Annotated in this window: 53 protein-coding genes and 1 pseudogene (1 of these 54 only partly in view); 30 read left to right on the top strand and 24 right to left on the bottom strand. The window is 64.2% G+C overall.

Going from position 1 to position 56,254, the window contains the following annotated elements:
• Positions 1–47: 47 nt before the first annotated feature.
• The gene (locus BJL86_RS16375) at positions 48–1,451 is read left to right on the top strand and encodes an NAD(P)/FAD-dependent oxidoreductase (protein ID WP_082908257.1); all 1,404 of its coding nucleotides are present in this window, start codon (positions 48–50) and stop codon (positions 1,449–1,451) included.
• A 40-nt stretch (positions 1,452–1,491) separates the two neighbouring features.
• Here the strand turns inward: BJL86_RS16375 and urtE are convergent, their stop codons facing one another.
• The 5 genes from urtE to urtA form a co-directional block, all read right to left on the bottom strand.
• The gene (gene urtE, locus BJL86_RS16370) at positions 1,492–2,193 is read right to left on the bottom strand and encodes an urea ABC transporter ATP-binding subunit UrtE (protein WP_067470835.1); all 702 of its coding nucleotides are present in this window, start codon (positions 2,191–2,193) and stop codon (positions 1,492–1,494) included.
• Positions 2,190–2,939, bottom strand: a complete 750-nt coding sequence (gene urtD, locus BJL86_RS16365; RefSeq protein WP_067470853.1) for an urea ABC transporter ATP-binding protein UrtD — start codon at positions 2,937–2,939, stop codon at positions 2,190–2,192. Before urtD ends, urtE begins: the two co-directional genes overlap by 4 nt.
• Positions 2,940–3,058: 119 nt before the next feature.
• The gene (gene urtC / locus BJL86_RS16360) at positions 3,059–4,171 is read right to left on the bottom strand and encodes an urea ABC transporter permease subunit UrtC (protein ID WP_067470851.1); all 1,113 of its coding nucleotides are present in this window, start codon (positions 4,169–4,171) and stop codon (positions 3,059–3,061) included.
• Positions 4,172–4,260: 89 nt separating this feature from the next.
• Entirely contained in the window at positions 4,261–5,145 is an 885-nt protein-coding gene (urtB, locus tag BJL86_RS16355; RefSeq protein ID WP_067470833.1) for an urea ABC transporter permease subunit UrtB, read from the bottom strand.
• Positions 5,146–5,187: 42 nt separating this feature from the next.
• The gene (gene urtA, locus BJL86_RS16350) at positions 5,188–6,414 is read right to left on the bottom strand and encodes an urea ABC transporter substrate-binding protein (protein WP_231887075.1); all 1,227 of its coding nucleotides are present in this window, start codon (positions 6,412–6,414) and stop codon (positions 5,188–5,190) included.
• A gap of 454 nt (positions 6,415–6,868) precedes the next feature.
• Between urtA and BJL86_RS16345 the strand changes: the two genes are divergently transcribed.
• Both BJL86_RS16345 and BJL86_RS16340 read left to right on the top strand, forming a co-directional pair.
• A complete protein-coding gene (locus BJL86_RS16345) occupies positions 6,869–7,243 on the top strand; it encodes a nuclear transport factor 2 family protein (RefSeq protein WP_067470831.1) in 375 nt (124 codons plus the stop codon).
• Between the two features lie 48 nt (positions 7,244–7,291).
• Positions 7,292–7,573 carry an Lrp/AsnC family transcriptional regulator gene (locus BJL86_RS16340; RefSeq protein WP_067470828.1) on the top strand — a complete coding sequence of 94 codons (282 nt, stop codon included), beginning with the start codon at positions 7,292–7,294 and terminating at the stop codon, positions 7,571–7,573.
• A 49-nt stretch (positions 7,574–7,622) separates the two neighbouring features.
• Here the strand turns inward: BJL86_RS16340 and BJL86_RS16335 are convergent, their stop codons facing one another.
• Positions 7,623–8,114 (bottom strand): MarR family winged helix-turn-helix transcriptional regulator, encoded by a 492-nt coding sequence (locus BJL86_RS16335; RefSeq protein WP_067470826.1) that lies wholly within the window; start codon positions 8,112–8,114, stop codon positions 7,623–7,625.
• A 389-nt stretch (positions 8,115–8,503) separates the two neighbouring features.
• Here BJL86_RS16335 and BJL86_RS16330 point away from each other — a divergent pair, with 389 nt between their 5' ends.
• Entirely contained in the window at positions 8,504–9,358 is an 855-nt protein-coding gene (locus BJL86_RS16330; protein WP_067470823.1) for an alpha/beta fold hydrolase, read from the top strand.
• A gap of 72 nt (positions 9,359–9,430) precedes the next feature.
• Positions 9,431–10,486 carry an ABC transporter ATP-binding protein gene (locus tag BJL86_RS16325; RefSeq protein ID WP_067470821.1) on the top strand — a complete coding sequence of 352 codons (1,056 nt, stop codon included), beginning with the start codon at positions 9,431–9,433 and terminating at the stop codon, positions 10,484–10,486.
• A gap of 29 nt (positions 10,487–10,515) precedes the next feature.
• Here the strand turns inward: BJL86_RS16325 and BJL86_RS16320 are convergent, their stop codons facing one another.
• The gene (locus BJL86_RS16320; RefSeq protein ID WP_067470818.1) at positions 10,516–11,226 is read right to left on the bottom strand and encodes a MerR family transcriptional regulator; all 711 of its coding nucleotides are present in this window, start codon (positions 11,224–11,226) and stop codon (positions 10,516–10,518) included.
• A 119-nt stretch (positions 11,227–11,345) separates the two neighbouring features.
• Here BJL86_RS16320 and BJL86_RS16315 point away from each other — a divergent pair, with 119 nt between their 5' ends.
• Together BJL86_RS16315 and BJL86_RS16310 are read left to right on the top strand one after the other, a co-directional pair.
• Positions 11,346–12,719 carry a DUF6194 family protein gene (locus BJL86_RS16315; RefSeq protein ID WP_067470816.1) on the top strand — a complete coding sequence of 458 codons (1,374 nt, stop codon included), beginning with the start codon at positions 11,346–11,348 and terminating at the stop codon, positions 12,717–12,719.
• 144 nt (positions 12,720–12,863) lie between these two features.
• Positions 12,864–13,259, top strand: a complete 396-nt coding sequence (locus tag BJL86_RS16310) for a tautomerase family protein (protein ID WP_067470815.1) — start codon at positions 12,864–12,866, stop codon at positions 13,257–13,259.
• A gap of 13 nt (positions 13,260–13,272) precedes the next feature.
• Here BJL86_RS16310 and BJL86_RS16305 read toward each other — a convergent pair whose 3' ends face one another.
• Positions 13,273–14,703, bottom strand: coding sequence for a sugar porter family MFS transporter (locus BJL86_RS16305; protein ID WP_067470813.1), 1,431 nt, complete (start codon positions 14,701–14,703; stop codon positions 13,273–13,275).
• A gap of 422 nt (positions 14,704–15,125) precedes the next feature.
• Between BJL86_RS16305 and BJL86_RS16300 the strand changes: the two genes are divergently transcribed.
• From BJL86_RS16300 to BJL86_RS16280, 5 genes are all read left to right on the top strand, one after another.
• The gene (locus BJL86_RS16300) at positions 15,126–16,397 is read left to right on the top strand and encodes an ABC transporter substrate-binding protein (protein ID WP_067470812.1); all 1,272 of its coding nucleotides are present in this window, start codon (positions 15,126–15,128) and stop codon (positions 16,395–16,397) included.
• 220 nt (positions 16,398–16,617) lie between these two features.
• Positions 16,618–17,682: a carbohydrate ABC transporter permease gene (locus BJL86_RS16295; protein WP_082908256.1), complete on the top strand. Its 1,065-nt coding sequence runs from the start codon at positions 16,618–16,620 to the stop codon at positions 17,680–17,682.
• Positions 17,682–18,605, top strand: coding sequence for a carbohydrate ABC transporter permease (locus BJL86_RS16290; RefSeq protein WP_082908255.1), 924 nt, complete (start codon positions 17,682–17,684; stop codon positions 18,603–18,605). Before BJL86_RS16295 ends, BJL86_RS16290 begins: the two co-directional genes overlap by 1 nt.
• Positions 18,605–18,844 carry a hypothetical protein gene (locus tag BJL86_RS16285; protein ID WP_067470810.1) on the top strand — a complete coding sequence of 80 codons (240 nt, stop codon included), beginning with the start codon at positions 18,605–18,607 and terminating at the stop codon, positions 18,842–18,844. Before BJL86_RS16290 ends, BJL86_RS16285 begins: the two co-directional genes overlap by 1 nt.
• Positions 18,845–18,971: 127 nt before the next feature.
• On the top strand, positions 18,972–20,525 hold the full coding sequence (locus tag BJL86_RS16280; protein ID WP_082908254.1) for a DHA2 family efflux MFS transporter permease subunit: 1,554 nt from the start codon (positions 18,972–18,974) through the stop codon (positions 20,523–20,525).
• A gap of 356 nt (positions 20,526–20,881) precedes the next feature.
• Here the strand turns inward: BJL86_RS16280 and BJL86_RS16275 are convergent, their stop codons facing one another.
• Together BJL86_RS16275 and BJL86_RS16270 are read right to left on the bottom strand one after the other, a co-directional pair.
• Positions 20,882–21,970, bottom strand: a complete 1,089-nt coding sequence (locus BJL86_RS16275; RefSeq protein ID WP_067470806.1) for an inositol-3-phosphate synthase — start codon at positions 21,968–21,970, stop codon at positions 20,882–20,884.
• A gap of 20 nt (positions 21,971–21,990) precedes the next feature.
• A complete protein-coding gene (locus BJL86_RS16270; protein WP_067470803.1) occupies positions 21,991–22,557 on the bottom strand; it encodes a PadR family transcriptional regulator in 567 nt (188 codons plus the stop codon).
• A 248-nt stretch (positions 22,558–22,805) separates the two neighbouring features.
• Between BJL86_RS16270 and BJL86_RS16265 the strand changes: the two genes are divergently transcribed.
• The 8 genes from BJL86_RS16265 (at position 22,806) to dnaB (ending at position 32,170) form a co-directional block, all read left to right on the top strand.
• A complete protein-coding gene (locus tag BJL86_RS16265) occupies positions 22,806–23,261 on the top strand; it encodes a DUF5318 family protein (protein ID WP_067470801.1) in 456 nt (151 codons plus the stop codon).
• A gap of 184 nt (positions 23,262–23,445) precedes the next feature.
• Positions 23,446–25,767 carry a transglycosylase domain-containing protein gene (locus tag BJL86_RS16260; RefSeq protein WP_067470799.1) on the top strand — a complete coding sequence of 774 codons (2,322 nt, stop codon included), beginning with the start codon at positions 23,446–23,448 and terminating at the stop codon, positions 25,765–25,767.
• Between the two features lie 24 nt (positions 25,768–25,791).
• A complete protein-coding gene (locus BJL86_RS16255; protein WP_067470797.1) occupies positions 25,792–27,468 on the top strand; it encodes a glycosyltransferase family 87 protein in 1,677 nt (558 codons plus the stop codon).
• Positions 27,465–27,677, top strand: coding sequence for a hypothetical protein (locus BJL86_RS16250; RefSeq protein ID WP_067470795.1), 213 nt, complete (start codon positions 27,465–27,467; stop codon positions 27,675–27,677). The genes BJL86_RS16255 and BJL86_RS16250 overlap by 4 nt, the downstream gene beginning before the upstream one ends.
• A 385-nt stretch (positions 27,678–28,062) precedes the next feature.
• Positions 28,063–28,350 (top strand): 30S ribosomal protein S6, encoded by a 288-nt coding sequence (gene rpsF, locus BJL86_RS16245; protein ID WP_067470793.1) that lies wholly within the window; start codon positions 28,063–28,065, stop codon positions 28,348–28,350.
• 79 nt (positions 28,351–28,429) lie between these two features.
• Complete coding sequence (locus BJL86_RS16240) at positions 28,430–28,993, top strand: single-stranded DNA-binding protein (protein WP_067470791.1); 564 nt, start codon at positions 28,430–28,432, stop codon at positions 28,991–28,993.
• Positions 28,994–29,113: 120 nt separating this feature from the next.
• Positions 29,114–29,566 (top strand): 50S ribosomal protein L9, encoded by a 453-nt coding sequence (gene rplI / locus BJL86_RS16235; RefSeq protein ID WP_067470789.1) that lies wholly within the window; start codon positions 29,114–29,116, stop codon positions 29,564–29,566.
• A 762-nt stretch (positions 29,567–30,328) separates the two neighbouring features.
• Positions 30,329–32,170, top strand: coding sequence for a replicative DNA helicase (gene dnaB, locus BJL86_RS16230; protein WP_067470787.1), 1,842 nt, complete (start codon positions 30,329–30,331; stop codon positions 32,168–32,170).
• 880 nt (positions 32,171–33,050) lie between these two features.
• On the opposite strand, the gene BJL86_RS16225 is transcribed toward dnaB, so the two are convergent.
• Both BJL86_RS16225 and BJL86_RS16215 read right to left on the bottom strand, forming a co-directional pair.
• A protein-coding gene (locus BJL86_RS16225; RefSeq protein ID WP_156515443.1) for an IS3 family transposase occupies positions 33,051–34,339 on the bottom strand; the annotation gives its coding sequence in 2 pieces (ribosomal slippage) (positions 33,051–34,066 and positions 34,066–34,339; 1,290 coding nt in all).
• Between the two features lie 641 nt (positions 34,340–34,980).
• On the bottom strand, positions 34,981–35,238 hold the full coding sequence (locus BJL86_RS16215) for a TA system antitoxin ParD family protein (RefSeq protein ID WP_075845108.1): 258 nt from the start codon (positions 35,236–35,238) through the stop codon (positions 34,981–34,983).
• A gap of 524 nt (positions 35,239–35,762) precedes the next feature.
• On the opposite strand from BJL86_RS16215, the gene cmtR reads away from it, so the two are divergent.
• Together cmtR and BJL86_RS16205 are read left to right on the top strand one after the other, a co-directional pair.
• Positions 35,763–36,122: a Cd(II)/Pb(II)-sensing metalloregulatory transcriptional regulator CmtR gene (gene cmtR, locus BJL86_RS16210; RefSeq protein ID WP_075845107.1), complete on the top strand. Its 360-nt coding sequence runs from the start codon at positions 35,763–35,765 to the stop codon at positions 36,120–36,122.
• Positions 36,119–36,712, top strand: coding sequence for a cadmium resistance transporter (locus BJL86_RS16205; RefSeq protein ID WP_067476003.1), 594 nt, complete (start codon positions 36,119–36,121; stop codon positions 36,710–36,712). Before cmtR ends, BJL86_RS16205 begins: the two co-directional genes overlap by 4 nt.
• Positions 36,713–36,855: 143 nt before the next feature.
• Here BJL86_RS16205 and BJL86_RS17880 read toward each other — a convergent pair.
• A pseudogene (locus BJL86_RS17880) lies at positions 36,856–37,056 on the bottom strand (TA system antitoxin ParD family protein); the annotation flags it as partial.
• Positions 37,057–37,353: 297 nt separating this feature from the next.
• Here BJL86_RS17880 and BJL86_RS16195 point away from each other — a divergent pair.
• Positions 37,354–37,950: a YdhK family protein gene (locus tag BJL86_RS16195; RefSeq protein WP_067476006.1), complete on the top strand. Its 597-nt coding sequence runs from the start codon at positions 37,354–37,356 to the stop codon at positions 37,948–37,950.
• Positions 37,951–38,024: 74 nt separating this feature from the next.
• Here the strand turns inward: BJL86_RS16195 and BJL86_RS17660 are convergent, their stop codons facing one another.
• Complete coding sequence (locus BJL86_RS17660) at positions 38,025–38,195, bottom strand: hypothetical protein (RefSeq protein ID WP_231887252.1); 171 nt, start codon at positions 38,193–38,195, stop codon at positions 38,025–38,027.
• Between BJL86_RS17660 and BJL86_RS16190 the strand changes: the two genes are divergently transcribed.
• Positions 38,142–40,172: a heavy metal translocating P-type ATPase gene (locus tag BJL86_RS16190; protein ID WP_231887251.1), complete on the top strand. Its 2,031-nt coding sequence runs from the start codon at positions 38,142–38,144 to the stop codon at positions 40,170–40,172. The two genes, BJL86_RS17660 and BJL86_RS16190, sit on opposite strands and share 54 nt — an antisense overlap.
• Positions 40,173–40,877: 705 nt before the next feature.
• Here BJL86_RS16190 and BJL86_RS17875 read toward each other — a convergent pair.
• Positions 40,878–41,462: a class I SAM-dependent methyltransferase gene (locus BJL86_RS17875; RefSeq protein ID WP_082908595.1), complete on the bottom strand. Its 585-nt coding sequence runs from the start codon at positions 41,460–41,462 to the stop codon at positions 40,878–40,880.
• Positions 41,463–42,090: 628 nt separating this feature from the next.
• Between BJL86_RS17875 and BJL86_RS16180 the strand changes: the two genes are divergently transcribed.
• A complete protein-coding gene (locus BJL86_RS16180) occupies positions 42,091–42,423 on the top strand; it encodes a type II toxin-antitoxin system PemK/MazF family toxin (protein ID WP_067476012.1) in 333 nt (110 codons plus the stop codon).
• Positions 42,424–42,594: 171 nt separating this feature from the next.
• Here the strand turns inward: BJL86_RS16180 and BJL86_RS16175 are convergent, their stop codons facing one another.
• The 3 genes from BJL86_RS16175 to BJL86_RS17330 all read right to left on the bottom strand — a co-directional run bounded on the left by BJL86_RS16175 (position 42,595) and on the right by BJL86_RS17330 (position 44,185).
• Entirely contained in the window at positions 42,595–43,056 is a 462-nt protein-coding gene (locus tag BJL86_RS16175) for a hypothetical protein (protein ID WP_067476015.1), read from the bottom strand.
• Between the two features lie 58 nt (positions 43,057–43,114).
• The gene (locus tag BJL86_RS16170; RefSeq protein WP_067476018.1) at positions 43,115–43,543 is read right to left on the bottom strand and encodes a hypothetical protein; all 429 of its coding nucleotides are present in this window, start codon (positions 43,541–43,543) and stop codon (positions 43,115–43,117) included.
• Between the two features lie 87 nt (positions 43,544–43,630).
• Entirely contained in the window at positions 43,631–44,185 is a 555-nt protein-coding gene (locus BJL86_RS17330) for a hypothetical protein (RefSeq protein ID WP_156515364.1), read from the bottom strand.
• A gap of 664 nt (positions 44,186–44,849) precedes the next feature.
• Here BJL86_RS17330 and BJL86_RS16165 point away from each other — a divergent pair.
• Positions 44,850–45,404 carry a C40 family peptidase gene (locus BJL86_RS16165; RefSeq protein ID WP_067476021.1) on the top strand — a complete coding sequence of 185 codons (555 nt, stop codon included), beginning with the start codon at positions 44,850–44,852 and terminating at the stop codon, positions 45,402–45,404.
• Between the two features lie 95 nt (positions 45,405–45,499).
• On the opposite strand, the gene BJL86_RS16160 is transcribed toward BJL86_RS16165, so the two are convergent.
• On the bottom strand, positions 45,500–46,339 hold the full coding sequence (locus BJL86_RS16160) for a metallophosphoesterase family protein (protein WP_067478193.1): 840 nt from the start codon (positions 46,337–46,339) through the stop codon (positions 45,500–45,502).
• 304 nt (positions 46,340–46,643) lie between these two features.
• Here BJL86_RS16160 and BJL86_RS16155 point away from each other — a divergent pair, with 304 nt between their 5' ends.
• From BJL86_RS16155 to BJL86_RS16145, 3 genes are all read left to right on the top strand, one after another.
• A complete protein-coding gene (locus tag BJL86_RS16155) occupies positions 46,644–47,324 on the top strand; it encodes an NlpC/P60 family protein (RefSeq protein WP_067478190.1) in 681 nt (226 codons plus the stop codon).
• Between the two features lie 933 nt (positions 47,325–48,257).
• Positions 48,258–48,605: a hypothetical protein gene (locus BJL86_RS16150; RefSeq protein WP_067478187.1), complete on the top strand. Its 348-nt coding sequence runs from the start codon at positions 48,258–48,260 to the stop codon at positions 48,603–48,605.
• 108 nt (positions 48,606–48,713) lie between these two features.
• On the top strand, positions 48,714–49,685 hold the full coding sequence (locus BJL86_RS16145; RefSeq protein WP_067478184.1) for an alpha/beta fold hydrolase: 972 nt from the start codon (positions 48,714–48,716) through the stop codon (positions 49,683–49,685).
• Here BJL86_RS16145 and BJL86_RS16140 read toward each other — a convergent pair.
• The 5 genes from BJL86_RS16140 to BJL86_RS16120 form a co-directional block, all read right to left on the bottom strand.
• Positions 49,682–51,820 (bottom strand): potassium transporter Kup, encoded by a 2,139-nt coding sequence (locus BJL86_RS16140; RefSeq protein WP_082908731.1) that lies wholly within the window; start codon positions 51,818–51,820, stop codon positions 49,682–49,684. The two genes, BJL86_RS16145 and BJL86_RS16140, sit on opposite strands and share 4 nt — an antisense overlap.
• 135 nt (positions 51,821–51,955) lie before the next feature.
• Complete coding sequence (locus tag BJL86_RS16135) at positions 51,956–52,984, bottom strand: aminotransferase class V-fold PLP-dependent enzyme (RefSeq protein ID WP_067478181.1); 1,029 nt, start codon at positions 52,982–52,984, stop codon at positions 51,956–51,958.
• 14 nt (positions 52,985–52,998) lie between these two features.
• Positions 52,999–54,090, bottom strand: coding sequence for an IS110 family RNA-guided transposase (locus BJL86_RS16130; protein ID WP_067478616.1), 1,092 nt, complete (start codon positions 54,088–54,090; stop codon positions 52,999–53,001).
• Positions 54,091–54,372: 282 nt separating this feature from the next.
• Positions 54,373–55,587, bottom strand: a complete 1,215-nt coding sequence (locus BJL86_RS16125) for a lipase family protein (protein WP_067475563.1) — start codon at positions 55,585–55,587, stop codon at positions 54,373–54,375.
• 122 nt (positions 55,588–55,709) lie between these two features.
• Positions 55,710–55,913 carry a hypothetical protein gene (locus BJL86_RS16120; protein ID WP_067475560.1) on the bottom strand — a complete coding sequence of 68 codons (204 nt, stop codon included), beginning with the start codon at positions 55,911–55,913 and terminating at the stop codon, positions 55,710–55,712.
• Between the two features lie 167 nt (positions 55,914–56,080).
• Here BJL86_RS16120 and BJL86_RS16115 point away from each other — a divergent pair, with 167 nt between their 5' ends.
• A protein-coding gene (locus BJL86_RS16115; RefSeq protein WP_197487605.1) for a TetR/AcrR family transcriptional regulator crosses the window boundary here: on the top strand, positions 56,081–56,254 show its start. The gene runs 504 nt beyond the window's last position; 174 of the gene's 678 nt are visible here — the first part of the coding sequence; it begins with the start codon at positions 56,081–56,083; the stop codon falls past the right edge of the window.

The following is a 56,254-nucleotide window of genomic DNA, read 5'->3' as shown; positions in this document are numbered from 1 at the left end:
CTGGCCGCTAACCTGGGCCGGGAGAATAAACGATTTTAGGAGAGTCCATGGTCGAACAAACGAACATCGACGGGCCGATCGAGCCGTACACCATTACCGGCAACGAACCTGTGATCAACGACGATCCGTCGGACACGAGCAAGCATCGCGTCGTGATCGTCGGCTCCGGTTTCGGTGGGCTCGCCGCGGCGCAGCAGTTCAAGGGACGTGACGATGTCGAGGTGACGATCGTCGCGCGCACCGGCCACCACCTCTTCCAGCCGCTGCTCTACCAGGTCGCCACCGGCATTCTGTCCGTCGGCGAGATCGCCCCGTCTACGCGGATGATCCTGCGCGACCAGGACAACGCCCGCGTCGTCCTCGGGGACGTCGAGAACATCGACGTCGAGAACCAGACGCTGTATGCGGAGATGGGCCACGTGTCCTTCGCCGTGGAATACGACAGTCTCGTCGTCGCCGCGGGCGCCGGTCAGTCCTACTTCGGCAACGATCATTTCGAGGTCTACGCGCCGGGCATGAAGACGATCGACGACGCGCTCGAGCTGCGCTCGCGCATTCTCGGCTGCTTCGAGCAGGCCGAGATTACCGAGGATGAGGACGAGCGCCGCCGGCTGCTCACGTTCATCATCGTCGGCGCCGGTCCGACGGGCGTGGAGATGGCCGGACAGGTCGCCGAGCTCGCGCACAAAACGCTCACCGACAGCTTCCGCGCAATAAATCCGGCAGATGCGCGGGTGGTTCTACTCGATGCGGCGCCGCTGGTCCTGCCTCCGTTCGGCGAGAACCTCGGTGGGAAGGCCCGCCAGGCGCTCGAGAAGTTCGGCGTCGAGGTGCAGCTCAACGCGATGGTGCAGAACGTCGACTACGACGGCATCGAGGTCAAGGACTCCAGCGGGGAGGTGCGCCGCATTTCGGCCTCGTGCAAGATCTGGTCCGCGGGTGTCGCCGCGAGCCCTCTGGGCAAGCACCTCGCGGAGCAGACCGGCGCCGAGGTCGACCGGGCCGGGCGCGTGATGGTCAACGAGGACTTCTCCCTGCCGGGTCAGAAGAACATCTTCCTCATCGGTGACATGGTCAACCTCAACAACTGGCCTGGCGTCGCGCCGTTCGCGCAGCAGGGCGGCCGCTACGTCGCCAAGCTCATTTCCAACGAGCTCGACGGAGCCTCGACCACCCAGCGCAAGCCGTTCAAGTACTTCGACAAGGGGTCGATGGCGACGGTCTCGCGCTACAGCGCTGTGGTCAAGGTCGGTAAGTTCGAGATCTCCGGCTTTGTCGCGTGGGTGATGTGGCTCGCGGTGCACCTGGCTACGCTCGTCGGTTTCCGCAACCGCTTCATGGCCATCGTGTCGTGGGGCATGCAGGTCAACGGTAACCGGCGCGCGCAGCTGACCTCGACGAAGCAGTGGGCTTACGGCCGCCAGGCGATGATGCGCCTCGAGGAGAAATAGCTCCTCTCACGACCAGAGCGGAGGCGGCGAAGCGCCTCCGCTAGATCGCCAGCGCCTCCGAGACCTCGGCATCGGCCGAGGCGCCGGAGACGCCCGAATGTGTGATCCGCCCCGAATCGAGCACCGAGTACACGTCGGAGGCGCGCAGCGAGAAACCCACGTGTTGCTCGACGAGTAGCACGGAGAGGTCACCACGCTGCGCTAGCGAGGAAATGATTCCCTCGATTTCGGCGACGACGTTGGGCTGGATGCCCTCGGTCGGCTCGTCGAGAACCAGCAACCGTGGGGACGTGATCAGGGCCCTGGCGATGGCGAGCTGCTGGCGCTGGCCGCCGGAGAGCAGTCCCGCCTTGCGGTCCAGCAGCGAGGTCAATGCCGGGAAGGTGTCGAGGGCCTCGGCGATGAGCTGCTTGCCGCGTGCACGGCCGTCGGCGACGAGCTGCAAGTTGTCCCGCGTGGAAAGTTGAGCGAAGGACTGCTGACCTTGCGGTACGTAGCCGAAACCGCGCGCGACGCGGGCGTGCGGGCTGAGCGAACTCACCTCTTCGCCGTCAAACGTGATGGTCCCCTTCTTCACGGGGAGAAGGCCGACCGCGGTGCGTAGCAGGGTCGTCTTTCCGGCGCCGTTGTGCCCGAGTACGGCGGCGACGCCGCCCGCAGGCACGTGTAGAGATACCCCGTGGAGGATCTCGGTCTTGTCGTAACCGGCGTGGACGCCGGAGATCTCGAGTAGCGAGGTCATCGGTCGTTCTCCATTTCTGCGGTGCCCAGATAAACTTCGCGGACCGCGGGATCGGATTGGATGTCGGCGACGGATCCCTCGGCGAGGACCGAGCCCTGTGCCAGAACCGTTACCGAGGTCGCGAACTCGCGCATGAATTCCATGTCGTGTTCGACGACGATCACGGCGTGGTCCTCGGCGATCTTTTGTAGTAATCGGCCGGTGGCCTGGCGCTCGTCCTTCCCCATTCCGGCGACGGGCTCGTCGAGAAGGAGCACCGTACAGTCCTGCACTAGAAGCATCCCGATCTCGAGCCACTGCTTCTGCCCGTGGGACAGGACGCCGGCCTTCGTGTCCGCGTAGGCGGACAGTCCGACGGTCTCGAGCGTGTCGCGGACCTTGCTCGTCATACCGCGGCGGCGTCGCAGCAGGGTGGTCCAGCCGCGGCGGGCGCCGGAGGCGATGTCCATGTTCTGCTCGACGGTGAGTTCCTCGAATACCGAGGCGTTCTGGAACGTGCGGCCGATGCCCAGTCGGGCGAGCTTGTGCGTGGGGGTGCCGAGGATGGGCTGCCCCGAGACCTCGATGCGGCCCTTCGCCGGGGCGAGCCCGGTGATGGCGTCGACGAGAGTGGTCTTTCCGGCACCGTTGGGCCCGATGAGAAAGCGCAGGTCCCCGGAGTAGAAGGACAGCGAGGCGTCGTCGATGGCGACAAAGTCGTCGAAGGTGACGCGCAGATTCTCGATCTCGAGGAATACTCCGCGCATCGGCGTGGAACCGCCGGTTGCCGAGTTTCCGCGGCGCGGTGTGGTGGCGATTGCGGCGGGGGCTTCCGCGGTGCCGCGACCAGTGGCTCGCATGCCGTCGGACTGGGTGGACTGCTGACTCATGACGAGGTCTCCTTCGCGGAAGTGATGGCGGTGTCGCCCGCGGAACCGGCGTCCGCTGCGCGGGCGCGGCGACGACGGGCGATCAACAACGAGGCGAGACCGCCGGGAAGGAACCCGACGACGACGATGAACAGCAGCCCCTGCAGGTAGGTCCACTGAGACGGGTAGGCCTCGGAGAACGTGGTCTGCGCCCACGCGACGCCGATCGCGCCGAGTACCGGGCCCAGCAGCGTGGTGCGCCCGCCGATCGCGACGCCGATGAGAAACGCGATGGACGGGGCGATGCCGATGGACGATGGCGAGATGATCCCGACGACGGGGACGAACAGCGCCCCGCCGACCGATGCGGTGAGCGCGGCGACGGCGTAGGCCGTGGCCTTGATCAGGGCCGGATCGTAGCCGAGGAAGCGGACGCGCTCCTCCTGGTCGCGCACCGCGACGAGAAGTTCGCCGAAGCGCGAATACATGAGTTGGCGCACGAGCAGCACACAACCGATGAGTGCAGCGCCGGTGAGCATGTACAGCGCGACGCGATTCGCCGGATCGTAGATGACGTACCCGAAGAAGCCGCGGAACTGATTGAGTCCGTTCGAGCCGCCGAGAGTCGCCTGGGAGACGAGGAAGATCGCGGCCGCGGCGGCGAGGGCCTGCGACAAAATCGCGAAGTACGCGCCCTTGACCTTCCGGTGGAACACCAGATATCCGAAACCGAACGCGGCGAGTGGCGGAAGAACGAGGATCACCGCGACGGTGAACACCGGGTTCGCGAACGGTTCCCAGTAGCCGGGCAGCGCGTCCCTGCCGGCGAGTGTCATGAATTCCGGCACCTCGGCGCCCTGATCGGCGGTGTCCGAGAGCTTGAGAAACATCGCCATCGCGTACGCGCCGATTCCGAAATACACGCCCTGCCCGAGTGTGAGCATCCCGCCTCGGCCCCAGGCCAGCCCGATCCCCGTGGCGACCATCGCGTAACAGAAGAACTTCGCCAGTAGGTTGAGGCGGAACGGCGGCAACACAAGTGGCGCCACGATGAACACCAGTACGGCGGCGACGGCCAGCCCCGCGAGGAAGATCCAGCGCGGCCGGGCAGGCGTGGCGTCCGACGTCATGGGTGATTGGTCTTTGTGTCCGGAATCGGGGCTGACGTCGCCGGTCGCGTGTTGTGTGGCGGGCGCATGGTCTGCGCGATTGGTCACGGTCATGCGAGGCTCCTGGATCGGGTGGCGAACAGGCCCTGCGGGCGGACCTGGAGGAAGATGATGATGGCCACGAAGACGAAAACTTTGGCCAGGGAGGCAGTCGTCGAGTATTCGAAGAAGGACTGCAGAAGGCCGAGGACGAACGCGGCGATGACGGCGCCGCGAAGGTTCCCGAGGCCGCCGACCACGACAACGAGGAAGGCGTCGATGAGATAGGACTGGCCGATCGTAGGGCTTGTCGAGCCGATAAGGGTGAGCGCGACGCCGGCCACACCCGCCAGGCCCGAACCGATGAAGAACGTCACCATATCGGTGCGCCGCGAGGAGATGCCGGAGGTCTCCGCGAGCTGCCGGTTGAGGGTGACCGCGCGGATGCGTCGGCCCATCGGGGTGAAGCGGAGGGCGGCCATGAGCGCGGCGACACAGACGACGGCGAGCACGAAGATGAATACGCGGGTGTACGGCACGGTGGCGGAGAGGATCGTGAGATTGCCGCGGAGGAAGTCCGGGACGGTGACGTTGACGGCCGGCGCACCCCAGATGTCTCGGGCGATCTGTTGGAGCACAAGTCCCACACCGAACGTGACGAGAAGGGTGTCGAGCGGGCGATCGTAGAGTCGCTTGATGAGCGTCACCTCGAGGGCGACTCCGAGCAGGCCACCGACGATGAAACCGGCGAGGAGCGACAGCCACAGGGACACGCCGGCGGAGGAGACGAGCTGTTGGATGACGTACGCGGTGTAGCAGCCTGCCATGATGAATTCGCCGTGCGCCATGTTGATGACGCCCATCTGGCCGAAGGTGAGCGATAGCCCGAGGGCCGCGAGCAGCAGGATCGAGCCGACGCTCAACCCCGTCGCGAGTTGTCCGATGACGATATCCACATCGGGTCCTTTCGAGTCGGAAGTGGTGGGTGGGGAGCGCGATCAGCTCGTGTGCAGGTCTTCCGCCCAGTCGTAGGTTCGAAGGAATGGGTCGGGGTCGATGCGGCCGGGTGATTCCCAAATGGTGTGAATGAGCCCGTCCTCGCGGATCTCCCCGATACGGGCGACCTTGGCGAGGTGGTTGTTCTCGCCGTCGATGGTGACCGTGCCCTCGGGGGCGTCGAAGGAGACGCCGTCGGCACCTTCCCGGATCGCGTCGACATCGAAACTGCCGACCTTTTCGACCGTGTTGCGCCACAGGTACACCGAGTTGTAGGCGGCCTCCATCGGGTCTGACGTCGGACGGCCGGCGCCGTAGGCGCTCTTGAACGCTTCGGTGAACGAGGCATTCTCGGGAGAGTCGACCGTCTCGTAGTAATTCCACGAGGTGAGTTGTCCGGTGAGGTTCTGGGCACCGATGCCGGCGACCTCCTCTTCCGCGATGGACACGCTGATTACGGGGGTGTCCTCGGCGCTGAGGCCGGCGTTGGCGTATTCGCGGAAGAACGCGACGTTGGAATCGCCATTGAGAGTGTTGAACACGGCATCGGGATTCGCCGAGCGCACCTTGTTGACGATCGTGGAGAAATCCGTCGAGCCGAGAGGGGTGTAGTCCTCGCCGAGGACCTCGACATCGTGGGCCTGCGCCCATGCCTTGATCACGCGGTTCGCGGTCTGCGGAAAGACATAGTCCGAACCGACGAGGTACAAGCTCTGGGTTCCCTGCTCGGCAAGGTAATCGAGGGCGGGGATGATCTGCTGGTTCGTGGTCGCGCCCGAATAGAAGATATTGGGTGAGGACTCGAGCCCCTCGTACTGGACCGGGTAATACAACAACGCGTTCGTGTCCTCGACGACCGGGAGCATCGCCTTGCGGGAGGACGAGGTCCAGCCACCGAACACCGCGGCGACGCAATCGGAGATGATGAGCTTCTGCGCCTTCTCGGCGAACACCGCGGGGTCCGAAGCGCCGTCCTCCTCGACGCGCTCGATCTGTTTGCCGAGGACGCCTCCGTCGGCGTTGATCTGCTCGACCGCCAATGCGATGGAGTCGCGCACGGTGCGTTCGGAAATCGCCATCGTTCCCGACAACGAGTTGAGCGAGCCGATCTTGATGGTGTCCCCACTGGTGTCGACGCAGCTCACGGCCGCGCTCCCCGGCGGATCGGAGGTCCTGGCCCCGCACGCCGTCAAAGCTCCGACGAGAGCGAAAGACAGCGCCGAGACCACCGCCCCCCGGCGGGAGAGGACCCGGCGGGAGAGCACCCGGCGGCGAGGCTCGGGTCCGGTTCGGGGGTATTTCTCGGGAACTTCGGGCACGTGGGGCACATCCTTCGCGGTCGGTTCCCGCCTCGCGGGTGCTCAGGGCGCCGCGCGGGAGGGCCGGACAATCGGAACGGGCACCGCGCACTCGCGGCGCCGTGCCCGATTCGGCCATGATCGGCCGACCCAGAAAACGTTAAGAAGAGAATGTGAAGCCCGATCGTGTCCGGGATTACGCCGCGGTTTCGGATTTCGGATCCCGGTTACGGGCGTGTGTCGAAGCGAGCCCATTGCCGAGAGGCCTCGGCCGTGGGACGGCGAATTCGGGCGTTCCCGGCAATGGAAAAGTGGGCGCGAAGGATGCGGCCAGGTGTAAGGATGGGCACGTCCGACGTCATATGTGAAGAAGAGGGGACCACCCATGGCCGCTACGCCCGAGCAGATTCGTGCGACCGCCGAGACCTATATCGCCGGGCTCAATGCCTCGGACCCGGAGGTGCTTGCGGGCGTGTACGCCGAGGGAGCGACGGTCGAGGATCCCGTCGGCGGCGGCACCGTGCACGAGGGCAAGGACGCGATCCGCGGCTTCTACGACAACCTCGCGCCGCTGGATATGCAGGCGACGCTGCTCGAGACGCGGGTGTGCGGCAGCGAGTTGCTGTTCAACTTCGAGCTGGTCACACGGTTCGACGAGAACACCGCGACGACGATCAACGTGTGGGATCTCATGGTGCACGGCGAGGACGGCAAGGTGACCTCGATGAAGGCCTACTGGGGCGCCGAGAACGTCTCATAACCCACATGTCCCGGCGCCGCGAGGCGTGCGGGCGTTAGCATTGAGACCGTGATTACCTCGATTGTTTTCGTCCAGGTCGACACCGCCCGCATTCCCGAGGTGGCCGAGGCCATCGCCGAACTCGAAGGCGTGTCCGAGGTGTATTCGGTGACCGGCGCGATCGACCTCATCGTGCTGGTGCGCACGCGCACGCACGAGGAGATCGCGCAGGTCGTGTCCGACAAGCTCAACAAGATCGACGGGGTCCGCGAGACCGAGACGCATATCGCGTTCCGGGCGCTGTCGAAGGTCGACCTGCAGGCCGCGTTCTCGATCGGGTTCGAGGACTAACTTTCGCGGCCGGCCACCCCGCGAGGTCAGGCTTAGCTGGACATCACACTTAGCCTGCCTGCTTCTCGATGCGCTGAAGCAGGTCGTGCACCGCTGGGATCGCGCGATGGAGTTCCTCGCGCTTGTCCTCGGGGAGCCCTGCGATGGTTTCGGCGAAGTACGCCTCGCGTTGTTGGGTCGACTCCTTGACCGCCTGGCGGCCCGCAGGCGTGAGGGCGACATTGACCACCCGCCGGTCGTGGTCGGTGGACACGCGGCACACCAGGCCGAGTCCCTCGAGCGTCGACACCGCGTTCGACACCGTCGGAACCCGCACATTCTCGTAGCGGGCCAGCTCGCTCATCCGCAGCGATCCGTGCTTGGACAGCGTGCTCAGCATCGACAGCTGCGAGTGGCTCAGCGGAAAAGTCGAGCGATTGCGCCTGCTCAGCAGCTCGAAACGCATCACCAGAGTGCGCAGCTGTTGCGCGATCTGCCCCGCCATCTCGTTCCCATCGGCCGCCGTTTCCGCGTCGACCTCTTGCCACGTATTCGTCCCCATATCGTCCCCCTCAACCAATGAATTCGATAGAGGTCTTCGAAGGACGGGAATCGGCCCCGGTCGACCATCTTTCGCCCCGGGGAACGGGTGTGCCCCGCACTCGGCGCCGCGAAATAGATCGCCCGAAACCGCAGAGATTCCCCTCGTTTCGTACAGACCCCCACTGCGATGACCCACATCCCCCGTTGGCCATCGACCACGCAACTAACATTAGCGTTGTTAACCGTCAAAATCATTACCCGACATCATATTTCAGAAAATTCTCACCGATATATGACGTCGGACGGCCGAGATTTTCCACGCCCGACGCCGATGCGCCGCCGTCGAACAAGGTGTATTCCGGCGATTAGCCCCGCTTCCGACGGTAAGTCGTGGTAAACCGAGTAGCCATGGCCAATCGACTCGAGATCGCCTCGACAGTGCACGGCGACCCGGATGCGCCCACCGTGATTCTCATCCACGGCGTCGTCCACCAGCAGCACGCCTGGGATCCCGTCGTCCCGCTGCTCGCCGAGAAGTACCGGGTCGTGACGTTCGATCTGCCTGGCCACGGTGCCTCCGGAGCGATTCCCGAGGGCTCGAATCCGATTCCTTACGTTCTCGATTCCCTCGTCGACGTCATCGGCGAGCTCGGCGGGTCCGGACAGCGCCCGCACCTCGTGGGCAATTCGTTGGGCGGATACGTGGCGCTAGAGATGGGCAGCCGGGGCCTGGCCAGCGGGGTCACCGGGATTTCGCCGGCGGGGTTCTTCCGCAACCGCTTCGAACTCAAACACGCCGAGCAGGTGTTCCTCGCGCTGAAGAAATCCGTGGGGGTGATCAAGCCGCTGGTGCCGCGGCTCTCGGCTAATCGGGTCGGCCGTTCGGTGATGTTCGGCGTGTTCTCCACCCACCCGTGGAAGTACCCGGCCGAGTCGATGCTCATCGACGCGAACACTCTCGCCGAGAACACACTGCTCGACGACCTGCCGGACCTCGATTTCACGTTCTCGGCGCCGACCGACCGCAACCTGCCGATCACGATCGCCTGGGGCACCCGTGACCTCGTGCTATTTCCCGGTCAGCGTCACAACGTGCACACCGTGTTCCCGCAGGCTCGGATCATCCCGATGCGCGGGCTCGGCCATGTGCCGATGTCCGACGATCCGGAACAGATCGCGAAGGTCATCGACACGTCGGCCGCTCGTTCTTTCGCTCGCGAGAAGCGGCTGGGAAGCCTCCGCGACAAGAACGCCGAACGCTAGGGTGGGGGAGTTCCCCTTTCATTCGGATCGTCCGGCACGTACCTGTCGGTGAAAGACGCGAGGTAATAACCCATGGCCAAAGTGGTCTTCGACAATGTGTCCATCGTTTATCCGGGCGCCGACCGCCCCAGCGTGGACCGGCTGAATCTCGATATTGCCGACGGGGAGTTCCTCGTGCTCGTCGGGCCGTCAGGCTGCGGCAAGTCGACGACGCTGCGTTCGCTCGCGGGGCTCGAGCCGACCGCCGCCGGGCGCATCATCATCGGAGACCACGACGTCACGGGCATGCAGCCGCGCGATCGCGATATCGCGATGGTGTTCCAGAACTACGCGCTCTACCCGCACTACTCGGTGCGCAAGAACATGGCGTTCGCGCTCGACCTCAAGCGCCGGCCGAAGGACGAGGTCGCCGAGCGGGTGCAGAAGGCCGCGGAGATGCTCGATCTCACCGAGTTCCTCGACCGCAAGCCGAAGGAGCTCTCCGGCGGCCAGCGCCAGCGTGTGGCGATGGGTCGCGCGATTGTCCGGGACCCGCAGGTGTTCCTCATGGACGAGCCGCTATCGAACCTCGACGCGAAGCTTCGCGTCGCCACGCGCACCCAGATCGCGACGCTGCAGCGCGAGCTCGGAACCACCACGATCTACGTCACCCACGACCAGGTCGAGGCCATGACGATGGGCGACCGCGTCGCCGTCCTCGATAAGGGCCGGCTCCAGCAGGTCGACACCCCGAAGAAGCTCTACAACGATCCCGCGAATGCTTTCGTCGCCGGGTTCATCGGTTCGCCGGCGATGAACCTCTTCCCGGTCCCCGTGCGCGATGGCCGCGTCGACGTGCCCGGTGTGCAGGCGACCGCCCCATCCGGAGCCGGTGCGGAGGTCACCGTCGGCGTCCGCCCGGAACACCTCAGCCCGACGTCGGACGGCGCGGGTCTCGACGCGGTCGTCGAGCTCGTCGAGGAACTCGGCGCCGATTCCTACGTGCACACCCGTACGGCAGAGGGAACTCCGATCGTATTCCGCGGTGTTACCGATGATCCGTGGTCGAAGGGGGACCGGGTCACGCTCGCCGCCCGCGAGGATTCGGTGCGTTTCTTCGATCGCGAAAGCGGCGCCCGCCTGCGCTGACGTACTCCGACGTCATACGCGATCGAGCTTCAATCGTCGCGATCTACGTCCGCATCGTGTTCGATCAGCCGGTCGATGGCCGCAGTGCCACGCAGGAGCGCGCGGCCTCTCGCACGAGCCGCGTCTCGCCACTCGGCCAGCGCCTGCTCCAGGTGCTCCTGAGTTCTGTGTTCGCGAAGCTCGGCAACAATCGTCGCGATTTCTTCCAGCGAGCGGTGGCCGCGCCTGAGCTGCCTGGCAAGGTGCGCGTCGCGCAGGTCGTCGGAGTCATACACGCGGTGACCCGTGCGCCGATCACGTCTGGGAGCGAGAATCCTCGCCGCCTCCCACGCCCGAATAGTGGCAGGTTGGACCCCTATCCGGTGGGCGATAACTCCGATCGGCACCGGCCGGGACACGGTCAGGCGCGACTGTTCGGTGGGCGAGTGGGAATGCACGGCGGACGTGACCAGCCTGAGCGCAGCGCGATCGTCGGCGAGCCGGGTGTTCGCGTGCGCGAGAAGATCCAACACGTGGTCGTATTCGCCGAGGTGGGCCGACTGGACCACGGTCGCGCTGAACTCGTGGCCGAGTGCGGGCGCCGACTCTCGAAACGCCGCGAGCGCCAGCCGGTGGCGCTCGCCGTAGCGGCGATGCCCGCCGTCGGTGCGGTACGCGGCAGGGATGATCCCGCGGTCCTCGTACGTGCGAATCGCCTGGCTCGACAAGCCGTACGGACGCGCCAAATCGATCGGCCTCATCGCAACCTCCACCACGCGGCCCGAAGGTCAAATACTCCACCAGTTTAAGTTTGACATCGGAGCTCCTGGGTATTTGCGGCAAAAAGTTCACCGGGTTCTTCAGATTTACAGTAGAAGAGGTGAATAACGACACCGATTCTCCGTCCGACCGACAACTCGAAACCGCCGTGGCCCGGTTGCTCAGGTCAGCGAAGACCTTTCCGCGCCTTCTCGCGCTGGGAGAACCTACTCACGGCGACGACACATTCCTGTCGATCCGAAACCGATTGTTCTTGTCTCTCGCGGAACGCGAAGGCTTCACCGTAATCGCGTTGGAAATCGATGCCGAGCGCGCAGAGCTCGTCGATAGCTACGTGCGCGGAGCCGTCGACGACCTCGGCCACGTGCTCGCCGAGGGGTTCAGCCACGGGTTCGGCCGCTTCGATGGAAATCGCGAACTGCTCACGCAGATGCGCCGCATCAATTCTCACCGTCCGGCTGATGAGCTGCTCCGGTGCACCGGCTTCGACGCCGCGATGGAGCTTTCGGCGGAGGACTATGCCTCGGCCGAGCGAGCCGAAATGCGCATGAGGGAACGCTCGAACAAGATGGCCAACAACCTTGGCGCTCTAGTCGAGAGCGTCGGAGGTCGCGGGCGGGTTATGGCGTACGCGCACAACGCCCACATCCAGATCGCCACGTCGTCGATGCAGCTTGGGCCGCAAAGGATCCAGTGGGAAACGGCCGGATCAATTCTCGCTAGACGCCACGAAGGCGACTACGTCTCGATCGTCACCTCATGTGGGAGCTCACCTGCCCGCGGGGTTCAGGCCCCTCCAGCGGACTCGATCGAGGATGCGCTCAATCGGCAATGCATCGACGCTGGCCCGCAGGTGTTCGACCACGAGGCGCTCGGCAGAGTCCTCGGCTCGAGCGAGCACACACTTCGCATGCGCGACGACCTCACCCCGGCGATGGCACTCGGACCGCTGGATCCGCGCACGGTCATGGTCGCGTCCGACGCCGTCCTCCACGTACCGGGAGGAAAGCGCGGCGAGGTACTCACGCAGGAGCGGCTTCGAGAGATGATCGGAGGAATCCCGGACGTCGCCGCCGAACTCGCGGGGCCGGAGACAGGTGCGCCAGAAATCGCATGGGGCGACACCTTCTTCACGAACCAGCCGAGAGGTGATGGTCCACAAAGTCGCATGCCGTTCGCGACGATCGTGACCAAGAATTACCCCGGCTTTGATGAGGATTCGGATCTGGATCGTCCAGATACGTTCGCGCTGAATCTCCATGTCGGAGCGCAGTACTTCGAAGGCCTCCTAGGATTTCCGCCATCCGAGACATCGCAGCACGTCGTCCGATTGAACCCGGCCGCCGAAGCAACGCCGTTGCCGCACCCTCAATACGCCAAATCTGGCTGGATCCGGATCATCAATCCACCCGCGGCCCAGCAAGTGCAGATCGAGGCGCTCGCCAGGGCGGCGGCAGAACGTGGAAAGCGCTGACAATCCCTCGGTGCGAGATATCGAAGAGTTTCGGTGAAGATGACTCTTCCCGTCGGCGGAATTGTTCGGGCCGAACGATCTACCAACGCCAACGAACCCGCTCAGACAACCGAAATAGGTAATGAGGCGCTGATAACGTAAGGCATGCCCTCAACATCTATCGAGATTCGTCGGGAGAACTCCGCCGACGAGGAAGTCGCAATCATCGACGCCGTCCAGGCTTCGCTGATCGCGGCGTTCCGCATTCCGCCCGAAGACCGTCACGTCCGACTGCACGTGAACCTTCCGCACCGCATGGCAACGAGCCCGACGCTCGAACAGCCCGACCGCTACACGTTGGTGACGGTCGACTGCTTCGAAGGTCGATCGGTTGATGCGAAGCGCGCTCTCTACACGGAGATCGTCACGAGGTTTGAGGCATTGGGCATCCCCAAAGACCACGTGACCATCATCGTGCGCGATCTACCGGCGAGGAACTGGGGTATCCGTGGAGGCCATGCAGCCTCCGACATCGATCTCGGATTCCAAGTCGACGTGTGAGCCGGCGCTCGAACTACATGTCCTCAAGCTGCTTGCCCTTCGTCTCGGGCACGTACTTGAGCACGAAAACCAGCGACAGCAGCGCGAACAGTGTGTAGAGCCCGTAGGGAACGCCGAGGCTGATGTCGGCGAGACCCGGGAACGTGGCGGACACACCGAAGTTCGCGATCCACTGCACCGAAGCGGCGAGGCCGAGCGCGGCGCCGCGGACGCGGTTGTTGAACATCTCTCCGAGCAGGACCCAGACTGCCGGGCCCCAGGAAACCCCGAAGAAGACGACGAAACCGTTGGCGGCGATGAGCGCGATGACGCCCTGGGTGTCGCCGAGCGCCGGCTCGCCGTCGACGAGTGGGGCGCTCGCGAAGATCCACGCAAGCGTGCCCAGGCAGATGAGCATGCCCGTCGAGCCGATGGCAAGGAGCTTTCGGCGGCCGATCTTGTCGATGAGGCCGATCGCGATGAGCGTGACCACGATGTTGGTCACCGAGGTGATGACGGACTGCGCCAGGGCGGTGTCCTCGTCGAATCCGACGGACAGCCACAGCGTCGACGAGTAGTAGAAGATGACATTGATGCCGACGAACTGTTGGAACACCGACAGCAGAACACCGATCCACACGATCGGGAGGAGACCGAGCGCCGGGCCCTTGAGGTCGGCGAAGCTCGACTTCGTTTCGCGCTTGATGGTGGTGCCGATCTCGCGGATCCGGTCGTCGATACCCGTCTTGAGGATGCCCGCGAGCGTATCCCGGGCCTCGTCGGTGCGGCCGACCTGAACGAGGTAGCGAGGCGATTCCGGGATCGTCGTGGCGAGCACCCCGTAGGCGATGGCGGGGATGATCTCGATTCCGAACATCCAGCGCCACGCGTCGAGACCGAGCCACAGTTCCTCGGCTGCGCCGCCGGCGACGCCCGCGAGCCACGCATTGGTGAGGAGCGCGACGAAGATGCCGAGCACGATGGCGAGCTGCTGCAGCGAGCCGAGTCGCCCGCGGATCGAGGCCGGCGCGATCTCGGCGATGTAGGCCGGCGCGATGACCGAGGCGGCGCCCACGCCGAGGCCACCGATGACGCGCCAGATCGTCAGATCGATCGGGCCGAATGCGAGCGCCGAGCCGATGGAACTGACGAAGAACAGGACGGCGGCGATCTCCATGACCCGGACGCGGCCGATGCGGTCGGCGAGACGGCCGGCGATAAATGCGCCGACGACGCAGCCGAGCAGGGCGGAAGAGACGACGAAACCGATGACGCCCGAGCTCAGATCGAACTGCTCCCGTACGGCAGTCACCGTGCCGTTGATGACAGCGGTGTCGAAGCCGAAGAGGAAGCCGCCGAGAGCGGCGACGGTGGCGAGCATCAGTGCTCTACCGACGTAGAAGTCCTCGTCCGATTCTCCGGTGCCGCCGGCGCTGTTGCCGGTGGCCTGATGGCCTTCGCTCATCGATGCACTCCCTGCGACGCGGCGGCCGGGGTACGGCCGCGGTTGAGGAAACGTTAGCACCCACAAAAGTCCGAATGCCGGGGGATCGAGGAGCCGATGGGGCCGCTCGGGCTGGGGTCGCCGGGTGCGACGCCGGCTCAGATAGCGCTGCGTCCGGCGTCATAAATAAAAGGTCCACGCCCACCTGGGCGAATAAAAACGCTGGGTACCGGAGGAGTGAGAAAAGTTCTCGGTGTTGTTTTGGGGATAAACGTCGATGATGTTTTCAGGCTGCGATAAGCTCAGTGGGACCATGTGAGCCTGGGCACAAGTGTGCACGTAGAAACATCGGGTCTCGGCCCACGTCTCTCGCCGGCGTTGTCCTCAAGTGGCGTTCGCGGGCGCTCACAGGTACCAAAACTGCGATAAGGAGCGGAAGGTACATGACTTCTTTCGGCAAGCTCACCAAGACGGCGGCGCTCGCGGGCGCCGTCGCGCTGACCCTTGCTGCATGCAGCTCTGAAGAAGAGGGCGGCAACAGCACGGGCGACGGCGGAGGCGATGGCCGCGGCAACATCACCTTCGCCATGGGCAGCAACGACACCGACAAGCTCAAGCCCGTCATCGATTCGTGGAATGCGGATCACCCCGACGAGCAGGTCGAACTCGTCGAGCTTCCCGCCGAGCAGGACGGGCAGCGCGAGACCCTCGTGCAATCGCTGCAGGCCGGCGGCACGGACTACGACGTGTTCGCGCTCGACGTGACCGACACCGCGCAGTTCGCGGCGAACGGCTGGATCGAGCCGATCGAGGGCGAGGGCGCCCCGGACCTGTCGGGTGTGCTCGACGCCCCGGTCGAGTCGGCCACCTACAACGGCACCGTGTTCGCGGTTCCGCAGAACACCAACGCCCAGCTCCTCTACTACCGCACCGACCTCGTCGACGCGGCGCCGACGAACTGGGACGAGCTGAAGGAAGCATGCTCCGCGGCCGAGGAGGCCGACGTCGACTGCCTCGACATGCAGCTGAGCCAGTACGAGGGCCTCTCGGTCGCCGCAACCCAGTTCATGCAGGGCTGGGGCGGAACCGTGGTCGGCGAGGACGGCACCACGCCGACCCTCGACGACCCGAACTCCGTCGAGGGCTTCACCGCCCTGGTCGACGGCTACAAGGACGACGTGATCGCCAAGCGCAGCGACAGCTTCACCGAGGAAGAGACCGCGCAGGCGTTCCTCGCCGGCGAGACGCTGTTCTCCTACAACTGGCCGTACATGTACGACTCCGCCAAGACCGAGGACTCCTCGACGGTGAAGGACAACTTCGACGTCGCGCCGATCGTCGGCAAGGACGGCGCCGGCGCCTCGACGCTCGGCGGCTACAACGACGCGATCAACGTGAACTCCCCGAACAAGGCCACGGCCAAGGACTTCCTGTCCTACGTGATCTCCGAGGACGTCCAGCGCGGCTTCGCCGACCAGTCCTTCCCGCCGGTACTCGCGTCGATCTACGACGACGAGTCCGTGCAGGAGCAGTACCCGTACATGGAGGCGCTCAAGGCGGCGCTCGACAACGCCCAGCCGCGTCCGGTCACCCCGTTCTACCCGGGCGTGTCCAAGGCGATCCAGGACAACACCTGGGCCGCGATCAAGGACGAGGCGCCGGTCGACCAGGCGCTGTCGAACATGTCCGATGCGATTACGCAGGCCACCGGCTAGTCTTGCGGCCCGCCGCCGGCGCGGGAAAGGTTTTTCCGCGCCGACTCTAGATCCTGTGTCGTGGTGCACAGTAGAATCCCGGCGGGGCGTAACCCGCTCTGCCGGAACCACTTACCGCTGCCCCCGGCTCGGCTCGACCTTCAATCGAACCGATCACCGGGGGCGCGGTGCGCCCGCCTGATGCGGCGGACGGACATAAGCGAAGAGGCACGGAGCACCTATGAGCACAACGCAGACAGGGGAGTCGGAGAAGTATCCGAGCCCCGAAAGCGGCGTCAGGTCCGGCGCGGACGGCCCGATTCCCGCGCCGAAGAAGAAGTTCGACTGGCGCCCCGTCCTCTTCGTGGGTCCGGCGATCATCCTGCTTGCCATCATCATCGGCTACCCGATCACCCGCGCGGTGTACCTGTCCTTCCTCGCCGACCGGCAACTCGACCCGGAGACCGGACGCTTCGTGACCGGCGGCTTCGCCGGCCTGCAGCACTACCTGTACTGGATCACCCAGTCCTGCACGACCCCCACCGGCGCGACACAGACCTGTGCGCCGGGCTCCTCGGCCACCGACTTCTGGCCGGCCGTGCGCAACACCGCGCTGTTCACGATCGTGACCGTGACGATCGAGACGATCCTCGGCTTCTGGATGGCCGTGATCATGGGCAAGAACATCTGGGGCCGCGCCCTGCTGCGCGCCGCGGTTCTCGTCCCGTGGGCCATCCCCACCGCCGTCACCGCGAAGCTGTGGGCGTTCATCTTCGCCGACCGCGGCATCGCCAACGGCATCCTCGACTCGCTGTTTGGGACGACGATCTCGTGGACCACCGACCCGGTCTACTCGAAGGTCGCGGTCATCATCGCCGACATCTGGAAGACCACGCCATTCATGGCGCTGCTCATCCTCGCCGGGTTGCAGATGATTCCGGGCGGGGTCTACGAGGCGGCGCGCGTCGACGGCGCGAACCGCTGGCAACAGTTCATCCACATCACCTTGCCGCTGGTCAAACCCGCGCTGATGGTGGCGATCCTGTTCCGTACGCTCGATGCTCTACGGATGTATGACCTCCCGGTAATCCTCATTTCCGGCAACTCGAACTCGCCTACCGCGACCATCTCGCAGCTCGTGGTCAACGAGATCCGCCTCGGCAACGCGAACAACGCCTCCGCCCTGTCGACGCTGATCTTCCTGCTGATCTTCGTCGTCGCGTTCGTCATGGTGAAGTTCCTCGGGGCCAATGTGGTCGAGGAAAGTACCGAGAGACCGAAGAAGAAGGACGAGGTGGAGGCCTGATGAGCACACCGAATACCTCCCACGGCGCGGCAGCGGAATCGTGGTCGCCGGCCACATCGCTGGATGACGACGGTGTCGTGAAGCCCCCCAAGCCGAACCCGCTCAGGCAGCTCGGTCCCTACCTCGGCGCGCTGTTCATCCTCATCTGGGGTCTCGCACCCTTCTACTGGATGGTGATCACGGCATTCCGCGACGACGCGTTCACGTTCTCGCAGAACCCGCTGCCCTCGCACTTCACGCTCGACAACTTCAAGACCGCGCTCGGCACGTCCACGGGCAACAACTTCCTCGCCGCTATCGGCAACTCGGTGTTCATCTCGCTGGCGACGACACTCCTCGCGATCGTGTTCGGCGTGCTCGCCGCCTACGCACTGGCGCGGATCGATTTCCGCGGGAAATTCGTGGTGACCGGCGTCATCCTCGCTGCGTCCATGTTCCCGGGCGTGGCGCTGCTGACCCCGCTGTTCCAGCTGTTCTCGGATCTGGGCTGGATCGGCACGTACCGGGCGCTGATCATCCCGAACATCTCGTTCGCGCTGCCACTGACCATCTACACGCTGACGTCGTTCTTCAACGACCTGCCGTGGGAGCTGGAAGAGGCGGCGCGCGTCGACGGCGCCTCGCGCGCGACCGCATTCCGCAAGATCATCCTGCCCCTCGCGGCGCCGGCGATCTTCACCACCGCGATCCTCGCGTTCATCCAGACGTGGAACGAGTACATGCTGGCCAGCCAGCTGGCGAACCGCGACTCCGAGCCCGTGACCGTCGCGATCGCCCGCTTCGCCGGCGACAATCCGTACACGCCTCCGCACGCGGCGATCATGGCCGCGGGCGCGCTCGTCACCGTCCCACTCGTCATCATGGTGCTCGTGTTCCAGCGCCGCATCGTCTCGGGTCTGACGTCGGGCGGCCTCAAGAGTTGATGGCGGGGCTGAACGCGGGCTCGTCCCATCCGCTCGCCCGGCGGCAGCGGCTCGAGGTGCTCGGCGGATTCGTCGGGTTCTTCGCGGTGATGGCGCTGCTCAACGCCGTGGTCCTGATCGTCACCGGCCGGCCGTCGGCGATCGCCTCGATCGTGCTCCTCGTCTTCCTCGTGCTCGGCTGGTACACCTACCGCGCATGGAAGCGCGCGGACAACGCGGTGAAGAATCGCCACGACTAGGCGCCCGGTGCGCCGACGGACTGTCCGCCGGCGCCTCGCGCCCTGCGTTCGCCACGTGCCCCCGACCTTGTGATGAGGTTCGCCACACGCTTGCGACCAACGTGCCTCCTTCCGCTACCCTTGCTCGGTGCACAACGATCTCAGTTCCAACCCCGGTACTCCGCCGTCAAACGATGAGTCCGGTTCGCGCGCAACGAATTCGCCTCGCGAGCAGGTGGCCGCCGTTTCTCGCGACCGCGACACCGTCCGCGAGTCCGCGCGCCACGACCTCACCCCCGCGCAGGCTCTGCTTCTCGTGCGGGTGCTCACGGCGGCCGCGTTTATCGTCATCCTCAACGAGACGACGATGACGCCGGCGATCGCCGTGCTCATGGACGAGTTCGATGTCGTCGAGTCGAGTGCCCAGTGGCTGACCACCGCGTTCATGCTGACGATGGCCGTGGCCATCCCGCTGACGGGCTGGTTCATCGACCGCTTCGGTCCCCGCGTCTCGCTGCTGACGGCGATGAGCACCTTCGTCGTGGGCACCGCGCTCGCGACGTTCGCGCCGACATTCGGCATCCTGCTTGGCGCACGCGTGATCCAGGCCCTCGGTACGGCGGTGATGATCCCGCTGCTGATGACGACCCTGATGAACGTGATCCCCGAATCCGACCGCGGCCGCGTGATGGGGTCGGTGTCGCTGGCGATCTCGGTCGCGCCCGCGATGGGTCCGTTCCTCGCCGGCGAGATTCTCAAGTACCTCGGTTGGCGCTGGATCTTCGGCATCGTGCTGCCGCTGGCGATCCTCGTCACCCTCGTCGCGGTCAAGCTCATCCCGCGCGGCGGAGGCGCGGCGCGCGAGAGTGTCGACATGCTTTCGGTACCGCTGTCGGTGCTGGGCTTCGGCGGAATCGTGTGGGGACTGTCGAGCTTCGGCGAGGGGGCCGAGCCGCCGCTGCCGACCTGGTCGCTCCTGGTGATCGGCGCCGTGGCGCTGGCCGTGCTCGTGTGGCGGCAGCTCTCGCTGCGCCGCGGCGGGCACGAGCCGCTGCTCGACGTCACGGCGTTCGCGTCGAAGGATTTCTCGGTCGGCGTCGGGTTGATGACGATCGGCTTCGCCGCATTCCTCGGCATCATGATGATCCTGCCGCTGCTCATGCAGGTCGCCAACGGGGACACCCCGGAGAACGCCGGGCGCGCGCTGATGCCCGCCGGGCTGATGATGGGCCTGCTCGGGCCGCTCGTCGGCCGAATCTACGACAACCACGGCGCCCGGGTCGTCGTTGTCCCCGGCGCAATCCTCGCAACACTTGCCCTGACGGCGCAGGCACTCTTCGCGCCGGGAGGGTCGTGGATTCTCATCGCGGCGATCAACTTCTTCGCCGGCGCCGGGCTCGCCATGACCTTCACGCCGATGTTCACGGCGAGCCTGTCGGCCCTCGCGCCGGCGCTGTACTCCCACGGTTCCGCGCTGCTCGCGACGCTGCAACAGGTCGGCGGCGCCGCGGGCATCGCCGTGCTCATCTCGCTGATGTCGGTCGGCTCGTCCGCCTCCGGTGGCGCGGCTCCGGACCCGGAGTTCGGCAGCCGCCTCGCGCTATTCGGCGCCGCGGGGCTGATGTGCGTGGTGATCGTGCTTGCGTTCTTCACGCCGAAGCACAAGCCGACAGCGGCCGAGGGCGCGCCCGCCGCGCACTGACGGCCGCGTAACTCGCTGCTGGCATCGCCCTGTCGACGGCGTACCTTCAGCGGCAGCGCTCTCACCTGACCATGACTGGCTCAATGGCGGAGACGAATATTCGTCGGGACGCCACTTTGTATCGATAAACGCCAGTGAGGGAAGGACGTAAGGGCGTTCAACGATACAAAGTGGCGTCCAGAGGTCAGGGAGACGAGAGGCAAACCTGAATTGCCGTTCGCCTGCCCGCGCCGACGACGAAAGGGCCGCACCACCGGAGAAATCGCGGTGATGCGGCCCTAGAAATCGCCTGGCCTCAGCCTATGTCGTCCGCGCGACATCGAGACCTGAAGCCCGAGGCGCGAAGCGCGGCGAGGCTACGCGCCGATGATGAACTCCTCGAGAGCGGCACGTGCGACGTCATCGTGCATCTGCTCCGGCGGCGACTTCATCAGGTACGCCGAGGCGGGGAGCACGGGCCCGCCGATGCCGCGGTCCTTGGCGATCTTCGCGGCGCGCACGGCGTCGATGATGATGCCGGCCGAGTTCGGGGAGTCCCACACCTCGAGCTTGTACTCGAGGTTGAGCGGAGCGTCGCCGAAGGCGCGACCCTCGAGGCGGACGTAGGCCCACTTGCGGTCGTCGAGCCACTCGACGTGGTCGGACGGGCCGATGTGGACGTTGCGGTCCGAGATCTTCCCGGCGAGCTCGCCGGTGAGGTTCGAGGTCACCGCCTGGGTCTTCGAGACCTTCTTGGACTCGAGGCGCTCACGCTCGAGCATGTTCTTGAAGTCCATGTTGCCGCCGACGTTGAGCTGGTAAGTGCGGTCGAGGGTCACTCCGCGGTCCTCGAACAGCTTCGCCATCACGCGGTGCGTAATCGTGGCGCCGACCTGCGACTTGATGTCGTCGCCGACGATCGGCACGCCTGCGCTGCGGAACTTCTCGGCCCACTCCGGGTCGGAGGCGATGAACACCGGCAGCGCGTTGACGAACGCCACGCCCGCGTCGATCGCGCACTGCGCGTAGAACTTGTCGGCCTCTTCCGAGCCCACCGGAAGGTAGGACACGAGCACGTCGATCTCGGCCTCGCGAAGCGCGGAGACCACGTCGACCGCCTCTGCGGTGGACTCCTCGATGGTCTCGCGGTAGTACTTGCCGAGGCCGTCGAGGGTCGGGCCACGCTGTACCGACACTCCGAGCGGCGGCACGTCCGAGATCTTGATGGTGTTGTTCTCCGAGGCGAAGATCGCCTCCGACAGGTCCATGCCGACCTTCTTGCCGTCGACGTCGAACGCAGCCGCGAACTCGACATCGGAAACGTGGTAGTCGCCGAACTTCACGTGCATAAGGCCCGGGACGGTGTCGGTAAGCGACGCGTCCTTGTAGTACTCGACGCCTTGGACCAGCGAGGATGCACAGTTACCTACGCCGACGATCGCGACGCGGATCTTATTATTACCCATAGCTTTGTAGGTCTCCTTCATCAAGCGTTCTGGGACGGATTATTTCTGGTTTGTTCAGCGGCGATCAGTTCGTTGATCCACCGGAGTTCGCGTTCGCTCGTCTCGAGGCCGAGCAGTGTGAATTGCCGCGTGTAGCGGCTGATCTCGGAGTGCTGCTCCGTTCCCGCGGCGCCGCGCTGCTCCTCGCGCCGGGCCTCGAGAACGCGCCGGCGCCCCTCGAGAACCCGCAGGCGCGCGGCCGCGGGAGTGCGGTCGAACAGCGCGAGATGCACGCCGAAGCCGTCGTCGGTGAAACTCGCCGCGCTCGGCTCCGCGAGCATCTCGGCGAGCTCGGTCCGGCCGGCGTCGGTCAGTCGGTACGGCTTCTTGTTCTTCCCCCTGCCCGCGGTGGGAACCCGAGACTTACCGCTGGATGACGTCGGAGCCGCTTCGATCAACCCGGCCCCCTGCAGCTTGCGCAGGGTCGGATACAGGGAGCCGAACGAGACGGTTCTGATGGTCCCGTACACCTCCGACAGGCGTTTGCGCAGTTCGTATCCGTGCATGGGGCCCTCGTCGAGCAGACCGAGAACAGCGAGATCGAGCATGCGCTCTCGCCTCCCTTCTCATGTCGCTTGGTGGGTCCCTGTGCCGGTTTCCGGCTTCGTCGCCGCAGAGGTCTCCGCAGTTCGAAGCGCGGAGTTATCCGAGGCGTTGGTCAGCGTACACCTCTGCGATGTATCGAAGCGATATAACCCTCCGTAATGTCGGTCACTCATATCGTGGAACATGTGCGCGCGCCCTTTCGCTCACCCGCGGCGCCGCGAGTGAGGAAGAACACGTAATCTCGAAGACAATGAATGAGCAGCATGCGGATACGGGTGGGGTGAAGCTCGACCCGACGGCGCCGAAGCGGGTGATCGACTACTCGCTGCGCCGTCGTGCCGCACTCGCGGACCTCGAAGAGGGCAGGGTCACTCTCGGCGAGGTGTGCGACGCGGACCGCTACCTCGTGCGCGCCGCCGAGTTCCACGGGCACGTCAGCGACGAGCTGTGCCCGGTGTGCCGCAAGGAACACCTGGTCACCGTCAAATGGGTGTACGAGGAATCGCTCGGGGATGCCAGCGGATCGGCGCGCACGGCAGAGGAGATCGACGAACTCGCGCGTACGCACGACGAGTTCACCGTGCACGTGGTCGAGGTGTGCCGTTCGTGCAAGTGGAACCACCTCGTCGAGAGCTACGACGTGGGCTGGCCGGCGGGCCTGTCGGCGAAGATCCGCCGGGCGAACTCGTTGCGCGGCCAGGCCTAGAAGCGGGACCGCTTCGGCGCCGTTCGGCGCGGAAATATGGTCCTCGCGCGCGATCTGCGCGACAATAGATCGTCAGCGCAATAGTTGTCCGCGTTTGTTCGTACGTCTCGGCGCGATCAGCATTTCGCAGTGTGTGCGTCATTGGGCGGCCTAACCGGGTCGTCCTGCGAAGCAGGAGAAATACATGGGCCAGGAAAATACCGGTCGGGCCAACCCCGGACCCGGCAAGGACAAGCCGACGAACAGGTCGTCGGGCGAAGCGTCGTCGCCGCGTGGCGGCAAGCGCGCCGCCCAGCGCGACCCGAACCAGGGCTTCTTCCGTCGGCATCCCGTCTTGACGACCCTCGCGGTTCTGGCGATCATCTTCATCGTCATCCCCGTCGTCATCGTCGGCATCATGTACCAGCGCCAGGACATTCCGACTCCGGAGTCGATGTCGACCAACCAGGTCTCGGAGATCTACGCGCAGGACGATTCGACTCTCATGGGCCGCATCGTGCCGCCCGAGGGCAACCGCAACATCATCAAGATCGATGATGTCCCGGTGCACGTGCGCAACGCCGTGCTCGCCGCCGAGGACCGCACGTTCTACTCGAACCAGGGCTTCGACCCGGTCGGCATCGCCCGCGCCGCGATGGGGCAGGTCACCGGCGAGTCCACCGCCGGCGGTGGTTCGACGATCACCCAGCAGTACGTGAAGAACACGATGGTCGGCGACGAGGTGAGCTACGAGCGCAAGGCGAAGGAGATCCTCACCTCCGCGAAGATGACGTCGAAGTGGTCCAAGGACCAGATCCTCGAGGGCTACCTCAACACCATCTACTTCGGTCGCGGCGCCTACGGCATCGACGCCGCCGCGCAGGCGTACTTCAACAAGCCGGTCTCCGCGCTCACTGTCTCCGAGGGCGCTCTGCTAGCCGGGACGATTCAGTCTCCCTCGGCGCTCGATCCTTTCGCCAACCGTCCGGCGGCGGAGCAGCGCTGGAACTACGTGCTTGACGGCATGGTCGACATGGGCGCGCTGCCCGCGGACGAGCGCCAGGGCGCCCAGTTCCCGGCGATCGTCGAGGACGCGGCACCGCTGCAGCAGAACGTCGGCGACGAATCCAATGGCCCGATTCGACGCCAGGTTCTCGCCGAACTCGCCAACTCCGGCATCTCCGAGGACATGGTCAACACCCGCGGCCTACGCGTGATCACCACGATCGACCCGGAGATCCAGAACAACGTCATCGACTCGGTCGAGGACGTGATGAGCTACCAGCCGGAGGCCAACCGCGCGGCGGCAGTCTCCATGGACCCGAAGTCCGGTGCAGTCCGCGGCTACTACGGCGGCAACGAGGCCGAAGGCTGGGACTACGCCAACGCCCCGCTGCAGACCGGTTCCACCTTCAAGATCTTCGGCCTCGCGGCGGCCCTCGACCAGGGCATCCCGCTGAGCCAGCAGATCTCCTCGGCGCCGGTCACCTCGGGCAACATCACGATCAACAACTCCGAGGGTATGTCGTGCGGCACGTGTTCGATTGCGACGGCGCTCGAGAAGTCGCTCAACACCTCGTTCATCCGCCTGCAGACGATGCTCGACAACGGCCCGCAGGACACCGCGGACATGGCGCACATGGCGGGCATCGCCAAGAAGATCCCGGGCCTACCGGATGAGACGCTCACCGAGGGCGGCGAGACGCCGTTCGAGGGCGTCATCCTCGGCCAGTACCCGGTGCGCGTTCTCGATATGGCCACCGGCCTGTCGACGTTCGCCAACGAGGGCATGTACCACAAGCCCCACTTCGTGGAGAAGGTAGTCGCCGCTGACGGCGAGGTGCTGCTCGACAACAGCGACATGGAGGGCGAGCAGCGCGTCAACAAGGATGTCGCCAACAACCTGATCTCCGCGATGGAGCCCATTGCCGGCGCGTCTCGGAACCATGCGCTCGCCGGCGGCCGCACCTCGGCGGCCAAGTCCGGCACGGCGCAGCTGCTCGACACGGGCAACAACAAGGACGCCTGGTTCATCGGCGCGACGCCGTCGCTTTCGACGGCGGTATGGATGGGAACCGACGACAACGTCCCGCTCTACAGCGGCGGATCGGGCGGCTCGATGTTCGGCGCGATGGACCCGGCCGATATCTGGAAGTCCATCATGGACACTTCGCTCGCGGGCACCGACTACGAGTCCTTCCCAGACCCGGGTTACATCGGTGGCCAGGCCGGCGCGCCGGGCGACTCCGGTACAAGCAGCGGCGGAGGCCAGAGCTACACCGGCGGCCAGAGCTACACCGGCGGCCAGGACTACGGATATACCGATTCCCAGCCGAGCCAGCAGGCCCCGGCCGAGGGGACCGGGCAGGCGCCCACGGGTGGAGACACCGGTGGCGGCGGCGCCCCGGCCCCCGACCCGGCGCAGGATTTCCAGGACCAGGTCAACGACTTCCTCGACGGCCTAGGCGTCGAAGGCGGCGGTGACGGCGGCGGTGCGCCCGCCGAACCGGCCCCGCCCGGCGGCTGATAGGCGTGAGATAACCTACCCAACGTGACCAACGGAGACTCTTCCTCCCCGCGCCCGCTCGCAGATGACCTCGCGGAGCTCGGCCCGGACGATCGCGCCCGTCCAGGCGACGGCGCGTTTCTCCCCGCCGCGCAGGCATGGGGAGGCCCGTTGGGTAGGCACGCGGTGGTCGGGCGGCAGCCGCGGATCACTCCGCTACGGGTGATCCTGCTGTTCGCCGTTATCCTCTGTGCCTTTGGGTTCTTCTCCAAGGCGGCGTGCCTGGAGACCTCCCACCCCGAGGACGGCAGTGCCCCGGGGCTGATGTGGGACGGCCGCCAGTATTACAAGGCGTGCTACGCGGACCCGATCCCGCTGTGGGGAATCGAGGGCCTGTCTCAGGGGGCGTTCCCGTACAAGTTCTCGTGGACCGAGGGCGACCCGGGCGCCGAGCAGGTGCGCTACATGGAGTATCCGGTGATCTCCGGGTTGTGGCAGTACGGCAGCGCGCAGGTCGCACTCGCATGGGATCACCTCGACCGCTCGGGCATTCTGCCGGGGCCGATCGACGTGATCAAATACTTCCTCATCCTCGTGGTGACGATGACGATCTTCTGGCTCGTCGCCGTGTGGGCCACGTATTACAGCGCCGGGCGCAGACCCTGGGACACGCTGTTCATGGCGGCGAGCCCACTGGTGGTCTTCCAGGTCTTCACCAACTTCGACGCTATGGCCGTCGCCGCGGCCTCGGTGGCGCTGCTGTTGTGGGCGAAGAAGATGCCGCGCTGGGCCGGCTTCGCGATCGGCGTCGGTGTCGCGATGAAGCTCTACCCGCTGTTCCTGTTCGGCGCGCTGCTCGTCGTCGCGATCCGCGCGCGCAAGTTCGTCGACATCGCGTGGGCGGCGTGCGTCGCGGCGATCACGTGGTCGGCGATCAACCTGCCCATCGCGCTGCTGTTCCCCGCGGGCTGGCGCGAGTTCTTCCGTCTCAATTCCGACCGCCCGGCCAACCCGGAATCGATGTACGCCGTCATCCAATCGTTGACGTCGTGGGACGGCTTCGACCCCGCCGGCGCGGTCCCCGAGACCCTCAACACGGTCTCGCTCGTCCTGTTCGCGCTCGGCTGTGTGGCTGTCCTCGCGATCGGCCTCACCGCGCCGAAGTCACCGCGTATCGCGCAGCTCGCGTTCCTCATCGTCGCGTTCTTCCTGCTCACCAACAAGGTGTGGAGCCCGCAGTATTCGCTGTGGCTCGTGCCGCTGGCGGTGCTCGCGATCCCGCGGGCGCGCATCCTGCTGCCGTGGATGATCTTCGACGCCCTCCTGTGGATCGCGCACATGTCGTACTTCGCGGGCACCGACGCCAAGGGCCTCAACCCCGAGTGGTTTGGCATGCTCGTGATCATCCGGAACCTGCTGGTCGTGGCCGTGTGCGCGGCGATCATCTTCGAGATCTACCGGCCCGCGCGGGACCGGGTGCGCCGCTGGCACGCCGATCTGCCCGGCGCGGATCCGCTCCTCGGCACGCTGGCCCCGGAGCCCGATGCGCCGGCCTCGGTGCGTGCGTCCTTCGACCTCGCCTCTGACGTCGGAGCTGCTCCCCGCGCCGGACGGCCGCGCTTGCCGCAGCGCGTACGAGCGGCGGCCGGTGCCTCCGCCCCCGCGGCTTCCGCCGCCGAACCGACCGACACGTCCGATGACAAGGAGTCCGATTCACGATGAGCACCCTCGAGATGTTGCTGATGTGGCTGGGGATCTTCCTCGGTTTCGTGTGCATCCTTGTCGCCGCCGGCGGCTACCGCATGGGCTGGCACAAGAAGACGTGGATCGGGTGGATCGTCGCGGCGATCGTGTTCCTCACGGTGTTGCCGATCATCGCGGCGCTGACGATGGGACTGAGCGACGGACGCTCCGAGCTCCTCGGCGGTTAGCGGACCCGCCGGCACCTCGTCCGCCCTTTCCCTTCCCCTTTGCCAGAACGCACGCCGGGTCACCTTTCACCGTTGTCAAGACAACGCGGTTTGAGGACTGGCGCTGCGGTTTGTCGGCGCGGGGCCCAAGAGCGGCCGCGTCGGGGCCGGGACAGCGGGACAAGCCGGCCGGCGCGGCACGCGCCCGCACGGATTTCCGCCAGAACCGACGCCGTCACGCCCCGCCGGCGCCCACCAGTCCCTGGCACAGCCACCTGCCTGCGCAAATTAGGCGCGCCCAGCGGCAGCAAGCTAAACTGTCAAGGTTGCTGACGCGACGACCCTCCTGCCGTTGCCAATCGGGCGGCGGCCGAAACTCATAGACCATAGGAGGTGATGAGGTCCCGTGCGTCAATACGAAGTGATGATCATTCTCGATTCGAGTCTCGACGAGCGCACCGTAGCCCCGTCCCTGGATACGTTCCTGAACGTAATTCGCAAGGATGGCGGCTCGGTCGACAAGGTCGATGTGTGGGGTAAGCGCCGTCTTGCCTACGAGATCAACAAGCAGACCGAAGGCATCTACGCCGTTATCGAGCTCAAGGCCGAGCCCGACACGGTCAAGGAACTGGACCGCCAGCTCGGACTCAACGAGTCCATCCTGCGCACGAAGGTTCTGCGCACCGACGCGTAGTTCCCCCTAGTCCCTGAGCGTTTTCGCACGTAATCTGGGCGCGGAGAGTCTTTCCGCTAAACCTCGAGGAGCGAGTTATATGGCAGGCGATACCGTCATCACCGTTGTTGGTAACCTGGTTGCAGACCCGGAACTGCGGTTCACCCCGTCCGGCGCGGCCGTTGCGAACTTCCGTATCGCCTCGACGCCGCGGCGTTTCAACTCGCAGACGAGCCAGTGGGAGGACGGCGAAGCCCTCTTCCTTACGTGCAATATCTGGCGCCAGGCGGCGGAGAACGTCGCCGAGTCGCTGCAGCGCGGCATGCGTGTCGTGGTGCAGGGTCGCCTCAAGCAGCGGTCCTTCGAAACCCGTGAGGGCGAGAAGCGCACCGTGTACGAGCTCGAGGTCGACGAGGTCGGCCCCTCGCTCCGCTACGCCACCGCGAAGGTCGCGCGCACTCCGCGCGAGGGCGGCGGCTTCGGAGGAGGCCAGGGCGGCGGCCAGCAGGGCGGAGCGCCCCGCGGCGGCTATGGCGACAATCAGGGCGGCTACGGCGGCGGTCAGCAAGGTGGCGGACGTCCTCCGGCAGGCGACGACCCGTGGGGCAGCGCCCCGCAGGCGGGCGGCGGCTTCGGCGGTGCGGACGACGAGCCCCCGTTCTGATCGCCCACGATTCGGACCTAGCGGTCCGGAAGCACTTACACCCCAAGCACGATCAACTTTGAGTACTGACCTCGCGTGCCGCGCATAGCAGCGGCGGCGGGGCGAGAAAGGTTAAGGATCATGAAGCTGATCCTCACCGCCGACGTCGACAACCTCGGTGCGCCGGGCGACATCGTCGAGGTCAAGGGCGGTTACGGACGTAACTTCCTGCTCCCGCGTGGGCTGGCCATCCTGGCCTCCCCGGGCGCGGAGCGCCAGATCGAGACGATTCGTCGTGTCCAGGCCGAGCGCGAGGTGCGCGACGCCGAGCACGCGAACGAGCTCAAGCAGCAGCTCGAGGGCCTGGCGAACGTGAAGGTCGCCGTGCGCACCTCCGATTCGGGCAAGCTCTTCGGCTCTGTCACCACCGCGGATGTCGCCGAGGCCATCAAGACCTCGGGCGGCCCGAAGCTCGCCAAGCGCAGCATCACGCTGCCCAAGGAGCACATCAAGAACGCCGGCAACCACAAGGCTGTCGTCGATCTCGGACACGAGGTCTCCGCGACCGTCAACGTCGAGGTCGTCGCCGAGTAATCCACTCGCGCAGTAGCCGCGCCCGCTTCCCGCTTAGGTGGGGAGCGGGCGCGGCACTTTTGTGCCCCTTTCCGCCGTGTCACGACCCGCGTCGCACCATCGTGCACAGCGGCACCCGTGCGCACACGCACAACCCCATTCACGTATGACGTCGGACGTCCCAATCGCATCGACGCCCGGCGCGTCCCGAGCCCGGATCAGGTCTCGCCCCCGGCCCAACTTCTACATCTCGCCGTACGCTATGCGGCGGCCAATTTCCGTCGACCACCTTCCGGTGTGGGCGGCGGTATTTCGCTTGTGCTGCAACGTGTTCGCGCTCGCCGGATCGGTGTATCCCCAGGGCACGCGGGTGTGCACAGGACCTGTGGATAACGTGGTGTTCACATCGTGTTGCCTACATCACATACCACGTGTTCGACGGTAAAATCCAGGGAAATGCAAGCTAGATTTCCGAAGTCCAAATAAAATTATGCACATTAGCTCTGACCTGCGAAAACATTCTGACCAGCGGTTTTAGCGGCAATATTTCGCTTTATCCACGGTTTGTCCACAAGCGCACCCGTAAATGCCGAGGAAACGGTGAGTTTGTCCACATCTATCCACAGCTGGTTACTCGCGATTGTGGAAATCCCTGTGGATAACTCTCGGCTCTCGTGATGTCGATGGGTTGTATCCGCCTCCACAGCCGTGGTATCCAGACGCCGGTGACGCCAACGGATCGCCTAGACTTGAACGCGTAATGCGACGGACGGAGAAGCGGTAATGCCTGCAGATTTCGAGCGGTTCGAGACCGGCCTCTCGTCCGAGCCCGCAGAGGGTGGCGGCGAGCAGTACGGCCGCGTGCCGCCGCAGGATCTCGTCGCCGAGCAGTCCGTCCTCGGCGGCATGCTCATGTCGAAGGACGCCATCGCGGATGTCGTCGAGGCGCTCGGCCCGGGCGACTTCTACAAGCCCGCGCACCAAGTCGTCTACGACATCATCCTCGACCTCTACGCCCGTGGAGAACCTGCGGACCCGGTCACGGTATCCGCGGAGCTCGACCGCAAGGGCGAGCTCAAACGCGCCGGCGGCGCCCCTTACCTACACACTCTCGTATCCACGGTCCCCACCGCGGCGAATGCCGGCTTCTACGCGCGCATCGTCTCGGAGAAGGCGGTGCTGCGGCGCCTCGTCGACGCGGGCACGCGCATCGTGCAGTACGGCTACTCGGGGGACGGGCAGGAGGTCGACGAGGTCGTCGACCGCGCGCAGGCGGAGATCTTCGAGGTCACCGAGCGCCGCACGTCCGAGGACTACGTCGCGCTGTCCGAGCTCCTCCAGCCGACGATGGACGAGATGGACGAAATCCAGGAGGCCGGCGGTCTTTCGGCGGGCGTTCCCACCGGTTTCGTCGATCTCGATTCGCTCACCAACGGCCTGCGCGGCGGACAGATGGTCATCATCGCCGCCCGTCCCGGTGTCGGCAAAGCCCTTGCCCTCGATACGCCCATCCCCACGGCACCGCTTCTTGACGGCGCCGCTCCCACCTTCACCACCCAAGGCGAGCTCCAGGTCGGCGACGAGGTGCTCGCCTCCGATGGCCGCCCAACCAAGGTCACGGGGCTCTCGGAGATCTGGGACGACCGGCCGTGCTTCCGTCTCATCTTCTCCGACGGCGCATCGATCGTCGCCGACGCGGAGCACGAGTGGGAGGTCATCTTCGGTGGCACCCGCCAGACGATGACGACAAAGGCACTTGAAACGATGCTCCTCGTCGCCGAGTCCGGGGTCGAGATCCCGGAGGATCCCGCCCGCGGCGTTCCCTCCCGCTTCATCATCGATGTCCGCAACACCGAGTCTGTGCCGGTTCGCTGCATCGAGGTCGAGGCGCCGGACCACATGTATCTGGCAGGCGAGACGGCGATCCCCACGCACAACTCGACACTCGGCCTCGACATCATGCGCTCGGCCTCTATCAAACACGGACTCGCCTCCGTTGTTTTCTCTCTTGAGATGAGCCGCACCGAGATCGTCATGCGACTGATGAGCGCCGAGGCGAAGGTCAAACTTGCGAACATGCGCGGCGGAACGCTGTCGGACGAGGACTGGGCGCAGATGGCCAAGCGGCTCGGCGAGATCGAGACCGCCCCGCTGTTCATCGACGATTCGCCGAATATGACCATGATGGAGATCCGCGCCAAGGCCCGCCGCCTCAAACAGCAGCACGACCTGCGCCTCATCGTCGTCGACTACCTCCAGCTGATGAGCTCGGGCAAAAAGGTCGAGTCCCGCCAGCAAGAGGTCTCGGAATTCTCGCGTTCGCTCAAGCTCCTAGCCAAGGAGATCGACGTGCCTCTGATCGCGATCTCGCAGCTCAACCGTGGTCCAGAGCAGCGTACGGACAAGCGGCCTCAGGTGTCCGACCTTCGTGAGTCCGGCTCCCTAGAGCAGGACGCCGACATCGTCATGCTTCTGCACCGGCCGGACGCCTTCGAGCAGGACCACCCGGACGCCGGCTCGGCAGAGATCATTCTCGGCAAGCACCGCGGTGGTCCGACGGGCGCCGTGAAGGTCGCCCACCAGCTTCACTTCTCCCGCTTCACGGACATGGCCCGCGGAATCTAGCTTGCCGCTGTCAATGTGAATTCCAGTTCAAGTTGGCAGTTTCCAGAACTCGCGGCAGTGGATTCCAGAGTATTTGACAGTGGGCGCGGTCCAAGGCATCTTCTTCCAAGACTTCGGTAACAAGCGGGGTATCGTCGAGCTCGTAATCACCAGCCTGGCCGCTCCGCTCCTAGCATTGCTAAAGGCCAAGAATGCTTCCGATGTCGTTCACTCGTTCGAGAAGCATCGCCCCCGGACTGTTCGCATGGGTGCCGACCTGGTCGGCATCTTTGAAATTGACCTACGCATGCCGTGCATTTTCTATTGGAATCTTGCGAACTTGTCGATTTGGAATGCTGCTTTGCAGCCTCGGATTTCCTATATGGCGCGATATACGTATGAGGGGAGATTGTGCACACCGCGAGAAAGCACCCTGGGCGCAACGCAAAGTAGATCAAGAATTAGGACGGAAACTTCCACGGAATCGTTAACCGAACTGAGTTTGGCGCCGAGGAGTGAATGACGAGTTGCTCCACGATTTGGTGACACTTCAACCGGCCCGCGCAGCGGACCAGTGAATTCGTCGGATACTGTCAAGACTCCCCATCATGGTGGCACACCATCGTTGGTGGTCATTTGTTGGCGTTCGGGCTTTTCGTCTCAAGTAGTGGGTGACCATTGTTAAGTCGGTAGTGCAGGACCGCGTTTGCGTCTTCCTGGTTTCGCTTTCCAATATGGATGCAGCTAAGAGCAGCGAGTACTAGGACGATCCGTGCGAAAGTCCAAATTGTCGCGGCCGCATTACCTTTGCCTACGGCAACAACAAGGGCCATGCCAGCGAGGATGGTTGAGACGAGCGTCGTGGCTTCGTTTGCATTGAATCGGCCCGGGTTTTCAGCCGCTACTTTGTGGGTGCGGGCTCTCGGGTGAGGGCCTCGTAGTGGAGCGCCTCGGACTCTACCGGGGTAAGCATCCCCAGCGAGCCGTGGAGGCGGCGGTTGTTGTACCAGTCGACCCAGCCGGCGGTCGCGAACTCGACGTCTGCGAGAGTCCGGAACGGCCCTGAGTGGAATATGGTGGTGCGGATACACTCGGTCTTATAGAGACCGTTGATCGTCTCCATGAGCGCGTTATCGTAGGCGTCGCCGACGGTGCCGATTGACGGGGAGATGCCTTCGAGGGCGAGGTGCTCGGTCAGTCGAATCGCGGTGTACTGGGATCCTGCGTCGCTGTGATGGATCAAATCGCCAGGTGACACAGGGTTTCCCTCTCGATCTCGTTGCCAGAGCGCGATCCTCAGCGGAGTCATGACCAGGTCGACCTTCTTGCACGTGCTGGCGTGCCAGCCCACGATCCGCTGGGCAAACACGTCCACGACGAACGCGACATAGACGAATCCTGCCCAGGTGCGCACGTAAGTGAAGTCGGTGACCCACACACGGTTCGGCGCAGGGGCAGTGAAGTCGCGATTGAGCAGGTCAGCTGCCCGTTTCCCATTCGGGTCGGGGATCGTCGTGCGGAGCTTCTTGACGCGTCGCACGCCCTCGAGTCCGAGGGTGCGCATCGCCCGGTCCACCGCGCCCCGTGACGTGCCGGCCAGACCTTCCTGGCGGCGGAGCAGGGCGACCCACTTCCGCCGCCCGTACAAGCCCTCCGGTGTCATCTGGACCCGCCCGGTGACGGGGTTGATCCTCCAGGCGAAGGTGCGGATCTTGTCCTCGACCTGGGCGTCTGTGACGGTTCGGGCAGCAATGTGGCCTGGCCGCTTCCAGGATCGGTAGGTGCGTGCAGCAATCCTCAGGCCTTGCTGGCGCAAGACACGGAGGATCGACTCGACTGCGAAACCTTCGGCTCTCATCTCGTCGATGAACGCGCAGATCAGCGGCCTCGGGGGCCTGGCTCCCCCGCGAAGAAAATCGAGGCCCGTCGCAAGATCTCGTTATCCTCGCGCAACCGTCGGTTCTCTGACTTGAGGCGTTTGACCTCGGCAGACTCCTCGCTGGTGATACCGGGCCGGGCCCCATCGTCGACCTCGGCCTGCGCCAGCCAGCGTCTCACCGACTCGCGCGAGACCCCTTCCTGCCGGGCCACCGCAGTGACTGCAGCGGTCACAGTGGGGTACTCCTGCTGGTGCTCCCTGACGAGCCGCACACACCTCGCGCGCAGCTGGGGATCGATACTCTTCGGCATGCTGTCCATCCTTCCGGACTCAAACAGCAGCGGCATCAAACCTGGACCGGTTCAAACTAACGGTGATAATCCGGGAATTTGACGAGACGCTTGGCTCTGACGTCGACTACCGCAAGCTAGAAAGCAAGGTTCGTACGATATGCAGCGACTCAGACCAGTGGTTTCGACAATGGGCAGCCCTGCAACGCCCACCACGGCGACCGCAGGCTCGTCCCTATGCCATTACATGGCTATGGCTCCACATTGCGCAAGGAGACCCACGCTCGTCGCCAGCTTGGAGCGAAGAACCTAACCGAAGACGCATCGATTCGTATCGGCGATTCGAAACAACCCTAACGGCCGAAGCCATCGATGCACTCCGAAACATCGGCCGAGAAGCATAAAGTTCGCAGGCCATTCGCGACTATTGATAATGATCTGGCACAGCGCACCGTACCGCGACACAAGTCGGACGACAGTCAATCTCTAAGTGAGTCAAAAAGTTCAACCTTCACCGAGAACACGGGTCGGCAAACTCGTTTTAGGACCCTGTGTCGAAACCCATTACTGCCCGATCCTGACTCCGCAATCGAAAATCGTTAACTCTGCAATCTCGAAACAACCTGGGTGCCAAGTCGCTTCCTAGAGTTCAGAATCGCCCGTCACTCTTCACTCCTGGCTTCAACCTCGGAATCGAAAATAATGGACTCGAGTTCACTCAACCGTTCCCTTGCAAGCTTTCCTGCTAGAGCAAGTTCCACCCGCTCCATTGTGAGCGACGAGCTCAATAGAATGGAACGCCCCACTCGAGTCCAGTGCTCAAGCTGCTCATCGGCAGTACGGCCTTCATGTTCCGCTGCGAGTTTGGAAGCGTGAATTAATGAAGGAGAAAAGTTCTCAACTACGACCGAATTGGGCACTGCGCACTCGATCCCGCATGAGCGCACTCACGCACAAATAGCAAAATAAGGATGGGCTTGGCAGAAAGCCTACGCCCACAGATCGCCCACCTCCACTGTGCACGGATCGACCGGCGGGCAGGCCACTGCTGGGAAATCGATAATCGGCGCCGCCATGGACCCGATCGCCGTATTGGCGGATTACCCGGTGACCTGCTTTACAGCATAGGTTCCACTCTCGGCTTTAAGTTCCCGCTTGTGGCGGAGCCAGAAGGGATGCGGGCAAGGTCTCGGCGTGGGACGTCGTCGCGGAACTCTTGGCGGTAGGTCTTGGGCATGGGGGACATCCTTCCCTTCAACGCTTCTCAGCGTCGCAGATGAGATGACCTGCCCCATGCAGCAGTCCCGTTTCCGCACACTCGGCTGCGGCTTATTGCCGACAAATCCGACCGAGCAGTAGGAAATAGGGAACCCACAATGCGAAGAAGGGTGCACGGCCTAGGTCGAACATCTATTAGTTCAGTCGTTACTGTACAGTTAAGTCTATGCTGAATCTTGCTTCTCAGTTGGATGCGATACAGAGGCTGGGTCGAGCAATGTCAGATCCCTCGCGCTCGCGGATTCTCTTGTCAATCCTGGCTCGGCCCGCGCATCCAGCGGAACTTGCCAATTCGCTCGGCCTAACGCGCTCGAACGTGTCTAATCACCTTGGGTGCCTACGAGACTGCGGGATTGTGGTCGCCACCCATGAAGGTCGACAAACGCTTTACGAGATCTCCGACCCCCATCTAGCGCGCGCGCTCAATGAACTGGTTTCGGTCAAGCTTGCCGTCGATGAAGGCGCTCCTTGCATGGACGTGGCCTGCACCGTGGCAGGTTGCCACGACGGTGGATTCAGCTCATGACGATTACGGCGCTCTTGCAGGCGGTCGGACTATTTATCGCGACCAACATCGACGACATTATCGTGCTCTCGCTTTTCTTCGCGCGGGGCTCTGGGCATCCTCGGACAACAGTGAAGATTCTTCTTGGGCAGTATCTCGGCTTCGTAGGAATCCTCGCCGCCACACTGTTGGTAACCGTGGGCGCCGGGTGGGCGCTGCCGCCAAAGGCGATTCCCTACTTCGGTCTTATCCCCCTTGCTCTTGGCATCTGGGCAGCATGGCAGGCGTGCCAGGGCGATGACGACGATGATTCCGCCGCTTCCGGCAAGGGCGTCGCAGTCGCGACCGTCGCCGGCGTCACCTTTGTCAACGGCGGAGACAACATCGGCGTCTACGTGCCCGTGTTCCTAAACGTCAGCACGCCGTCTGTAATAGCTTTCTGTATCGTGTTTTTGGCGCTCGTGGCGGTGCTCGTGGCTGTCGCCAAGTTCGTCGCCACACGTCGCCCAATCGCCGAGGTGCTCGAACGATGGGAGCACATCCTTTTCCCAATCGTGCTAATCGGGCTCGGCGTTGTAATCCTCGTCGGAGGCGGTGCGTTCGGTCTCTAACGAGAGATATCGCGTCTGCTTTGGGAGGGGCACGGCGGGTTGGCGACGCTGGTGCAGCAAACAAAGTGGCGCTGCAGGAATCTCTTTGAAGCTTGTGAATGCAACCGATGACAGCTCAAGCTTTGCCCGAAGGCGAGCGTAATTTACCTTGAAAATCTTCTTTCGGTCTCGTCTTCGACTTCCGCATTGAAGAGCGTGCTTTCGGTGGCACAAAGCTGTTTCGGCGAAATGGTGCCAGCAAGTGCTTGGTCGACTCTATTACGTGAAGAGCGTGCTTGTTCCGACACGGACTGCCCTACTCTTGCCCAGTGCTCCAGCTGCTGACGGCCGTAACGCCCTTCTTTCGCTCCTGCAGCTTCAGTGACTTTGGGAGGTCAATATCAACTTCCGAGAGAGCCGCCAAGCATTCTCCTTCAGGTCGCTCGCGGAGCCCGAATCCTAACGACGTGTTGAGTGCATTTAACAGCGCAACTATTCGCGCAGCGCCGCCATCGGAAGTGGCGCACAAGACCTCAATACGTAACCGCGCTGTCGCGACAGAAGTTCGAACGGCGATCAAGTGGAGGGGTTCCACACCCTTTACTGGTACCCCCAGGGGGTATACACTGAAGATTGACAGGCAAATCAATCATGGAGACCACATGCGAAAGCACCTCATAACGACCATCACCGCAGGAATCCTAGGTGGAGCTCTGGTACTGGCTGGCTGCAGCACCGAAGACGGCCAGGGCCACCAGGGCCACGAAGGCGGCAGTTTGACCAGCGCTCCAGCGAGCAGCGAAAATGAGATGGATCACTCTTCGATGGAGCATCCGATGGACGGCGGGCCCGCCCCGGAGGGAATCACGGAAGCTCCGTCCCCGAAGTTCCCGGTGGGCACTGAGGTCACGCTCACAGCCGATCACATGGAGGGCATGGAGGGCGCGAAGGCCACTATCGCTGGCGCTTTTGACACCTACACCTATGCGGTGAGCTACACGCCCACCACCGGCGGGGATCCGGTCAATGACCACAAGTGGGTTGTGCAGGAGGAGATCAAGGACGCCGGGGACGAACGGCTGGCCGACGGAACCGAGGTCACACTAGAGGCCGAACACATGGAGGGCATGGAGGGCGCGAAGGCCACCATCGACTCCTCTACCGACGAGACTGTCTACATGGTCAACTACGAGGCAGACGGCATGACGATGACCAACCACAAGTGGGTCGTCGAAAGTGAAATTCAGCTGGCCACATAGGCCGAGCGCCGGGACGTTGCATGGTCCACGGCCAGAATAATGACCTGATCGAGGGGAACGCTGAGGGAAGGCGATTAGCTATGACGGACCCGTCCACACATCAACACCATCGGGACTACGACCATGGTGATGTCGCGTCCACTCAGCCCCGCATGGCACACGACGCGCATGCCGGACACGCGGGCCACTCCATGCACCACGGCGACCATGCGAATCACAGCGGCCACGGTGATCACGCTGGACATGGCAGTCACGCGGGCCACGGAGACCACGTAGGCCAGTTCCGACGTCTGTTTTGGATCAACCTCTTCATCGCGATCCCAGTAGTCGTATTTTCCCCTATGTTCGCCATGCTTCTGGGCTACTCGGTTCCTGGCTGGGCTGGCTGGGTCGCCGGCGCGCTCGGCACCGTCATGTACGTCTGGGGCGGACGCCCCTTCCTCAGCGGCGCCGTCAGCGAAGTCAAGAGTCGCCAGCCCGGGATGATGCTGCTGATCGCGCTCGGGATTACCGTTGCGTTCCTAGCTTCGTGGGCGGCCACGGTCGGGCTTGTCCATCATGAGCTTGAGTTCTGGTGGGAACTGGCGCTGCTGATCGTCATCATGCTGCTTGGTCACTGGATCGAAATGCGTTCGCTGGCTCAGACCACGTCGGCGCTCGACTCCCTCGCCGCTCTCTTGCCCGACGAGGCCGAGCGCGTCGAGGGTGACGACGTCGTCACGATCGCCCCTGCCGATCTGCGCGTCGGCGACATCGTCATCGTTCGCCCCGGCGGCAGCGTTCCTGCCGATGGCAGGGTCGTCGATGGAAGTGCCGACATGGACGAATCGATGATCACCGGCGAGTCCCGCGCCGTCGCTCGCGGTGAAGGCGACGCCGTCACTGCCGGCACCGTAGCCACAGACTCCGGCCTGCGTGTGAAGATCACTGCCACCGGCGATGACACTGCCCTCGCCGGCATCAATCGACTAGTCGCAGAGGCTCAGAGCTCCTCGTCTCGGGCTCAGCGCATCGCCGACCGCGCTGCGGCCTTATTGTTCTGGTTCGCACTCGGCGCTGCCCTGATCACCGCAGCCGTCTGGACGCTCGTCGGTAGCCCCGACGATGCCGTGGTGCGCACCATCACTGTCCTCGTCATCGCTTGCCCCCACGCCCTGGGTCTGGCAATCCCGCTGGTGGTCTCCATCGCCACCGAGCGTGCCGCCCGTGGCGGCGTTTTGATCAAGGACCGCCTCGCCTTGGAGTCGATGCGCCAGGTCGACGCGGTTCTGTTCGACAAGACCGGCACCTTAACAAAGGGCGAGCCCACTGTCACCGGCGTCGAGCCGGCCGCCGATCTAGACGCTAATCAAGTGCTCGCGCTGGCGGCTGCCGCAGAGGCCGACAGCGAGCATCCACTCGCGAAAGCCATCGTCGCCGCGGCCAAAGAGAAGGATCTCGCCATCGCAGCGACCAGCGGGTTCTCCTCTTCTCCTGCGGTCGGTGTCACCGCGACCGTGTCCGGCCAGGAGATCCGCGTCGGTGGTCCGCGACTGCTGGAAGAAACCGGACAAAACGAGGTCGACATTGCCGACTCCTGGCGGGCGGAGGGTGCGATCATCCTGCACGTCGTTCGTGATGGCTTGGTGATCGGCGGCCTCAAGCTCGCCGATGAAGTCCGCCCGGAATCCCGCCGCGCCGTAGACTCGCTGCACCGGCTCGGCATCGAAGTCGTCATGATCACCGGCGATGCCGAGGCCGTCGCGAATGAGGTGGGCCAGGAGCTTGGCATCGACCGTGTCTTCGCCGGTGTACGCCCCGAGGACAAGTCGGCTAAGGTCGCCGCGCTCCAGCATGAGGGCAAGAAGGTTGCGATGGTCGGCGATGGTGTCAACGACGCCCCTGCCCTTGCTCAGGCTGACGTCGGCATCGCCATTGGGGCCGGCACTGACGTCGCAATCGCCTCGGCCGGCGTCATCCTCGCCAGCTCCGACCCCCGCTCGGTTCTCTCGGTTATCCAACTGTCCCGCGCTGCGTTCCGGAAGATGAAGCAAAACCTTTGGTGGGCCGCCGGCTACAACCTCATTTCCGTGCCGCTTGCGGCAGGAGTACTCGCCCCCATCGGCTTCGTCATGCCCATGTCAGTCGGCGCGATTCTAATGTCTTTGTCCACTGTCGTCGTCGCGCTTAACGCCCAGCTCCTTCGGCGCATCGATCTCAGGCCCGAAGCCAATATGCGCTGAAGCGAGACGGCATTCGCGCGGGGCTACCCCCAGGAAGAGCACGGATCAAGGAAATACGAACAAACGTCGACCGCGCCCCGTTCGCAGTCAGCACTCGTCGCTTCGCTACCTCTCAGCGCACTAAAGTTGGCTGGTTTCCCCGCGATCCATAGATCGGGACTACTGCGCAGAAACGAACTTTTCCAACCCGAAACTAAAAGCTCCTGGAATCGGCGAGCGTGTTTGGTAGCCGATAATTGCGTTTTGAATCACGAGTTGGTTCAGATCTAAGGCCACGAAATGAAGTGCCACCGTGCGTTGGGGGAGTTGGATAGCTGTGTGCTCACCGACACCTTTGAGCGATCGCAACTTCGATCTTGATGAAGCTACTTGGATCTGACACAAAGGTGTTACCCCCACGATCTCACACCAGGCAGGATCTAGTGATAATTCTTTTGTTCGTATCCTGCGGCGAACAATGAAGCCCGGCTCGGCGTTATTCGATCGCGCTTCGTGTGCGCTCCGGGGCGACCAAACATGAGCGAAAATTGCCAAATGGCAAGCCGCGTACCAAAAAGTGCTGGTTGAAAGTATGGATGTGACAAAGCCATGCATCGCTTCTGTGAAGCGACTCTCCATTTGGTGCAAGACAGCGTCGACGTCAGCGTGGAAACATCCACAATACGGAGGGATGAATTGCAGACGCTGGTAAAAGTAAAACCTCGCTCACGCTGCGATCGCGATGCCAGCGGTCATTGGCCAGCTTGGTAAAAGGCGAAGTGACAGGTCGTTTGGGACCGCGACCACGGATTGCACGGAAAAGCCCGCGTTGCATATAGCTTGAGGCGTATTTCTGTCTAAGTGGCAGTTCGCCGCGTATTTCTTCATAAACGGGGTGAGGGCGTGCTGGGTCTTGCTTCTTATACCATTGCCCACATGGTGTTCTAGGAATACCAGAGCGCCATTTGGTTTAAGGATTCTCCGAATTTCGGCAAGCGTTCGGTCCAAGTCGGGAACTGAACACAGCACGAGCGTCGAGACGACCGTGTCGATTGATTGCGAATCTGCAGGCATGCTTTCCGCTCGTCCGTCGACAATCGAGAATAAGTTCGAGTTTCGGGCGGTGCCAACACGGGCGGACAAGATCCTTCGCATAGCAGAGTACGGCTCAACTAGAGTTACGTGTTCGGCGATATTATAGTATCGCAGGTTTGTCCCAGTGCCCGGTCCAATTTCGACGACGTTGCCCGTGACGTGCCGAAAGAGTTCCGAGCGGACGCTTTCGAGCTTGCGTTCAGAGCGTTCGTTCATAGAGTCGTAAATCCGTGCGAATCGCCGAGAGTTCCTATCCTCAAAAATCGGATCGAGAGAATCGTCCGTTGACACTACATCTACTCCCACCGTCCAGTGAATGTGTTCTTGGGCCGCTTAGTCTCGAAGGGGCTGGCCAAGGCTGGAACGTGTTGCCTACTACGAATTCTAGGTCAGTCTCCTGCCTACCGGATGCGTTTGGACAATGTCGGGAACCGCGAACCCCGACTAGTTGCTAGCAGCATTTCTCTGGTGGAGCGTTTTCGCCGGTAGGTGTGGATATTTGTTGTCTGCACGTGTCCCCGTGCCAAGTTTCACTTCCTTCTCGCACGCCAAAAAAGAACTACAGACCAGGAAATTGGATGAGCGCCTCTCAAGCTGAATGCAGTGTTTAAAACACACCAAGTGAGCACGGAGTTCAGTGGTAAATAGGTCCGTCGCTCGTCGACAAAGTCACTTTCAACGCTGGACTACGGGCAAATGTGCGAGCAAACGGCGCCTTGGTCATGGCGCACGAAGCCGTTAGTTTGACGGGTAGTGCTTAGAAAAGCCGATTTCGTAAAACTGCACCGGCGATTCCTGTCAATCTGGAGCGCCAGGCGACAGCCGCGCCTTGGGACGACGAGGCGTGATTCGCGGCGAGATCTGGACTGTCGCCGGTGGCGTGTACGCGCCCAAGTCGAGGCCCGCCGTCATCGTGCAGGATGACCTCTTCGATTCGACCCAGTCGGTGGATGTTGCGCCGATGACTAGCCAGCTGGTCGATGCACCTTTGTTGCGTATTCGTATCCCGGGTGAGCGCGATGCGATCTCGGGCCTCGAACGGGACAGCGATGTGATGGTCGACAAGCTCACTGCGGTACAGCGATCGAACATTCAGACGCGCGTCGGGCGTCTGACATCCGAACTGCTCGTAGAAGTCGAACGGTCGTTGATGGCGTTTTTGGGACTCGCGCGTTGACGTAAAACGTAGCAAGGAACGGCGCGTATCGACGTGCCGTAGCTGCTACTCCGGGCGCAGGAAGGCAGAATCCTCGTTCCACCGGTGAGGCCTGCACTCGCGAGGATCGCCAAGCGGGGCCAAGCGCGCGCGGCGGCGGGTGGGCACGCCCTCCACGTGGACACCTCGGGCTCAGAAGTCGCGAGACGTAGTGACCTTGATGTATCGGTGGAGGATCAGAAAGCCCTCGGGCGGAGTAGCGCGGTCGGTCACGACTATTGCGGACGCCGGCCTTGGGTCTGAAAAATCTTCGGCGGGCACGCAGACGAGGCACGTCGCGGCGATCGTCGCCGTGAACGAGGGCGAAAAATCGGTATCGATCCACAGGTACCGGTCCTGCTGGAGCACCCCGGGAGGGGGCGGCCCCGATTCAACGGCCCAACCGGGCATGACGACGGAGAGGCTGCTCCTCCTAGAGATGAGCAGAACGCCACGGTCGACGCTCGAGTAGTCGAAGTCGTCCGCGCTCGACCACATCGACGCCGGGAGGAATTCGGGCTCGGGGTGCCAGCGGGCGCTGATCTCGACGCTGACCCCAACGCGCGGTGCCTGGTTGGGAGCCTCGTCTTCCCACAGCACCCAGACTTCGTCCATGGCGCCAGTATTGCAATGGGAGTTCAGCGTGCCAAGCTCGCGGAACTCACCGCGTCGGTTAGCCGAAGTTCGAGACGAGGTGCTCGCCCAGCTCGCCCGTGGATCCGTCGCCCCAGCGCGGCACGTCGATCCACACCCGGATCGGCCCGCCGAGGGTGGGGATGTCGACGTGCTCCAGAACTCGCTGCGGCATAGAGAGGTCGCTCATGTTTAGCTTCGAGCACGAGACCGGAGGAGTGAAGCCCGCCGAGCATGCGACTTGGTCGCCGTCCTCAAGCGGAGTGAGGACTCGGGTCCCTTCGGCCGCCGGATTCCAGAAGTCCGGATTGCTTGGCTGGAGAACGTTGTCGACCACCATCGGCATGCCCTTCGGCGGAGTCACGGGGCCCGGTTCGGCCGAAGCCGCGCCGGCGCCGAAGGCCAGCAATGGAATTGACACGATCGCGGAACCGACAAGTCGAGTGGCGATCGGGTGGCGCGAATGCATGCACATCTCCTTCGTAGCGGCGGTCTGGCAAGTACGTGGAGAATATACGAGCCCACCGGCGAAATTCTTCGAGTCGCCAGAATCTTGCTAGTTGGGCTCCATGGTGGGGTTGCCGAACTCGTCGTAATAGCGAGGGGAAGTCTCTCCGGTTTCCTTGTCGACCCAGATCGGGTTGCCGTACGTGTCGTAGTAGCCGCAGGTTGCAGCGGGTCCCACGCAACCGTCAGCTCGAGGCGGAGCTAGCCCCGGATCACCTGTCTCTGGTGCGCAATTGACGATGTCCGTCACGATCGATCCATCCGACATGACTGCGGCATTGGTTTCCCAGCATTGGACGAATCTCGGCGGCCCGTAGGGATCGAAGTCCTCTGGGCTCATGAATGGCGGAGGAGTTGGTGCATCAGCGGCGGCGGGCGCAGCGGGCTCTGGGGCATCTGCTTCGGGCAGACCCGTGGAGGTCGTGTCGGATTCCGATGCTTTCGAAGAGGAAGTTGGCGCACTGCTTTCGGTCGTTGTGGACTTCGCAGCGCTGCTGGTAATCGACGAAATTGGGTCTTCCGGCTGATCGGATTCGGCGGCTCCGCAACCCGCCAAACCGAGCGCCAAGACCGCGCTGGCCGCAGCAATAGTGATGAACCTCATTCCCCCGCCTCTCACTAAGAATGCCTTTAAGCATACGGTCGCGTGGCCATCGGCGGAATGAATTCGAACCTGCTGCAAGATCCGGTCGTACTGGGCGCCTGGTGACGACCGTGACCAGGGCGGCAGGGGGTTAGGCGGTGGTGAGGGCTGTACGGGTGTTGGAGGGGCGAGATGGTGAGGGAGGAGCTATCGCGCGTTCAGGGTGTCTTGATGATTTCGGGATCGGGAATGGGGCGCCGGCCGGATTGCGGTTGCGGAGTTGGGGTGCGCCCGCCGTTGTCCGGGGGCGTGGCGGCGTATCGGCGCAGGTATGGACGCCGGAGGGAGGTATGGCGGCCGGTGATGGCGGGCTCGAAATTGTTGAGGAGGTCGGAGCGCGCGAAGGGCCGTGGAATGGCGGGCGTCCGACGTCATAAATGGGGTGAAACGTTCGGGACCTGCGGGAATGAGGGAGACGTGAGGTGGCCGAGGGGTATTGGAGTCGGCGGAGACATGCGGGTTGCGGGGCGAGTAGACATTGGCGTGATCGCGTTGTTACCGTTTCGTGACGCTCCGGTTGGTGTTCACGATCTAGCGAGTTCGCCCGAACCCACCGCCGCAAGACAAACCGCGTCCCGGGCAATCCCTGGGCGTGCCCGCTAGACCAGAAGAAGGAGACCTCATCATGGGAGCTCATTCCGCAACTGCAACCGCATCTGCCGCCGTCCGTTTCCGCCGCATGGCCGTGTCCGGCCTCCTCGTCGGCGGCGCGATGCTCACCGGCGCAGGCGCCGCTTCGGCGCAGCCCGCAGAGGTCACCGATTTCGTCAACGGCCTCACCGAGCAGATCGAGCAGAATGCCGGCCAGCTCGAAGAGGCCACCGGCGCCTCGAACGGCACCGGTCAGGCCGCGCTCTCCGCCGCCGAGACCAAGATCGGCGCTCCCTACGTGTGGGGCGCCACCGGCCCCGATGCCTTCGACTGCTCCGGCCTGACGTCCTGGGCCTACAAGCAGGCCGGCGTCGACATCCCGCGCACCTCCGAGCAGCAGGCCGCTGCCGGCACCCCGGTCGATATCGCTGACCTGCAGCCCGGTGACCTCGTGACCTTCTACGAGGGCGCGAGCCACGTCGGCATCTACGCCGGCGATGGTCAGGTCCTCAACGCGCCGAGCGCGGGCCAGCCCGTGAGCTACGCCCCGATCGACTCGATGCCGATCTACAACGCGGTGCGCTTCTAGGCATTCGCGCTGGCTCGACACCATTCGCTCGGCCACCGGGCGAACACACACGGATCGCCGCAGCTTCTCGTTGACGAGAAGCTGCGGCGATCGTGTCATTTAACCGGCGTGACGCTGAGGTCGAGGCCGTGGGGCGGGCCGGCGCGGCGGTCCGGCGCCGGGAACGCCTCCGACGAGTCGCGGCCGAGCAGCGCGGTCGCGCCCGCGCGGCCATCGGCCGCCAGGGACACCGTCGTCGTCGCTACGGAACCATTCGTCGTACTGAAGAGTCCCCATGTGTGGTGATGGCCGTGCACGTGCCACTTCGGCTGCGTCGCGGCGAGGATCTCGGTAATGGCCTCGCGCTCGGTCTTGCCGAAGGCGAGTTTGCCCAGCGGGTGACCGCCGCGCTCGGCGAGCCGTTCGAAGACTCCGGACGAGGTGTCGTGCGTGATGAGGATGTCGATGGGCCCCATGTCGAGGGCGCGGTCTATCTGTTGCTTCGTCATCCGTTCCTCGGGCCACCAATGAATGCCGGGCGTGCGCCGCGCGCGGTCGACGGATTCGGCGCCGCCGCAAAACCCGACCCGCTGTTCAGCGATGGTGACGGCGACGCCGCGGGGAACGTAGGTGACGTGATCGCTCAGGGGAACCGGCTGTGCGGCGTCCGGGTCGAGGGTGTCGAAATGTTCGTGGTTGCCGTCGCAGAAGTAGAGGTGGATCTCGTCCGGATCGAGGCCGGCCTCGGCGGCCAGGGACTCAAGTGTGCGGTCGACCTTATTGCGCGCGTAGCGGCTTTCGTACAGCCAATAGTCGCCGACCTGTATGAGGGCGGGGACGCCCGCGGAGAAGGCGTGGGCGGCGCCATGGGCGAGAGAGGCGACGGCCCCGTGTACATCTCCGATGACGGCGATCGGGAGCACGGTTTCTGCAGTTGGAAGGGCATTTTCGGCCATAGTCCATTGTCTCAGATGCAGGAGGTGGCCGCAGGGGTGTCTGTGGCGCCCGGCGTCATATGTGAAACAAGGGGTATTTGCCCTGCAAGTGACGCCCGATGGTTGCCGTGGGAGAATTCGACTCATGAATTGCGCTTGAATTACTTGCGCCTCACTGTAAACTGCGGTGTAATAACGCTGTTATCGTTCTGTGACGCTCCGGTTGGTGCTTCCGATCTCGCAGGTTCGCCTGTACCCACCGAGGGAGTAGCGCGCCCGGGAAGAGCTCGGGTGCGGGGCAGGACCACACGAAGGAGATCGACATATGGGAGCCCACTCCGCACCCACCACTTCTCGCTTTCGCCACATCGCAGTTTCGGGCCTGATCGTTGGCGGCGCCTCGATCGCCGGCGCGGGGGTCGCTTCGGCGCAGCCCGCGATTAATTCGGATTCTCTCGACGACCTCGGGGATCTTGGCGCGCAGGGCATCGACACCGCGAGCCTCGAGGGCCAGGACATCGATACCGGCAGCCTCGATGCGTTCACCACCCCGGAGACGGGTGAGGGTTACAGCAATGTCGACGGCAGCGAGTTCGGCGACATCGTCGGCTCGATTGCCGATCAGCTTTCGCAGTCGGCCGATGCAGGTGCGAATAATGACGTCGGAGTTGCCGCGCTCGAGGCGGCGAAGACGAAGATCGGCGCGCCTTACGTGTGGGGCGGCAACGGGCCCGACTCGTTCGACTGCTCGGGGCTGACGTCGTGGGCGTACAAGCAGGCGGGCGTGTCGATTCCGCGCACGGCCGCACAACAGGCTGCTGCCGGCACTCCGGTCGATCTCGACGATCTGCAGCTCGGCGACCTGGTGACATTCTATGAGGGTGCAACCCACGTCGGAATTTATGCGGGCGACGGCCAAGTGCTCAACGCCCCGACCTATGGCGTGCCCGTGAGCTACGCGCCGATCGACTCGATGCCGGTCTACAACGCGGTACGGTTCCGCTAGGGCTGTTCTTTTCACGGTGGGTGAAGCGGGAACCTTCTCTCGACTTCACGTACGACAATCCCCGGCGGATGCGCCGGGGATTTTTCTTTAGTGGAAGTGTTGGTTGCTCGCATCGCAGGTGGGCGGTCGGGCGTAATCGGTGTGGTACCTCTGCGCGGCGACGCAAACGCCGTTCGTTCGTAAAATCGATGAACTCACGTTGTGTTAGGGCGCTCGAAATGGGCTTTGGCGGCGATTTTATCGGGAAACTCCTGGTGGACCGTCGGAGAATTTATTGCGTGGCTGTCGACGCTGTGCCCGGAAATTAACGTTCGTGTATTTACTTTGCCGAAAGGCGTGTGATCTCCGAACTATTTAATCTGCCTCCATTTTGAATGTGCGTCAATTCACCCCTTCTGGTTCTACGTTCGTTGCCTTCGGCAATGTTGAGGTTGGAGTCGACGCGCCACAACCGCTGGCATAGCGGAAATCTGACAAAATGCGACCAAATACTCGCTGGAAGGCGGACATCTTGGCCGTGAACATGTCCCGCAGGTTGTCAGCGAATGAATGAGCGTTTCGCACGGAATCAAAGCTCTTGACGACTGCTCAAAAGAAACTAGCCTCGGCAGCGGAATTCTTCCCCTACCCGATGGGAGTTTCACATGGTCCTCGACGCACCCACAGTCGAATTCCTCGGCCGACGACTTTATGTTCCAAAAGAATACGGTGGTTATTCCATCGAGGTTTATGACATCGATGCCGGGGATGTTGTTCCCGCCGACGTAAACAAGCTGATTTACGACACCTATTTCAAGCGCCTCGGCATCGATCTCAATACCGGCCGGTTCTTCAATCCGACCGGGCACGTTTTCGCGCTGTACTTCGAAGGCGAGGTCGTCGCCACAGCGCAGGCAGCCGACCCGCTCTCGCCACATTCGGATTTCTCCTCGAATGGGCGCGCCGTTCCCGATCAAGCCGAACACCGTGGAAATCACCCGCGTTGCCTCGCGCCGAACGCCGGCGGGACATGCGACGGGCTTCGAGCTCCTCGTGATCACGGCCGGGAACTACCTCAAGGAGCTCGGCGTCAAAACGGCGATCGGCTACTCGAAGCCCCACATGGTCGACGTCGCGAAGAAGTTTCTCCAGTCTCCGGTGGCCGGCCCGATCCCCGCAAACGATGGCGGCAACTACTACGTCTACGAGATCCAGTTCGCCCGTAACCTGGCGATGGCCAACCTCCTCATTCCGTCGCTGTCGATGTATCGAGCCGCGAAGAGCGCCCTACCGGTTGGATAATTAAACCGCAGGTCAGCGGATTTCCACTTGTGATGCTCGCGACAAAAGCGCTGGTTGAGGCTCGATGAAGTGGGATGTGCCATTGTTTCGGCGTTACAGTGCGAAACGATGAACTCCTCGACTTTTCCTCCGGTCCACCGCGAAATCGCCGCAGCGGTGCGGATGTGTGAACCCACGGTGAGCTGGGTAGACACCGCCGATGGCGCGCGGCTACGCGTGATGTCCTTCGGCCCCGATGATGCGCCGACGATCGTGCTGGCGCACGGCTGGGCGTGCCGCGCCGAATACTGGTTGCCGCAGATCCAGGGGTTGGCCGGCGAGTTTCGCGTAGTCTGCTACGACCAGCGCGGGCACGGGTTCAGCTCGACGGGAGACCGCGATATCGACGGCGATGTGGTCGGCGACGACCTCGCGGCGGTGATGGATGCGGCGGTGGCGTCGCCGGCAATCGTGATCGGGCACTCCATGGGAGGAATTTCGATCCTGAGCTGGTGGAAACGCCACCCCGAGCAGGCGAAGCAAAAGAGTGTCGGCGCGGTGCTGGCGAACACCACGCTCGGCAGCATCGCCACCGAGACGAGGCTCCTGCCGTTCAACAACGGCTCGGAGTTGGCGATCAGGATCGGCCGGATCCTGCTAGGTGCGACGTTGCCGATGCCGCGAGGGAGGCTGACGCGCGATGCCGTGCGCAAGCTGGTCATGAACCCGCGGCGCACCACTGACGAACAGGCGAACTTCGTGTGCGAGATCGCCCGCACCTGCAACGCGGGCGTACGCGCGCGCACCGCACTCGCGCTGGCCGACCTCGACCTCGGCGATGAGGCCGCCGAGGCGGTGGGCGTGCCGGCCGTCGTGACGACCGGCACGTTCGACCAGGTACTGCCGGACTCCATGGGCAAACGGATCGCCGAGATCATCGATCGGACCGGCCACCTGGAGGCGCTGGTCGAACTGGAGACCGGGCACACCGGGAACATCGAGGCGCCCGAGAAGTTCAACGACATCGCGCGCAAGCTCGCCGAACGGTACCTTCTCACCCCGACGGAAGCGGACGCCGAGCCCGCTGCGAAAGCCGGCTAGAGAACCGTCTCGGCGCCCATGACCACGGTGCGGGTGGGCGGCAGGCCGAGAACCTGCGTCCTGTTGGCCGAGGCCTTCTCGAGTATCCGGAACAGCACCTTCTGCCACCGCGGCATCGACCTGTCCGTCCCGGGTTCGATGCGGAACACGGACAGGTAATAGACCGCGTCGCCTGGATCGAAGTCGAGCTCGGGGATCGGCGTGGGCTCTCCGGATGCCGCGTCCGACGTCATGGGTGGGGTGGTTGCGGTTTCTGTGTGCCGGGCATCGCAACGGCGGCCCGGCCCCGAACACCTGCCGTACGCGACGGCAGCGCGTAGGGCGTGCGGCACGTCCTGGGAATCGTGGAATCCGACTCGGTAGGTGACGTGGACGATGCCGTCGGTGTCGTTGCCGAGGCAGTCGACGACAACGCGTTCGGCATCGGCGACGTACGGGACGCCGACATTGACCACCGTGACTATGACGACGTGCTCGTGAAGCACGCGGCCGCGCTCGACGCCGGAGCGCAGAGCGAGCGGGACGGTGGTCGGATCGCCGTGTGGATACACGGCCACGCCGGGGACGCGGATGGCCTCGCGCGCAGCGCCGGAGACGAAATCGGCGAGCGGACCCTCCATTTCGCGGCGGCGACCGAACAGGATCTTCGAGCCGCGCTTCCACGTGAGCATGATCGTCGTGAGCAGCGCACCGATGGCGAGCGGCAGCCAGCCGCCGTCGGGAATCTTGATGAGATTCGCCGCGAGGAGGGTGAGCTCGAGGCCGCCGACGATGATCGCCATGGCGACCACGCGCCACAGGGGCCAGCGGCGGATATGGCGCGCGTACAGGAGGAAGAGCGCGAGCACGAGGATGATCGTCGCAGTGACGGCGAGGCCGTAGGCGGCGGCGAGGGCCTCGGACTCGCGGAAGACGAGGACCAGGGTGAGCACGCCGACGAAGAGGATCGCGTTGATGGGGCCGATATAGATCTGGCCGCCGTGGGTGGCCGAGGTCTGCGTGACCTTGAGTCGGGGGAGCAGAGAGAGGCGGGTGGCCTGCCGGGCGACCGAGAAGGCGCCGGAGATGACCGCCTGTGAGGCGATGACCGTGGCGAGTGCGGCGAGGATGATGAGCGGGATGCGCAGCCCCTCGGGCACGAGCGAGAAGAATGGGCTGACGACGGCGGACGGGTCCGCGAGGATGAGCGCGCCCTGGCCGTAGTAGTTGAGCAGCAGTGCCGGCATGACCAGGCACATCCAGGCGAGCATGATCGGGCGGCGGCCGAAATGGCCCATATCCGCGTAGAGCGCCTCGGCGCCGGTGATGGTGAGGACGACCGCTCCCATGGCGATGAAAGCGACGAGCGGACGGTCGATCATGAACGCGAGGGCGTAGTGCGGGGACAGCGCGCGAAGGATGGACGGGTTGTCGACGAGGTGCGGCAGTCCCATCGCCGCGAGGGTGAGAAACCAGACGACCATGACGGCGCCGAAAAAGCGTCCTATGCGGCCGGTGCCCCAGCGCTGGACGGCGAACAACGCGGTGAGGACGATGATCGCGCCGGGAAGGATGACCTCGTTAGGGACGGCATTGGTGACCTGGATGCCCTCGAATGCGGAGAGCACGGAGATGGCCGGCGTGATGAGAGAGTCGCCGAAGAACAGCGATGCGCCGATGGCGCCGAGCACGAGGGCGACAAAGATCTTGCGTGGTCCGGTGTCGGGGGCGAGCTTGCGCATGATGAGCGCGGTGAGCGCGAGGACGCCGCCTTCGCCCTGGTTGTCGGCCCGCATGATGAGACCGATGTAGGTTACGGCGACGATGATGATGAGGCACCACGTGACCATCGAGATGACACCGAGGACGTCGGCCTCGGTCGGGGCGACGGCGTTGTGGTGGGTGCTGAACACGGTCTGCAGGGAGTAGAGCGGGCTCGTGCCGATATCGCCGAACACGACGCCGAGTGCGCCTGTGACGAGGACGAGGAGAGGATCGCCGCGGTGTGGGCGGGAAGTGGAAGATGCTTCTGCTGGGGAGTTCGAGGAAGGCCGCGTAGCGGCTTTCGTGTCGGGGTCTCCGCCCTCCGCGTCTCCGCGAGAGTCGGTGCTATTGGCGGGTTCGGAGCGATCCGACCAGCTGTTGTTATCGGGCATGGAGATAATGCTTACTCCGCGCTGAGAACGGTGTGTGGTTCGCTAGGGGGTGGCGGGGGTAAGCGATGTTCTCGGGGACCGGGGCACGCTGCACCGATAAGAGTCTTTTGGTGGACGCCGGTAACCCCGTGGGACTCATGCGAGCGCGTCGAGGACGCGATGTACGTCGCGCGAGTCGTTGTGGAGGTAGAACGCGAATCTCGTGCGACCGTTGCGCGTGCTCGTGCGGATTCCTGCGTCTGAAAGCTTGGTGGCCTTGTCGCCGAGATCGAAGGAAACGATTGCACTTCCGCGCGGTTCGTAGCCAAGTTCGGTACGGAGCTCGTCGGCGAGCCCGGTGCAGTGGGCGCGGACCTGGGCGCGGTCTAGCCCGGCGAGCCACGGGAGAGCAACCGCCGCGCCCGCGTTGGGGATCCATGCCGGCGACGAGTCGAAGCGGCGCGCGTTTTCTGCGAGCTCCATCGGGAGCCCGTACAACGCGTCTCCCCGGTTCTTACCGGCGAACCAGCTGGCTCCGAGCGGTGTCAGCTCGCGGGCAAGGGAGTTCGAAAGCGACATCCATGCGCAGCCGCGTGGGCTGAGCAGCCACTTGTAACCGCTCGCCACGACGGCGTCCGCCCACCCCAAGAAGCCGTCGAGCCAGCCGAGGGACTGAGTGGCGTCCAGCAACACCTTCGTCTCAGTGTTCCGCGTGTTTTCTCGCAGTGCGTCCAGGTCCAGGATTCGCCCATCGGCGGATTGGACGACCGAAGAGACGACGACGTCCGCACTCTTGGCGGCCGAAGGAATCTCCTCCAAAGGCATCTCGTCCACGATGACGCCTCTTGGAACGTGTGCGGCGAACGGATAACTGACCGAGGTGAAGTCGCCTTCGGTCGCAATGACTCTCGTTCCCTTTGGTAGAGCTGCAGCGATGGTCCCCAGAAGCTGCGACGTCGATGTCCCGAGGGTGACGGAACCGGCGTCAACTCCGGCCAGATCGGCGAACGCGCTCCGTGCGATCTCGATGGGTTCGTCGAGGTCGGAGGGATAGAGGGCGCCGGAGAGCCATGCTTCGGATGTATTCCGAACAGCCTCGGCGACATGCCGAGGCGGAAGGCCGACCGCGGCCGTGTCGAGGTAGGTAGTGTCCAGATCGAATTCGGCGCCGAACCCTTGTCGCATGCGTATCTCCTATGTCAAGCGGCTTGCGAGGCGCAAGTCGTTGGGGTGGGGTTCAGTGGGATCGGGGTGTTGGTGAGGGTTTCGGCGTGGACTCGGGTGAGGGTGCGCCAGATGCGGCGAGCGATCTGGTTCTTAAGGCAGCGCAGGGCTTCCATGACGGTCTTGCCCTTTGCTCGGAGGCGTTCGTAGTACTCTTTGCCGGGTCCTTCGAGGCGGGTCTGGGTGATCGCTATGCGGTGGATCGCGCAGTTCAGCTGCCGGTTCCCGCCCCTGTTCAACCGGACTCTGCCTTCTGTCTTGCCCGACCAGACCGGGATCGGTGCGCAGCCGGCGAACATCGCGAACTTCGACTCCGTGGCGAATCGCTCGATCCCGGCGGTCTCGGCGATGATCTTCGCGGCCGACAGCTCCGCGCATCCGGGGATCTCCAGCAGTACCGGCTCCTGCTTTCGCACCATAGCCCGCAGGCGCGCATCGAGCTCGCCGATTAAGGAGCAGAGCCGTTCGAGGTCGGTCAGATTCATGCCCGCGATCTCCGCGACGATCCCCGCACCGGCCTCGATCACCTCCCGCACCCGCTCCTGGGCAGGACGATGGGTTAGTGCGCGTGGAGCGGGGTCGACCTCGGGATCGAGCTCGTGCAGGTGCCACCGTAGACGGTTGATCACCCGCGTCCGCTCTGCGACCAGATCCTCCCGACGGTCCAGCACGAGCTTGATCTCCCGCGCCTGCTCATCGGTGAACGCGGCTGGCAGATCCTCCTCCCTGGCCATCGCCCGCGCGACGGCGAGAGCGTCGATCGGGTCGGACTTCCCACGCGTGCGTGCTGTGGCGCGTTGTCGGGCCATCAGCTTCGCCGGCACCCTGACCACCGGCTCGCCGTGGGCGAGGAGATCACGCTCGAGGAGGCTGGTGAGGTGACGGCAGTCCTCCAGCCCCCACCGGCGGTCCTGTTCGATGAAACTCTTCCGGGCCCACCGGTAGGCCTTCTCATGACCGCTATGGGTCGCGCGGACAGTGATCTGCCCGATCTGCTTGCCCGCCGCGTCGACGGCGACGAAGGTGTGTGAATTCTTGTGGACGTCAGCGCCGATCAGGACCACCATGGTCTCTGCCTCCCTTGTATTCGAGTGGGGGTCGAACGGTCGGGCCGGTCGGCGGACAAAGCTCAGTGGGGCAGCTGCACGCTCCTATCAAGTCACGCCGGCCGGTCCATCCCACCCGGCGACGGCAATACGCATGCAAGCCAGCCCGAAGTCGAGCGGCAGCGAGTGTAAGAGCCAGTCACCGGATGGAAAGGATCCAACCACCGCGACATCCGCGGCACCACCAAGTCTCACACTGACCCGAGTGTAGAAGCGTTACCGGCAGCAAGTTCGGGGCCCGAGTCAGGAGCCCCACGGGTTGGTGCTTGCTCCGCAGTTGGACGGTGCGGGCTGACCGGCGAATCGGCCGCCAGCCCAGTCGAGCACGGCGGGAATTCCCGCGACGGCATTGGTGAGGTGGTCGGCGCGCGCGGCCTCGGAGAACTCGGTCGGCGTTCCCGCCGCGCAAGCCTGCCCGGCGACGCGGCGCACCGGCTCGTACGGCATGAGTCCGTCATTGGGGCTCTGCCAAAAGTGCAGCGGAACCTGTGGATCGGGCGCATTGACGGGGCTCTCGCGGGCCATGACCTCGCGAACCGCCGGATCGTCCAGCAGGACATCCTTCGGTAGATCGCTGACCTGTTTGAGGTTGCCGATCTGCCCGCCCGCGCCGAGCAACGACTGCGTGCACGCGCCCTCGATGCTTCGGGCGAACGCGCGCCCGCCGTCGTTGAGCTTGCCGTCCAACTCGATCTCCGGATACTCCCGCGACAGGCCGACTGCGGCAATGGTCGCGACGGCCGCCCCGGGATGCGGCCCTGGGCCGCGCATGCCGAACTCGATCATCGCCCTGTAGTCGGCCGGCAATCCGCCCATCGCCGCACCGACGAGGTTGACGTCGGGGGCGTAATGCGGCTGCTCGGACGCCGCGAAATACGCCGGACCGCTACCGCCGGAGTATCCGACTACCGCCGCCGGGCTGTGCCCCGTGCGGTACTTTGCGTCCGTGGCCGCGCGGATCGCGTCGAGTGTGATCCTCCCGCCCTGGAGGTTCGCGCCGTAGGCGGCATCCGGTCCCTCGTGATCGGGCAGGAGCACGGCCCATCCGCGCGCTAGGGCGAGGTTGGTGATCGACATCGATGCGCCTACAAGCTGCGCCTCGGGGTTGGCGTTGCGGAAAGCCGCGCTGGGCTGACAATCGGCGGCAAGGGAGTTGATGAAGTGGTCGTAGGTGAAGATCGGTGCGTCGGGGCCCATTCCCGGCGGACGGATGAGCGTCGCTGCTCCGGTCGTGGGTTCGCCGTGGCTATCGGTCGAACGGAACACCAGTTGATCGACTTCCGAGCCCGGGAAGTGTGGGAGGGCTTCCTTGCGTGCGTTGAGCACGTCGCCGGGCTCCCCGGTGGGAGCGGGGCGGAAGAACGCGTCGCTGTAACCCGTAGCGCCTGCGACGCCGGGCGCCGCGAGCGGGATGAGAGCTACGGACAGGGCGAGGGCGCAGAGGTGGCGAGCGCGCATGGGCAAATCTCCAAAAGGGACCGAGGCAAAGTCACGAATCACCATACATGTAACTGGTGTTAAATGTGGGACGTATGTGAACTCGCGACGGAGGGCCTCGTTGTGGGGAGTGGTGTGGGATTTTAGTCGTCGCTGCGGAGGCGGCCGGCGAGAAATGTCTCCAGCGCCTGCGTGCGCGCGCCGGCGACCTGAGACATTTGCTCTCCGCCGTCACACGTGAATAGACCGAACACCAGCTGATCAGGCCGCTCGGTGAGGACACGCCAATGCCCGCCCGAGGCTTCCCAGCGGTCGAGCGTGTCAACGAGGTCCACGGTTGTGCTCATTCCCAAAGTTTAGGCTTTTACCTGGGGCGCCGGGGTGGAAACGTACATTGCGAGCGGGAAAGCAGGCGTACCGTGGCGCCGAGCTAGCTGCTCAAAGTGTGCGGGATCGGGACGAGTGGGCTCGATTGCTGCTAACTTCGAACCTTGCGAGAGGGAAGGGGGCCACGGTGGCAGAAGAGCAACGTGTGGCCGACCGCTATGCGGGGTCCCTTCCCGTGGAACTGCTTCCCGACACCTCGCAGCTCGGCCGGCGCGAGCGCACTCGCCGGGAGCTGCTCCACGCAGGACTCTTTCTCATCGCCGAGGAGTGCACGGACGTATCCGTCCTCGAGATCACGCGG

It is taken from the genome of Dietzia timorensis, assembly GCF_001659785.1.
GTDB lineage: Bacteria > Actinomycetota > Actinomycetes > Mycobacteriales > Mycobacteriaceae > Dietzia > Dietzia timorensis.
Note: the sequence above shows the minus strand (reverse complement) of the source record. Positions and strands in the feature narration are given on the sequence as shown.

Bases quoted from the DNA above. Each gene is read 5' to 3' on its own strand.
- BJL86_RS16375 (WP_082908257.1), top strand. From the start codon at position 48: ATGGTCGAACAAACGAACATCGACGGGCCGATCGAGCCGTACACCATT.
- urtE (WP_067470835.1), bottom strand. From the start codon at position 2,193: ATGACCTCGCTACTCGAGATCTCCGGCGTCCACGCCGGTTACGACAAG.
- urtD (WP_067470853.1), bottom strand. From the start codon at position 2,939: ATGCGCGGAGTATTCCTCGAGATCGAGAATCTGCGCGTCACCTTCGAC.
- urtC (WP_067470851.1), bottom strand. From the start codon at position 4,171: ATGACGTCGGACGCCACGCCTGCCCGGCCGCGCTGGATCTTCCTCGCG.
- BJL86_RS16345 (WP_067470831.1), top strand. From the start codon at position 6,869: ATGGCCGCTACGCCCGAGCAGATTCGTGCGACCGCCGAGACCTATATC.
- BJL86_RS16335 (WP_067470826.1), bottom strand. From the start codon at position 8,114: ATGGGGACGAATACGTGGCAAGAGGTCGACGCGGAAACGGCGGCCGAT.
- BJL86_RS16330 (WP_067470823.1), top strand. From the start codon at position 8,504: ATGGCCAATCGACTCGAGATCGCCTCGACAGTGCACGGCGACCCGGAT.
- BJL86_RS16325 (WP_067470821.1), top strand. From the start codon at position 9,431: ATGGCCAAAGTGGTCTTCGACAATGTGTCCATCGTTTATCCGGGCGCC.
- BJL86_RS16320 (WP_067470818.1), bottom strand. From the start codon at position 11,226: ATGAGGCCGATCGATTTGGCGCGTCCGTACGGCTTGTCGAGCCAGGCG.
- BJL86_RS16310 (WP_067470815.1), top strand. From the start codon at position 12,864: ATGCCCTCAACATCTATCGAGATTCGTCGGGAGAACTCCGCCGACGAG.
- BJL86_RS16305 (WP_067470813.1), bottom strand. From the start codon at position 14,703: ATGAGCGAAGGCCATCAGGCCACCGGCAACAGCGCCGGCGGCACCGGA.
- BJL86_RS16300 (WP_067470812.1), top strand. From the start codon at position 15,126: ATGACTTCTTTCGGCAAGCTCACCAAGACGGCGGCGCTCGCGGGCGCC.
- BJL86_RS16295 (WP_082908256.1), top strand. From the start codon at position 16,618: ATGAGCACAACGCAGACAGGGGAGTCGGAGAAGTATCCGAGCCCCGAA.
- BJL86_RS16290 (WP_082908255.1), top strand. From the start codon at position 17,682: ATGAGCACACCGAATACCTCCCACGGCGCGGCAGCGGAATCGTGGTCG.
- BJL86_RS16285 (WP_067470810.1), top strand. From the start codon at position 18,605: ATGGCGGGGCTGAACGCGGGCTCGTCCCATCCGCTCGCCCGGCGGCAG.
- BJL86_RS16275 (WP_067470806.1), bottom strand. From the start codon at position 21,970: ATGGGTAATAATAAGATCCGCGTCGCGATCGTCGGCGTAGGTAACTGT.
- BJL86_RS16270 (WP_067470803.1), bottom strand. From the start codon at position 22,557: ATGCTCGATCTCGCTGTTCTCGGTCTGCTCGACGAGGGCCCCATGCAC.
- BJL86_RS16265 (WP_067470801.1), top strand. From the start codon at position 22,806: ATGAATGAGCAGCATGCGGATACGGGTGGGGTGAAGCTCGACCCGACG.
- BJL86_RS16260 (WP_067470799.1), top strand. From the start codon at position 23,446: ATGGGCCAGGAAAATACCGGTCGGGCCAACCCCGGACCCGGCAAGGAC.
- BJL86_RS16250 (WP_067470795.1), top strand. From the start codon at position 27,465: ATGAGCACCCTCGAGATGTTGCTGATGTGGCTGGGGATCTTCCTCGGT.
- BJL86_RS16240 (WP_067470791.1), top strand. From the start codon at position 28,430: ATGGCAGGCGATACCGTCATCACCGTTGTTGGTAACCTGGTTGCAGAC.
- rplI (WP_067470789.1), top strand. From the start codon at position 29,114: ATGAAGCTGATCCTCACCGCCGACGTCGACAACCTCGGTGCGCCGGGC.
- dnaB (WP_067470787.1), top strand. From the start codon at position 30,329: ATGCCTGCAGATTTCGAGCGGTTCGAGACCGGCCTCTCGTCCGAGCCC.
- cmtR (WP_075845107.1), top strand. From the start codon at position 35,763: ATGCTGAATCTTGCTTCTCAGTTGGATGCGATACAGAGGCTGGGTCGA.
- BJL86_RS16205 (WP_067476003.1), top strand. From the start codon at position 36,119: ATGACGATTACGGCGCTCTTGCAGGCGGTCGGACTATTTATCGCGACC.
- BJL86_RS16195 (WP_067476006.1), top strand. From the start codon at position 37,354: ATGCGAAAGCACCTCATAACGACCATCACCGCAGGAATCCTAGGTGGA.
- BJL86_RS16190 (WP_231887251.1), top strand. From the start codon at position 38,142: ATGCACCACGGCGACCATGCGAATCACAGCGGCCACGGTGATCACGCT.
- BJL86_RS17660 (WP_231887252.1), bottom strand. From the start codon at position 38,195: ATGTCCAGCGTGATCACCGTGGCCGCTGTGATTCGCATGGTCGCCGTG.
- BJL86_RS17875 (WP_082908595.1), bottom strand. From the start codon at position 41,462: ATGAACGAACGCTCTGAACGCAAGCTCGAAAGCGTCCGCTCGGAACTC.
- BJL86_RS16175 (WP_067476015.1), bottom strand. From the start codon at position 43,056: ATGGACGAAGTCTGGGTGCTGTGGGAAGACGAGGCTCCCAACCAGGCA.
- BJL86_RS16170 (WP_067476018.1), bottom strand. From the start codon at position 43,543: ATGCATTCGCGCCACCCGATCGCCACTCGACTTGTCGGTTCCGCGATC.
- BJL86_RS17330 (WP_156515364.1), bottom strand. From the start codon at position 44,185: ATGAGGTTCATCACTATTGCTGCGGCCAGCGCGGTCTTGGCGCTCGGT.
- BJL86_RS16165 (WP_067476021.1), top strand. From the start codon at position 44,850: ATGGGAGCTCATTCCGCAACTGCAACCGCATCTGCCGCCGTCCGTTTC.
- BJL86_RS16160 (WP_067478193.1), bottom strand. From the start codon at position 46,339: ATGGCCGAAAATGCCCTTCCAACTGCAGAAACCGTGCTCCCGATCGCC.
- BJL86_RS16155 (WP_067478190.1), top strand. From the start codon at position 46,644: ATGGGAGCCCACTCCGCACCCACCACTTCTCGCTTTCGCCACATCGCA.
- BJL86_RS16150 (WP_067478187.1), top strand. From the start codon at position 48,258: ATGGGCGCGCCGTTCCCGATCAAGCCGAACACCGTGGAAATCACCCGC.
- BJL86_RS16145 (WP_067478184.1), top strand. From the start codon at position 48,714: ATGAACTCCTCGACTTTTCCTCCGGTCCACCGCGAAATCGCCGCAGCG.
- BJL86_RS16140 (WP_082908731.1), bottom strand. From the start codon at position 51,820: ATGCCCGATAACAACAGCTGGTCGGATCGCTCCGAACCCGCCAATAGC.
- BJL86_RS16135 (WP_067478181.1), bottom strand. From the start codon at position 52,984: ATGCGACAAGGGTTCGGCGCCGAATTCGATCTGGACACTACCTACCTC.
- BJL86_RS16130 (WP_067478616.1), bottom strand. From the start codon at position 54,090: ATGGTGGTCCTGATCGGCGCTGACGTCCACAAGAATTCACACACCTTC.
- BJL86_RS16125 (WP_067475563.1), bottom strand. From the start codon at position 55,587: ATGCGCGCTCGCCACCTCTGCGCCCTCGCCCTGTCCGTAGCTCTCATC.
- BJL86_RS16120 (WP_067475560.1), bottom strand. From the start codon at position 55,913: ATGAGCACAACCGTGGACCTCGTTGACACGCTCGACCGCTGGGAAGCC.